This window comes from Rhizobium sp. RAF56 (assembly GCF_052113965.1).
GTDB lineage: Bacteria > Pseudomonadota > Alphaproteobacteria > Rhizobiales > Rhizobiaceae > Rhizobium.
Genome location: NZ_JBFRDU010000011.1, coordinates 112929 through 167999, shown reverse-complemented (window position 1 = coordinate 167999; position 55071 = coordinate 112929). Strand labels below are relative to the sequence as shown.

Below are 55071 nucleotides of genomic sequence, written 5' to 3'. Positions count from 1 at the left end.
TCGACAATATTGTCGACGCCCAACGGGTCTTGGCAGTGCTGGGCAAGCGTCTTGAACGGTTTGGGCTAACGCTTCATCCCGACAAGACGCGGCTCATCGACTTTCGCCCGAGAAAGACGGAGCGAACACGGCATCCAGAAACGGATGCCGTCAACTTCGACTTTCTTGGCCTGACCCACGTATGGGGACGGTCGCGCAAAGGGAAGGACATGGTGATGCAAATCACGGCCAAGGGCCGTTTTGCTCGAGGGCTGGCCGCGGTCAGTGACTGGTGCCGACGAAATCGGCATTGGTCGATCCGCGATCAGCATCGCCACCTCTCCTCGATGCTGCGGGGCCACTTCGCCTACTATGGCGTTGGTGGCAATGGTCGACGTTTGCGATGGTTCGCTCATGAGGTCGTTAGGATATGGCAGAAATGGCTGTCGCGTCGAGATCGCCAAAACGTAGTCCGGTGGACACGCCTCAACGAGATCCTCAAACGACATCCACTGCCGCCAGTCAGGGTCGTCCATAAGTTCGCCACCGTCAGCCAAACTCTACTGTGAGGAACCGGATGCGGGAAATCCGCTCGTCCGGGTCTGTGAGGGGTGGGGATGGTAACGTCCCCACCTACTCGGCGAACGACGCCGTCCGCGTCGCTGAGGAAGTGGCCGACAAGTTGTGTGGGGTGGTTTGCGAAGATCGCATGGTCGGCTTCAATGAGCTCGAAGCCATCCTTTGCGTTGAGTACGGGATTGGCCGCCATTGGATGCAGCGCCTCCGGTAGTTCGCCCGTCGGGTTAATGCGAGCCGCCTCGAATTGCTCGATGCTTACCCGATAGGGCCACACCGGCTCCTCGCGGCTTTCCTCAGACAGCAACTCGGCACGCGGCACGCCGAAAGCCCGGTGCGTGGAGCAATCTTGGTCACAAAGGAGCAGGGCCGGCGACGGCCGGTGCGCGAAATACATGCGGGCGCGCTCGACCGGCGTGTTGATCACGACGACAGTTTCCACCCCCGCCGCGCGCAGTGCAGGTTGTACGCCACCGAGCTGCCCCACCTGACGCCGGCAGAACGGGCAATGCAGTCCACGGAAGAAAGCGATCAGAAACGCCTGACCGCGGAAGTTGCCGAGAGAAACCGGGCCTTCTCGATTTGCCGAGGGAAGCGTGAAGGCGGGCGCGTATTCCCCTGGCTGTAGCGGCTGTATCTGGTCTCCCACGGCATCTGTCCTCGCTGGGCGTTCAAGTAAATGCTGGGCTTGATCCAGGTCCAACCTAACACGCCAAAACACCACTCGCTATGCTCAAGGACCAGGCGGAGTGCGAAGAAGACACGACGGCAACCTCCCCTTCGGCCCCTATGCAGCCATTTCTGATGAGGCATTGGATCGTGACTTGGCGACATTCGTAGCTGTCCTCGCAGACACACCCTAGGACGAGGCGATAGGGCGACCTATCCATCAGGAGCGAAGACCGGCGTTACCAATTTACGCTTCATTTGAGCATCCGCCTAAAGCGATCCTGCGGGCGAATTGGAACGAACAACAGCAAAGGCGAAAGTGCGTTGCAGCAAACGAGGGCATGAATTTTCGTCCACGATGCTGGCTTCGCGCACCCCAAGCGGCTCCACTGATATGTAAATCTCGCCTGCAGTTACTGTAACGTACTTCCCCCCTCACGGAGGTCCCCTACCTTTCGGCAATGGATAAGATCCGATCAGGTGGAGGACTCGCATGGCAGACGAAACGATCAAAGCGTCCCTGAGTGAAGCGCGCCCGGGTCTCAGTCGGCGCGATCTCTTGGTGGCGAGCACCGCGCTGGCGGCGACCGCCGTGTCGCTGTCGGGGACAAATCCGGCAAGGGCGCAGGAGGCGACCGCATCCGGCAAGGCCGGCGGCAAGCCGAACATTCTCATGATCATGGGAGACGATATCGGCTGGTTCAATCCGAGCATCTATCATCGCGGCATGATGGGATATCGCACGCCCAACATCGACCGTATCGGCAACGAAGGCGCGATGTTCACCGACTGGTACGGCGAGCAGAGTTGCACGGCGGGACGCGCGGCCTTCATCACAGGCCAGTCGCCGATCAGGACCGGCCTGACGAAGGTCGGTTTGCCCGGCGCCGACGTCGGCATTCAGCCGGAAGATCCGACCGTTGCGGAGTTTCTGAAGTCACTCGGCTATGCGACCGGCCAGTTCGGAAAAAACCATCTGGGCGACAAGGATGAGTTCCTTCCGATCAATCACGGCTTCGACGAGTTTTTCGGCAATCTCTATCACCTCAATGCCGAGGAAGAGCCGGAGAATCCCGACTATCCCAAGGACCCGACATTTCGCAAACGGTTTGGCCCGCGCGGGGTGATCAAGGCGACTGCCGACGGAAAGATCGAAGACACGGGGCCGCTGACGGTCAAGCGCATGGAGACGGTGGATCAGGAATTTCTTGAAGCGGCCCTCGACTTCATCGACCGCAAGCAAAAAACAGACGCGCCCTGGTTCTGCTATTTCAATTCCACGCGAATGCACGTCAACACCCACCTCAAAGCCGATTCAGTGGGCAAGACAGGCTTGGGCGTTTACTCCGATGGCATGGTCGAACACGATGGCCAAATCGGCCAACTCCTAAAGAAACTCGACGACCTCGGCATCGCCGACAATACCATCGTGGTCTACACAAGCGACAATGGCGCGGAGGTGATGACCTGGCCCGACGGCGGCAACACGCCCTTCCGGGGCGAAAAAGCCACCAACTGGGAAGGCGGTTACCGTGTACCGATGTGCATTCGCTGGCCAGGCGTCATCAAGCCTGGAACCATCCACAACGAAGCGTTTTCGCACTACGACCTGATCCCGACATTCTGCGCCGCGGCAGGCGAACCCGATATCGTGGCCAAGTGCCTGACGGGCTACAAAGCGGGCACCAAGACCTTCAAAGTCCACCTCGACGGCTACAATCTCATGCCGTTCCTGTCGGGAAGCTCTAACGATTCTCCACGGCGCGATTTCCTCTACTGGAACGACGACGGCGAACTGGTCGCCGTTCGCGTGCAGAACTGGAAGGTCGTCTTCAAGTCGCAGGATCACACGGGCATCGGCGTCTGGCGCCAGCCATTCACCGATCTCAGGACCCCCCTTCTCTTCAACCTGCGATCCGATCCATTCGAACGCGGAGATGAGTCCATGGAATATGAGACGTGGTTCTTCGCGAGAGCGTTTGTCGTCGTCCCCTCGCAAGCCATCGTCGCGCAGTGGCTGCAAAGCTTCAAGGAGTTTCCGATCCGTCAGAAGCCCGCCAGCTTCAATCTGGACGCGGTGATGGAGAGCCTTTCAGCTCCGAAGAACTGACGGCACAAGCAGCTGACTTACCTTTGGTCCAGGGAAAGTTCAGTTGGTTTGTAACGTGGTGCTGACCGTTGCTGCGGCCAGCACCAGTTCGTCGAAATAAGACGCGAAGACCCGGTCGGCTGCAAAATCAGTCATTTTTCAAGATCACGTCATTGGAGGACAGTCAGTATGCGAAGGCGAGTTCTAGCGGCGTTGGTTTTCATCACGGGTGCGTCCGCCGCCAATGCTTTTTCGCCGGAAGAACTGGCAAACCGCACCGTAGAGCGCCGAGCCGTCGAGGCGGTCATCTGGGGCATACCGGCGGTCAACTACGACCTGATGCTTCAGGAAATGCTTACAAAGACGAAAGGCAAGGCGAACCAGATCGTTTACTGGTCGAAGCCGCTCGACTGGCACAATCAGACCCTGACGCCGAACCCCGATGCAATCTATCTGATGGCCTTCACCGACACCAAGGACGGACCGGTCGTCATCGAAGTTCCGCCTGCCGAAGGCGGCTCCATCAACGGCAACATCGTCAACGTCTGGCAGATGGCGCTTGAGGATGCCGGGCCGTCCGGAGCCGACCAGGGCAAGGGCGGCAAGTATCTCGTGCTTCCGCCTGATTACACCGGGACGATACCCGACGGGTATATCCCATTGAGGTCCGATACCTTCGGCGGCTATGCGTTGCTGAGGTCAAACCTTGCCAGTCACAGCGACGCCGATGTTGCAAAGTCCGTTGCCTATGCCAAGCGGCTGAAGGTTTATCCGCTGTCGCAGGCCGCGAACCCGCCGGAAACGGTCTTCACCGATGCGGAGGGCGTGGTATTTGATTCCACGATCAAATACGACGCCAGCTTCTTCAAGTCGCTTGACCGGATCGTCCAGACCGAACCTTGGCTGCCACGCGACAAGGTCATGATCGACCAGCTGAAGTCCTTGGGCATCGAGAAAGGCAAGCCCTTCTCGCCGACGGCGGCGATTACGAAGCAGTTGGTGGCAGGCGTGAAGGAAGGACATGAGTGGCTCGAAACCAAATACGAGACGGGCCAGATCCCTTTTTACGAAAACAGCAGATGGAACTTTGCCGCGAACCCGGAGCTGGTGAAAAGCGCACAGGCTGGCTACGGCGAGCCTGAGGCATACCCGGTCGATCTTCGCGCTGTGGCCTACAGCTACGCGTTCGTCGGCTTGAAGCGACTGGGAACCGGCCAGTTCTATCTGATCGCGATCAAGGATAAGGCCGGGCGCAGCCTCGATGGCGGCAAGACCTATAAGCTCACCGTACCCGCCAACGTTCCCGTCCAGCAGTACTGGTCGCTGACCGCCTATGATCGCGAAACCCATGCGCTGATCCGCAATATGTCCCGCGCCAGCCGCTCATCGCAGATCCCCGATCTCCAGAAGAATAACGATGGCTCGGTCGAGCTTTTCCTCGGTCCGAAGGCTCCAAAAGGCAAGGCAGCGAACTGGATTCCAACTGACCCAAAGCGCGAATTCGAAGTGATGTTCCGCCTCTACGGTCCCACGAAAGCGCTGTTCGACAAAAGCTGGGTGCTTCCGGATGTCGAGCAAGTCAGGTGAAGCAGTCTTCCGGGATTGCGCTACCTTCTATCGCTCTAACGTTCGCAGTTGTATAACCAGCGGAAAAAGCGCGCCTTATTGCTCAAGAGGAGATTGCCTTGCCTAGATCATTGCTCCTGTCACTAGCGCTGGCTGTCGGTCTGTCCATCCCATCGATATCCCTGCCGACCGAGGCAAGCGCACAGACCCATATCTCCATTAGTGTTGGAACCAATCTCAATAGAGGCAGGGGAATTAGCTGTAGTCAGGGCGAGAGGCTGCTCCGCAACCGTGGCTTTAGGGACATCCGGCGGATCGATTGTCGTGGTCGTTTCTTCGTTTATCGTGCCTGGAGGGGCGGTAGCCGCTTCGAGATAGCCATCCGGCAGCGCGATGGCCGCGTTGTCGATATGCGCCGCATCAGTGGCAGGCGATAGTGCAGTCTGACGCGAGCTGACCAGGGGTCATAGACGCCGGCAAGACCGAGATGCAGGCGAAGGGCGTTGCGCGAGACCACAAGGGCGGGCTTGCTTCCGATAGGGGATTCCAGAGATCGCGTGCGCCGGCGAGGAACAAGGTCATCCTCCGAGCACCATTCACTAGGGCGCGGCTCTGGCCCGCAGAGCGGAACGCAACCCTTACTCCGTTCCTGTCACCTGCAAGACATCGGCGTATGCTACCGTAAAATACGTTTGTGCGGTGCCTCGCGGCAGTATGCTGCATGTGCTAAGAAAACACGGCCGGAGGGGCACAACGACTTCGCTTAGCTCAAGCTTGGGCACCCCGCCCAAGCCAAATCTTTGATCTCGCAACGATGCGCGCTGAGTAAGGAGATTTCGTATGCGGTATTCTTCCGATAGTCCTGCCGGCAATTTTTCCACTCAGTTCGGTCCGGCCGGTTTCGCGCTGGACTACGCCATGGATGCTGCTCAGCGCGGCATTCTTTTCTGGGATGTCATGCGCAAGCGCGGCAACCAGTATCAAATCCATGCGGCCGCCAAGGCGCCCCACGTTCTGCATTTCGATGCCGAGCTTCTGATCGACGGACGATCGCTGGAAAAACCGGTGAACTACGCGCTGGCGCGGATCGTGCCGCCGGCCGGTGTCGAGATCGACGCGACGCGACGGCCGTTCGTCGTTGTCGATCCGAGAGCCGGGCATGGACCGGGGATCGGCGGCTTCAAGGCGGATAGCGAGATCGGCGTCGCGCTCAAGGCGGGCCACCCATGCTATTTCATCGGCTTTCTGCCTCAGCCGGAGCCGGGCCAGACGATCGAAGACGTGGCGCGGGCGGAAGCGATCTTCCTGGAAAAGGTGATCACACTGCATCCCCAGGCGGAAGCAAAACCTTGCGTCATCGGCAACTGCCAGGCCGGCTGGGCGGTGGCGATACTTGCCGCCATACGTCCAGAACTGTTCGGATCGATTATTCTCGCTGGCGCGCCGCTTTCCTATTGGGCGGGCGTGCGCGGCAAGTATCCCATGCGCTACTCGGGCGGTCTGCTGGGCGGCAGTTGGCTGACAGCCTTGACCGGCGATCTCGGTCACGGCGTGTTCGACGGTGCCTGGCTGGTTCAGAATTTCGAAAACCAGAATCCGGCTAACACCCTTTGGACAAAGCAATACAATCTCTATTCGAAAATCGACACCGAGGCGCCGCGCTATCTCGGCTTCGAAGAGTGGTGGGGCGGTCACGGTTGCCTCAATGCCGAAGAGATCCAGTTCATCGTCGACGAGCTTTTCATCGGCAACAATCTCGCCGCCGGTCGCATCAGCACCTCGAAAGGCGAGGCCGTCGATCTTCGCAACATCCAGGCGCCGATCGTCGTGTTCTGCTCCAAGGGTGACAATATCACTCCGCCACAGCAGGCACTTGGCTGGATCCTCGACCTCTATGAAGACGTCAACGAGATACGCTCGCACGGGCAGACGATCGTCTATACCGTGCACGAAACGATCGGGCACTTGGGGATATTCGTCTCGGCGGGTGTTGCTCGCAAGGAGCATGGGGAGTTCTCAAGCAATATAGACCTCATCGACGCGCTTCCGCCGGGGCTCTATGAAGCGATTTTCGAGCCGAAGACGGAGCAGACCGCCAGCGCGGATCTGGTCGACGGCGATTGGATCATGCGCTGCGAGACGAGGACGCTCGACGATATAAGGGCGCTCGGCGGCAATGGACCCGAGGATGACCGCCGTTTCGCGACCGCGGCGAGGGTATCGGAGATCAATCTCGCGCTTTACCGTTCGTTCCTTCAGCCGTTCGTGCGCATGGCGGCTCCCGATTGGGTGGCCGAACAAATGCGGGCGGCGCATCCGCTGAGATTGCAATACGAGCTGTTTTCCGACCTCAATCCGTGGATGGCGCCGATTGCCGAACTTGCGAAAACTGCGAGCGAGGAACGCTGCCCGGTCAAATCCGACAATCCGTTGCTCGCGGTCGAACAGGCGATGTCCGCGCAGATCGTGGCCGGGCTCGACGCCTGGCAAAACGCCGTGGAAGCGATGTCGGAGGCGGCCTTCCTGTCTGTCTACGGCTCTCCGCTGTTGCAGGCCGCGGTTGGCATCGATCCTTCCGACACCAAGCCGCACCGCCGCGCCAGCAAGACGGGACTGCACCGCCGGGTGCTCGAGGAACGCACCGAGGAGCTTCGGGCCCGCATCGGGCAGGGTGGTCTCCGCGAGTGCCTGGCACGCAGCTTGCTTTACGTGGCCATGGCCGGCGGAGGCGCCGACGAGCGCGGGTTTGCAGCTATCCGCCGGATGCGCCGAACCGAAGAGCGGGCGATGTCGCTCGGGGAATTCAAGGCCCTTATCCGCGAGCAGTACCTGACGCTGCTGATCGATGAAGATGCGGCGCTCGACGCGATACCGCGCCTGCTGCCAAGCGATGAGACAACCCGCCGCGAGGCCTTGGCGTCGCTGCAACAGGTGCTGAGCGCGCGTGGTCCGCTGTCGGATGAGGCGGAGAAACGCTGGCAGAGGATCGTCGGGCTCTTCGGGGTTGCCGAAGAGCCGCTTGCGGAGCCGGTCCCGCGGGCAACGCCCGCGACGGTAACCGCAATCGCAGGGCGGCGCAAAAGCCTGCCACCGAGCCGATAGCGGTCGGTTGAGACCGACATTTCAACGGGAGCTTTGCAGATGCCGGACAGGGAAAGCGTTGGGGAAGCAGGGCGTCATGAAAAGTATGAACGGTTGATAGAAAGGGCAAAGCAAGTCCTGCCGATGGCAACGATCGTCGCGCATCCGTGCGACGAGACCTCTTTGAGGGGTGCGCTCGAGGCGGCCGCGATGGGGCTGATACGCCCCGTGCTGGTGGGGCCGCGACAGAAGATCGAAGCGGTCGCGAAGTCGCACGGCCTCGACATTTCCTCCTTCGAGATGGTCGATACGCCGCATAGCGATGCCGCCGCGGCTCGTTCCGTGGAGCTCATTCGCGAGGGCCGGGGCGAACTTCTGATGAAGGGCAGTCTGCACACGGATGAGCTGATGAAGGCGGTGACTTCCTCGACTACCGGCTTGCGGACGGCGAGGCGGATCAGCCACGTTTTCGTCATGGACGTGCCTGATCATGCCGAGACGCTTTTCATCACCGATGCCGCAATCAACATCGCCCCCGATCTCGACACGAAACGCGACATAATCCAGAACGCCATCGACCTTTTTACGCAGATCGGTCTCGGGACGCCGCGAGTGGCGATCCTCTCTGCCGTGGAGACGGTCACCTCGAAAATTCCCTCGACGATCGACGCCGCCGCGCTGTGCAAGATGGCGGAACGCGGGCAGATCACTGGCGGTATTCTCGACGGACCGCTTGCCTTCGACAATGCGATCGATCCCGAGGCAGCGAGGATAAAAGGCATCCAGTCGCCCGTTGCCGGTCACGGCGAGATCCTGGTGGTCCCAAATCTCGAAGCCGGCAACATGCTCGCCAAGAACCTCTCGTTTCTGGCAAGGGCGGATGCGGCGGGCATCGTGCTCGGCGCCCGCGTACCGATCATACTGACATCACGGGCGGATTCGGTTCGCACGCGCCTGGCCTCGTGCGCGGTCGGCGTGCTGCTCGCCGACGCCCGTCGCCGCGCCGCGGCGATTAAGGACGGTTGATCGTCCGCCGGATTTGAGCGGAATGCGTCGCAATCGAGGTTGGCCAAGAAAAAGGATCGCCCATGATTCCGCAAGTGAAAGCCAAGTTCCTGGAAGGAAAACGCGGCCTGGTGGTCGGTATCGCCAACGATCAGTCGATCGCCTGGGGATGCGCGCGCGCGTTCCGCGCGCTCGGCGCGGAGGTGGCGGTGACCTATCTCAACGACAAGGCGAAACCGCACGTGCAGCCGCTGGCCGAGGCGCTCGAAGCGCCGATTTTCATGCCGCTCGACGTCGCTGTGGCGGGTCAGATGGAAGCCGTTTTCGAGCGCATCGCCGAGCAATGGGGCGAGATCGACTTTGTCGTCCATTCCATCGCGTTTTCTCCGAAGGAGACCCTGCAGGGGCGGGTCGTCGACGTGCCGCGCGACGGTTTCCTGAAGACCATGGACATATCCTGCTGGTCGTTCATGCGCATGGCGCACCTCGCCGAGCCCCTGATGAAACGGGGCGGTGCGCTGTTCACCATGACCTATTACGGCAGCCAGATGGTGGTGAAGAACTACAACGTCATGGGCGTCGCCAAGGCGGCGTTGGAGAGCGCGGTGCGCTACATCGCTGCCGAGCTCGGCCCGAAAGGCATCCGCGTGCACGCAATCTCGCCGGGACCGCTCGCGACGCGCGCGGCCTCCGGCATTCCCGAGTTCGACGAGCTCCTGGACAAAGCGCAGGAGACAGCGCCGACCCGCAGCCTCGTGTCGATCGACGACGTCGGCATGGCGACGGCATTCCTCGCGCACGACGCCGCGCGGCTGATCACAGGCGATACCATCTATATCGACGGCGGCTATCACATCATCGACTGAGACCGCCGGGCCTCATGACGTCATGTCGGCCACGACATGCCGAATGCTGTGGTCCTCGACGTAGTCCGCGGGCTGCTTCTGACGCTTGCCGAGGTCCGGTTTTGCGAACTTCACGCGTTCATAGGGGATCGACTGCAGAATATGCGATATGCAGTTGACCCGGGCGCGCTCCTTGTCGTCGGAGGGCACGATCCACCACGGCGCGTGGTTGCTGTCCGTCCGTCGCAGCATTTCGTCATAGGCACGCGTATAGTCCCACCAGCGCTGATAGGATTCGACATCCATCGGGCTCAGCTTCCATTGGCGCGTGGGGTCGTCAATCCTGCGCCGGAAGCGACGTTCCTGTTCCTCTTCGCTGACGGTCAGGAAGTATTTGAGCAGAATGACCCCGCTTTCGACGATCGCAGCCTCGAAATTGGGGGCCAGTTCGAGGAAGCGCTGGACCTTCTTCTCGGGGCAGAAGCCCATGACGCGATCCACGCCGGCGCGATTGTACCAACTGCGGTCGAAGATCACGATTTCGCCGGCCGCCGGCAGGTGCCCGATATAGCGCTGCATGTAGATCTGCGACTTCTCGCGGTCGTTGGGGGCGGGGAGCGCCACGACGCGAAAGACGCGCGGGCTGACCTTCTCCGTTATACGCTTGATCATGCCGCCTTTTCCGGCGGCATCGCGGCCTTCGAAGATGATGACGATCCTGACGCCGGATTTCTTCACCCATGCCTGTAGATGCGCCAGCTCGATCTGGAGCCGCTTCATTTCCTTTTCGTAGTCCCAGGATTTCTTCTTTTTCTTGTCCTTTTCCTTGCCCTTGTGCACGGCGTCTGTATCTTCAGTTTTTAGATCGTCGATATTGTCCATCTTTCCCTCCATCTATGCTCAACCTGGATGCGCGTCTCTGGCAGACGGCCAGCATTGGCGCGCCGGCTGGGATGTCGCTTCGAAGCCAGTCTCCCTTGAAACCGGCCGGGCCGCAAAACGCTGGAAGACTGCCGATCACCTTGGGCTCCCAGTATTTCCTTGCTTACTTCGCGTTGTGTCCGGCGGCTGCGCCCGACGGATTGACCCGTTTTTAGTGCTCCAGGAAGACGTAGTTCATCCAGCTGCTCATCCGCAGCAGGACCTTTCGAAGGATCGCGACGTGATGCCAGTGATCGGTGTAGACCGCTACCTCCGCCACCACGCCGCCGGGCAGCTGATATCCGTCCATCCTTTCGGTTATCTCGATTTGCGCCAAAGTCTGGCCCGCCTGGAGGCGCTCCGGCGAGAGCGGATCGAGCAGTGCGCCCGTCGGCTGCAGCTGACCCTGCGCCATCACGTCGATGATTTGCTTGACGCGCGCCTTGAAGATCTTGCCCGGTACCGCCCTGAACGCCACCTCGGCCTCGTCGCCTGCGCGCACGCGCTGCAGCGAATTCTGAATGAAGGCGGCGGCCAGCATCCGATCTTCATCGTTGATGAACACCATCACCGGGCGAAGCGGCAGCGGGTTGGCCATCATGCCCGGGCGCAGGAAAACCTGGGTCACGAAACCGTGGCCCGGGGCGCGTACAGTCGTCTGGTCGAGTTCGAATTGGGCGTTCTCCAGTTCCGCCTGCAGCCGCGCGACGGTTGGATTGACGCCGTTTATCTCCGATTCATAGGCGAGCCTTGCCTGTGAGGCCTGGGCTTTTGCGGTATCGAGGGTAGCCTCCGCCGTGAGGTAAATTCCGCGCCGGTTGTCGACTTCCAGTTCGGAGTAGACCCCCGACCGGCCACTGGCGGCCGCATTGTCATTCGATTGCTGCACTCGGGTATAGCTTTGCTGGGCGCGATCGCGCGAGGAAATCGCTCCGGTGACGGCAGCGTCCGCCCCCTCCAACGCGGCTTTGAGCTGCAATACGTTCTGCTTTGCCTCGGCGAGTGCTGCCTTCTTCTGGTCGACCGCGAACTGATAGGGGCGGGGATCGATGCGGAAAAGGACGTCGCCTTTCTCAAGCGGCGTGTTGGCGACGACCGGCACCTCGATCACCTGGCCCCCGACAACGGGGATGACCGGCGTGGACGTAAAGTAAATGCGTCCGTCGCTCGAATAGGGATGATTGTAGCTCATCAGGAGCAGCAACGCCCCGATCAAAAAAACACCGCCGAGTACGGCGGTCGCCAGTGTCCATTGGTTCACAGGGATCCTGAATACCTTGAAGACCGTCCAGCAGATCGCCGCGTATGTGAGTATGAGAAGCAGATCCATCAGGCCTTCTCCCTCTCCGAAGCCGGGGCCTCGAGCTCGGCGATCCGTGCGTGAAGACGGGCGATTTCGGCGGTGGCTTCGGCTTTGTCGGGGAGCGTGCCGTCGGGCCGCATGCCCCAGCCGCGATCCTCGCGGTAAAGGGTCGCCCAGATGAAGAGAAAGGGCCAGATGACGTGCAGCGTAAACAGGCTTACCCAGCCTGCGACATGGATGGCGTCCTGATGAGGGTGATTGCGCGCCTTGGCCATCAGATGCGGGATGTCATGGATCGCGATCACCGCGTAGAAAAGCGTGATCACCATGAAGATCAGCACGCCGAGTGCAAAATAGTCGAGAAACACGGTTCCTCCTTCTCGGCTGCAGACGTCAGCCATCGGTAGCAGTGTGAAGGAAGACTAGACCTACGGCGGCGCAAAAGCCCGTAGCATCACGTAATATCTATCGGCGGCTGGCCCCTAGGGAAACGGACGGCGCGGCGCCTGCATCTGAAGCGTAGCGTTCCCGTATTTGAGGCATAGTTCTGAAACCCGGCGGAACACAGACCGTCGTCCGCGTTTAATCGTTGCGACTAAAGCGATCTTTCCAGTGAGGTTGCGGGCGCAAGCCGACAGTTGCGACGTTTGCGGTAGGCTGAGACGAGCCATTACGCACATGCCCGCCAGTTCGCGCCACTTTTTGCGTAGGCTCGCGTAACTTACGTCGCCAGCTTAAGCCTTTGCCATATAATGACTTAATCTGCTTGACGCGAGTACGGCGGCGGGGGGTGGGATGACGGCGGGAGATAGCAATTCGACACCATTATCCGCTCTCGAAGTTGCCGAAGCGCATTTCCCTGAGCAGGCGGGCAAGGTGCAGCATCTGTTTCTGAAGGACGAGACCTTCCGCAGCATGTGCGAAGATCTGGCCGTCGCTGTCGAGACGTTGACCCACGTCGCGCGTCTGCCCGATCACCTACGCGAAACTCGACGGCAGGAATATGCGAGCCTGGTCGAGGCCTTGGTGCATGAGATCGATGAGGCGCTTTCCCAATCGAAGGTCGTCATCCTCAGGCGGTCGGTCGGGAATAAGCCCAGGCCATAGTCAGATGCGTCGATAAAGCCGCCGAAACGCTCACCTCTGCCGCGCGCTGAGGCCAACGCGCGGGAGCCGCTGGAATCCAGCTCCGAGCCCCCATTATTCCACTGGGGGCTCCCAGGTAAGGAATAGTCCGGCGTCGCCGGGGATGCCTTCGGGGAAGTTGATGATCAACGCTTTCAGGCCGTAGCCCTGCGGCCGCGCCTGTATTTCGAAGAGATCGTAGAGTTCCCTCGCCTTGCCCTGCAACGTGTCCTGCCAGCCGGCCAGATGATTGTTGATGGCACGACCGCTGTCGGTGCAAAAGCTCGATGGAAAACTGTAGACCATCGCTTCATACTTGCCGTCAGCGGCAGCCTTCATAACAAGGCGCTTGATCATCGCGCGCTCGTTGTCGTCGATGTGCTTGCGGAAAAAGTCTTCGATGAATTCCGCATGCTTCTCGGCCTCGCGCGCCTTTTTCTTGTCTTCGCGCTCCATCTCCAGCATCTGCAACTCGAGCGCACGTTTGCGCAATTCGTCGGCGCTGGCCATGGGTTTGGGAGTCGTGGTTTCGGGTCCTGTCATCACCATATCCTCCAACATTCCTGTGCATGATAAGGTGACCGCGCCGGATCGGGCAACAAGATACACCTCGAATAGAGGTAGTATACGGTATGTTACGCATGTGCGAAATGCGGCCGAGTATCGCTGCCTTTTCACTGTCCGACGATAGTCGGTTCCACTGGCGTCACCGTCGTCATCCCGGCCGCTTTAAGGCCTGATAGGAAACGTGCCTGGTCCTCTGGACGATTAAGACGCACGGCAACTTCGCGCTGGACATGATCGACGAGCATCGGTGCATTGGCCTTCAGCCAATTCAATTCCTCGCTCGCCTCGTCCAGCTTGCCCGCCGCGCCCAGAACCGCGAGCAGAACGAGGTGATGCATGGGATTGTATTTGAGGTTCGCCATGCGAGCCCAAAGCTCGGCCGCCTGATTGTCGCCTCTCATATACGCGCATAGCGCCATGCCGACCTCATAGTATCCCTTGGGGCCTGAGCTGCGGCCGATGGCACCCGCCATCAACTCGCAGCCGCTATCCCATCGGCCCGACATGGCGAGGCGGAAGCCGTATTCGCCCGCCACTTCCGTATCGTTGGGGTTGATCGCATAGGCCGAGGCACCTGCCCTGAGGGCAGCAGCGATATCGCCCTTGAAGAAACTGACCAACATGACGGCCTGCAGCGCCCGCGCATTCTGGGGGTCGAGGTCCGCCGCTCGCTGCGCGGCATCCTCCGCCAATTCCAGGGGATGTCTGGAGGGAGGGGACCCGACTTGGTACTGGAACCGCACCTCGTCGAGGTAAGTCAAAGCAAGCAAGGCCCAGTAGGTGGAGTTGGTGGGCAGCCGCTGGGTGGCCTGCTTCAGGCAATCGCTGACAGCCCCATGGTTCTCCGGGTTCAGGTCGACGCGGTAGCTGTAGTAGGATCGCATGCAGGCGTAGCCTTCCCAATCGCTTCCCGCGAGCTTCGCGACCTCAGCAGCATCCGACTGGAACACGAAGCCATAGGGATCAGCGACCGCGGTTGCGATGCGCTGGCCAACGTTGGACTGGACGTCGAGCGTGTTCTGCGCGCGCAGGTCGGCATCATAGTTGTTCGCCCAGATGACGGCGTCATCCGCGGAACGGACAAGCCGGACGATCAAACGAAGCTTATCGTCTTCGACCCGGACGCTGCCTTGCAGGGTGAAAAACCGCGCCTCCGTTCCGGTCTCCGCCTCCGAGGCCGATTTGGCGATGACGACGATCTCCTTGAACTTCGCGAGCTGGCCGACGACTTCGTCGGTCAATCCCTTGGCAATTTCCGACGTACCGTTCTTGTCGGTGATATCGAGGAAGGGCTCGACGATGATCTTTGGCTGGTCGGCCCCGCCGATCATGGATGGCGCCTGATGGGTCGCTGCGAAAAACGACGCGGTCGGGTACAGCATGGCAACCGACGGCACCACAACCAAAGCCGCGGCAAGTGCAAGCCAGGTCCAGACCCGAAAGAAGTTGCGATCCTTCCGTCGGCGCAATGGCGAACTTTCAGGCGCCTCGGTCCGTTCCGAAAGGCTGGCGGAGGGTTGGACTTCATCGGCCGCCTCCGCCGTGCCTGCGGCATAGCTGAAGAAGGGGACGTATCCGCCCTTCGGAATGGTGATGACGATGTGGTCGCTGTTGCCCGCGACGAGATAGTAACGCTCGAGTGCTCGACGGATCCGGCCAGCCTCTATCCTTACCACCGGGTCGTTCTGCGCATCGAAGGACGCTTCCCGCGCAAAGACGTCCTGCGCGATGGTGTAGGCTTTCAGGGATTCGGAGCGCCCGGCAAGCGTCTCTTCCACCACAAATTCCAGGAACCTCCGGCCTCGACCGGGCGCGTGAAATTCGGCGCTGGAAAGTATCCGCTCGAGTTCGTCGCGGATTTCCTGCGGCTTGGGACCAGCAACGCCCTCGGCGTCCGCTCGCATAGTCTGCATCAGAGCCCCCAAGCGCATCCACTCAAAGAAAGGATCATGCGCAAGTTGAAAATGTTACGGCATCCGCGTCACCAAAGACGCGCGGCGCCGTCGAACAGCCAGTCACCTCGTAGCCATCTGCATGCCGCTCTATCTTAGAGCGCTAATATGAAGGGCTGCAACACAATTGTCTGAGCGTTCCAGCTGAAGGCGACATCCGAAAGTGGTGCAACGGAGATCAAAGCGAAGCAACCGGATAAGGGGCTCCTACTGCAGCCACCCACCCTCAAAGCCGGCGCGACGCAGGCCTGTCACCACCGGTTCGCATCTGCGCATGATGTTCCACAACAGACCGGTTCGATAGTTTTCGATCATCAAGCCAACCGGCCCCTGATCGATGCCGAAATGATAAGGGCTCACCCACCATCCGGCCGGACTGTCTTCGACCGCGAAGGTTTGATTGAAAGAAGGCTTGAATCCATAAAGCTTTGTCATGCCGAGATGCATATCGGCAAAGTTGCGGATGGTCGGCACGACGATTTCGGGCGCGAACGGCAAGGAGGCGACGACGACCCATGGCGCGACCGTTCCATCGTCGGGGCCGAACGGGGCACCCCGCGCGGCGTAGTCGTAGAACTCCCGCTCGACGCCGCCGATATCGCGTTTGATCCACCCCGGTCCGTCGCATGCTGTAAAACCCCAGCAATGCTCTCCGTAGCCGGCGAAGTTCAGCGGATTGCGGATCGCATATTCCTGCTGGACGTAGGTGGCGTGGCGGCTGTTCTGGAAATAGTCGCTGTCATGATCGCGCATGAAGTCGTCGCGAATACCTCGAAAATCGATCCACATGTGCGACAGCTGGTGCGTGAAGAGCGGACCGGAATAGAGCAACTCGCGGCCGAACAAATTCCGCCAGTCGTAGGATTCGGTGTAGGCGGTAAAGGACTCCGGCGGAAGCGGATACGTCGGAGAGCCCAGTCCGAGTATATAGAGCAGCAGGCCCTCGTCATAGCCGCGCCAGCGGTAGGGTATGAAACCGTTCTCCGGCCGCCAGCCGTGGGTCAGCGTTGCGCCGTGGTCACGCGCCCAGTTCCAGTCCGCCCGTTCATAGAGGGCCGTGCCCAACTGCCGGATTTCCGCCTCGTCGGCGCTGTCACCATCAAAATAGGTGGCCGCGGTCAGCGCCCCCGCGAACAGGAAGGCGGAATCGATGGTCGACAATTCGCATTGCCATACCCGGCGACCGGTTTCTATGTCGAGAAAATGATAGAAGAAGCCCTTGTAGCCAGATGAATCAGGCTCGGGACCTTGTGGTAGCTCGATTAGATAGCGCAGGCGTCGCCGCGCTAGCTTTGCTGCAAATTGACGGATGATGACGCCCCGCTCGACGAGTACCGGCAGGGTCGCAAGCGCCATGCCGGTCGCCGAGATGCTGGACGGCGCCGACGGCTCGGTCTTGTCCCTGACCAGGCCGTTGTCGGGGTTGCTGCATTGCAGATAGTACAGCAACGTCGTGAACTGCAGCCTTTCGAGATCGCGATCGGCCAGATGATCAAGATCGGAGTGGGTCGAAAGCACGTCCACCATGTCGTTCACCAGCCCTCATGAAGATGCCGCATAGCCACCATTCAAAGGTGAGCTGAACGCCGAGGCGCAGCGCGGGCGCCACGCCTCAGGCGTTGTCTCCTTCCGTCGAGGTACCCTTCGCGTGCGGCGAGCCCGCGCCGGCACCCCATCGCCAACCGCTGATCGCAGGCATGTCGTCGCCGTGCTTTTCGATGTACTGCCTGTGTTCGAGCAGCTTGTCATGGATCGCCTGCTTGAAATAGGCAGCGCGGGCGCCCAGTTGCGGCAGTCTGTCGATGACGTCCTCGGCGAGGTGGAAGCGATCGAGTTCGTTGAGCACCACCATGTCGAAGGGAGTCGTCGTCGTGCCTTCCTCCTTGTAGCCCCGCACATGCAGGTTGCCATGGTTCGAGCGCCTGTATGTCAGCCTGTGGATCAGCCAGGGATAGCCGTGGAAGGCAAAGATGATCGGCTTGTTCGTCGTGAACAGCGCGTCGAAATCCCGGTCGGTCAGGCCGTGCGGATGCTCCTCCGCAGGCTGGAGTTTCATCAGGTTCACGACGTTGATGACGCGTATCTTCAACTCCGGCAAATGCTCGCGCAGCAACTCTACCGCGGCAAGGGTCTCCAGCGTCGGCACGTCGCCGCAGCAGGCCATGACGACATCCGGTTCGCCATCCCTGTCGTTGCTCGCCCATGCCCAGATGCCAAGCCCGGCGCTGCAATGCTTGACCGCCTCGTCCATGGTCAGCCACTGCGGCGCGGGCTGTTTGCCGGCCACGACCACGTTGACGTAGTTGCGGCTGCGTAGGCAATGGTCTGTGACCGACAGCAGCGTGTTTGCATCCGGCGGCAGATAGACCCGGATCACGTCCGCCTTCTTGTTGACGACGTGGTCGATGAAGCCTGGGTCCTGGTGGCTGAAGCCGTTGTGGTCCTGGCGCCAGACATGGGAGCTCAGGAAGTAGTTCAGCGATGCGATGGGCCGCCGCCACGGAATGTCGTTGCAGACCTTCAGCCATTTGGCGTGTTGGTTGAACATCGAGTCGATGATGTGAATGAAGGCTTCATAGCAGGAAAAGAAGCCGTGCCGCCCGGTCATCAGGTAGCCTTCCAGCCAACCCTGGCATTGATGCTCGCTCAACACCTCCATCACCCGGCCGTCCGGCGAAAGATGATCGTCCTCCGGATAGATTTCGGCCATATAGCAGCGGTCGGTGACATCAAGCACATCCTGCCAGCGGTTCGAATTGTTTTCGTCCGGACTGAACAGCCGGAAATTCTTGGCTTCGAGATTGAGCTTCATCACGTCGCGCAGGAATTTACCCATCGCGCGGGCTGACTCCGCCGTGGTCGCGCCGGGGCTCGGAACGGAGACTGCATAGTCCCGGAAATCAGGCATCCTCAATTCGCGCAGCAGCAGTCCGCCGTTCGCATGCGGATTGTCGCTCATGCGGCGGTGCCCCTGAGGCGCGAGCGATGCCAGCTCGCCGTTGAAGCCGCCCGCCTCGTCGAAGAGCTCTTCCGGCCGGTAGCTTTTCATCCACTGCTCAAGAATGCGGATATGCTCTTCCTTGTCCATGTCGCCCATCGGCACCTGGTGCGCGCGCCAATAGTCCTCGCACTTCTTGCCGTCGATCTCGGCGGGGCAAGTCCAGCCCTTCGGTGTCCGGAAGACGATCATCGGCCATGCCGGGCGTTTCAAATTGCCGTTGTTGCGCGCGTCGGCCCAGATGCCGTGGATCTCCGCGACGGCCGCATCGAGCGCGCCCGCCAATTGCTGATGCACATCCGAAGGGTCGTGTCCCTCGACGAAGTGGGGCTTGTAGCCCATGCCCTCGAAAAACTTCTGCAGTTCGTCCCTGGGAATGCGGGCGAGGAAGCAGGGATTGGCAATCTTGTAGCCGTTCAGGTGCAGGATCGGCAGCACGGCCCCGTCGCGCGCCGGATTGAGGAATTTGTTGCCGTGCCAACCGGTCGCAAGCGGACCAGTCTCGGCCTCGCCGTCGCCAACGACGCAGGGAACGATCAGGTTCGGGTTATCGAAGGCGGCACCGTAGGCGTGGCTCAGCGCATATCCAAGCTCGCCGCCCTCGTGGATGCTGCCGGGGGTTTCAGGAGCGACGTGGCTAGGAATGCCGCCGGGGAAGCTGAACTGCTTGAACAGCCGCTGCATGCCCTCCGTATCCTGGGTGATATTCGGATAGACCTCAGTGTAGGTCCCTTCCAGATAGGCGTGGGCAACCAGGGCGGGACCGCCGTGTCCCGGCCCGATGATATAGACCATCTCCAGGTCGTCGCGCTTGATCACGCGGTTGAGATGGACATAGAGCATGTTCAGCCCCGGCGATGTGCCCCAGTGGCCGAGCAGCCGCGGCTTGATGTGCTCTCGCTTCAGCGGTTGTTTCAGCAACGGATTGTCGAGGAGATAGATCTGCCCGACGGACAGATAGTTGGATGCCCGCCAGTAGGCGTCCATCAATCGAAGCTCTTCAGAGGACAAGACACCTGTCGAATTGGCGTCTGCGGCAAGCCTTGCGTTCTTTGTTGTCTCAAGCGAAACCATCGGAGCCTCCCCTTTGAAGTCGAGACGTTCGTCGCTAGATCGAGTATCTGAAAATTGTAGATGCGGCCGCGACAGTTTCAAGGCGCTCCTCCGCCTGAAACACGTCATCGTCAATAGACATTCAATTGGGTCTGGTGAGCCGGCTCAGCAACTCTGGTCTGCAAACGTCGCCGCTGCCGCCTCCCACATCGACCGCTACTTTGTCACAAAATATGCCGCGCGCACAGCTAAATTAGGGCAACGAGCGGCGGCCTGGAGCGGCCGATTGGCGCATCTTCCAACGACGCAGTCCGCCGAGAAGGCCATGTCGCGAATTCTTCGCTTGCCGGGTTTGCTGGCGCGTGACTACATTGAGGCGCGACGTCGCCCTGCCCGTTTTCCGAGCGAGTGAAGCCATGGATACGATCCTTGTCGTCAATGCCGGCTCATCCAGTCTGAAATTCGAGATCTTCGCCACCGATGGCGGTCTCAGGAAACTGGCCAAGGGTCAGATGGAGGGGATCGGCACGGCGCCGCAATTGCGCGTCAAGGGCGCCGGCGGCGAAATTCTGGTCGATCAGAACCACTCGCCCGGGGACGTTCCGGACCTGCCTGCGGCCATGCGTCTGGTCGGTGCCTGGCTTCGCGAGAAGCACGAGGGACGGCTTGTGGCGGTAGGGCACCGGGTCGTGCATGGCGGTGCGGAGTACGAGCGGCCGGTTCTGATTGACGACAAGGTCATTCGCGATCTCGAAAAACTCGTCCCGCTCGCGCCGCTGCATCAGGAGAACAATCTGGCGCCAATCCGCGCGGTGATCGAGCGCCGGCCGGACCTGCCGCAGGTCGCCTGTTTCGATACGAGCTTTCATCGCGGCCACAGCGTCGTGGCGGATCACTATGCGATCCCCGAGCATTTCTTTGCCGAGGGCGTCCGGCGCTACGGTTTTCATGGTTTGTCCTATGAGTATATCGCGGGCCGGCTTCGGGAGGTCGCGCCTGACATTGCCGGCGGTCGCGTGATCGTCGCCCATCTCGGCAGCGGAGCGTCGCTCTGCGCGCTCTCAAACGGACGTAGCGTCGAAACGACGTTCGGCTTCACCGCGCTTGACGGGATTCCCATGGGCACGCGATGCGGCCAGATCGACCCCGGCGTCCTCCTCTACCTGCTCCAACAGCGAGGGATGGCGCCGCGTGAGGTGCAGGACCTGCTCTACAAGGAATCCGGGCTGAAAGGCCTCTCCGGCATGAGCAACGATGTGCGTGCGCTGCTGGCCAGCGACAGTCCGCAGGCCTCACTCGCCCTTGAACATTTCGTCTACCGCATCGGATTGAGCGCGGGCGCGCTGACGGCGGCGCTGGGCGGTCTCGACGCATTTGTCTTCACCGCCGGCATCGGCGAGAACTCGCCTGACATCAGGGCGAGGATTGCTGCGACGCTTTCATGGCTCGGCGCGGAAGTGGACGTGGAGAAGAACGCCGAACAGGCGCTGCTGATCTCGACGCCGGCAAGCAAGGTGAGGCTTTACGTGGTCCCGACCGACGAGGAACTGATGATCGCGCGTCACACGCTCGGCCTGATCGGCGGATAGCAAACCCCCTCAACGGTGCGCATGCGTGAGGTCTAGGCGGCGGGAGCAAAGATCCCGGTCTCCGTCTAGGGTCCGCCGACCGGGATCTTCCACCGTCCAGCCGGGGTGCGAAGCACGGCAAGTGTTATTTGAAGCTCTAGCGAGCGCGGGTCCAACAGGGCTGCCGAAACCGCTTTACCGCGCATTAATATCCACGATCGCTGTCCGGAAACGAAACAGCCCGGCGATCGTCTGATCGCCGGGCTGTTGTTCATTCCGTCGTCTCGTTCAACCGCGCGTGGCGCTCATTCGTCCGCTTGGCTGCTTGGCGGGCCGGGATTGGAGCAGTCGTTCCGCCCATGCGCCGAAGCCGAGGCCAAGGATCGTCCAGAGCGCCAGATGCATCGCAAAGGTCGTCGCGCGGAACTGCCAAAGGACGACCGCCGAAAACTGCTCCGGAACCTCGTTGACCGTGGGCAACAGATACTGGGCGAGCGCCACGACGGCGAGGAAGGCCACGCCACTGAGAATGGCCGCGTTCCATTTTCCGTAACGTGCCGCCAGCCCGCGCATCAGCGCGATCGACATCGACAGAGCCGCGATCGAGATGAGGATCATCACGAAGAACAATTCCGTTCTTGCGCCGATCGTATCCGGGTTACCGACTGCCGGCGGGTTGGCCGGATACTTGATGCCGGGAACGAGGACGATCGCGACGAAGGCGCCGAGGGCGACAAGCGCAGCAGTGGCGCGTGGGCCGAAGGGGCTGACGCGGCCATGGACGTAGGCGAAAACGAGCGAGAAGATGCCGCCAATGGCGGCACCGTAGATGATGACTGCGGTGAACAGGCCAATGCCCGCCTGGGTGGCGCGGCTGACGAGTTCCGGCTCTGGCGCCTCACCGGCGGTCAGGGCTACCTGTTCCTCGAAGGCGATCGCATGATCGACGAGCGGTTCGCCGAAGATCCGCGCCAGAAAAAACACGACAAGACCCGCGAGCACGCCGACCAGCATGCCGCGCAGCAAAAGACGACCAACCATGTGTTTAGCCCCTTAGTGGCACGGAAAACCGAGCAGATGGCGACCGTCATGCACGAATTCGTGCACGTACATGCCGGAGATCAGGGAGGTTGCGCCTTCCTCCGCGCCGATGAAATAGATCGCGAGCAGCATCAGGATGCCGGCAAAAATCGCCCAGGGCAGGATCTCACCAAGCGGAATCGGCGTCGGGACGGCCGTGGGTGCAAATACGGTATCGGACATTCTCTCAGTTCCTTCAAAGAATAACGCGTTCCATTTACGGAAGGGCTCTCGCGGGGTGAGTCTGACTCTCGAAAGGAGAATGCTTTTCCCTGTCGATTACAGTGGCGCGACCGCGCCGGGCTTTCACCGGCTTCCACACCCGCAAGCCTAAGTTTATATCTGTCGGCCGAGTCGGATGTCAATGAACGTTCGCGGCGCGCGATGGCGCGTTCTGCTCAGCGCAGCGAGGAGAGACGAGACGTGAAAGGCCGCTTAAGCCTGATCTGCCACGGGCCGACGATCAGCAATAGGGAGGGCCGCTTTCCCGCGGACGAGCCGCTTGAGGAGCGAGCGGCATCGCAGGTGGACCGGCTCCTGCCACGGCTTGGATCCATCGGCAGCGTCTCGACGAGCCCCGCGTTGCGCGCCCGGCAGACGGCAGCCGCGCTCTCCCGCGAATATACGGTCGAGCCTCGTCTTCGCGAATGTGACTACGGCCGATGGCGGGGTCTGAGCATTGCGGATCTGGCTGAAACGGAACCGGAGGCGCTGGCGCTCTGGATGACGGATTTTTCAGCCGCGCCCCATGGCGGCGAGACCCTACTTTCCGTGCTCGACCGTGTCGACAGCTGGTTGAATGCACGGATCGGCGACAGCGGCCACGCCGTCGTCGTTACCCACGCCACCGTGGTACGCGCCGCCATCCTCCATATTCTCGGGGCTCCGACGCAGGCGTTCTGGAGAATGGATGTAGAGCCTTTCTCCATCACCGAAATGACGACGGACGGAAATCGCTGGCAACTGCGGTTGACGAATGCCGTGCGCTGAGCCGTCTATCGCTCATTCCTGGCGCCGCGCCGTTCCCAATAGAAGAGATAGCCGGTCATGACGAGGCTGAGGGCTGCAAGGCCGAACCAGGTGACGGCGTAGATCAGATGGTTGTTGGGAAAGACAAGCTGCGTCAGGCCGCCAACGGGCATTCCGCCGGGATTGGGCGTAGCATCGGCATCGATGAAATAGGGAATTTCGCCCTGAAGTCCACGGTCGGCGGCAATCGCCGCGACGTCGCGCGAATACCAGCGCTCGTCGCCCGGATCGTTGGAGCGTAGCAGCGTTCCCTTCGGTTCACTGAGCCGCAGGAGCCCGGTCACCGTCGTCGGCCCTACGATCTCTCCGGCCGTTCGTGTCGCGGGATCGCGATGATCGGTCGGCACGAAGCCGCGATTGATGATCGTCACCGCGCCGCTGGCGGCCTTTAGCGGCGTGAGCACCCAGTAGCCGGGTCCGAGATCGGTGACGGCGTAGACCTGGGTTTCCTTGTCGTTGAGGAAGATGCCGGCCACCTGGACGCGGCTATATTCGTAGTCCGCGGGATCGGCTTTCAGCCACTCGTCCATCGCCGGCGCCGGTCGCGGCGGGGCATGCACGCGGGCCTCGATGCGGGCGATGAGTGCCCGTTTTCCGTAGAGCCGCGCCACCTGCCAGGAACCGAGCGCCAGAAAGGCGGCGCTAAGCCCGATGAGGAGGATGGCCCATAGTCCGAAGCGCAGCGCAGAATGCGGCCGAGGGACGGAGACGGCACGAGAGGAACTGTCTTTCACGGCATGAAACTCCGGCAAGATCAGGCGGCTGCCCGCAACGCGTCGTGGCGGCAGGAAAGGTGGGGCGGCCGTCAGCCGCCCACGCCGGTCATCATGGCATGTTGCGCATCATCTCGGGAGACATCGGCATCATATTGATGTTGAGATTGTGCATGACCCAGAGCGAACCGCTGAGCGCGATCACCACGAGCACCATGGTGAAGATGAAGGCCATCATGTTCCAGCCGCCTTCCGACTTCGTGTTCAGGTGCAGGAAGTAGACCATGTGCACGACGATCTGGATGGCGCCCATCAGCATAATCAGCCCGGCGGTGACGATGGGGCTGTCGAACACCTTCGCCATGACCAGCCAGAAGGGAATGGCGGTCAGCACGACGGACAGGATGAAGCCCGTCATGTAGCTCTGGAACGTTCCGTGATCGGCCGCATGACTGCTGTGGCCGTGGTGGCCGTCGTCGGAATGGTCGGTGTGCGCGTTCGAGCTCATCGAAGAACTCCCATCAGATAGACGAAGGAGAAGACGCCGATCCAGACGACGTCGAGGAAATGCCAAAACATGCTGAGGCACATCAGGCGGCGCTGGTTGGCGGCGATGAGGCCGCGCTGACGCACCTGGACCATCAGCGTGACCAGCCAGACGATGCCGATGGTCACGTGCAGGCCGTGGGTGCCGACGAGCGTGAAGAAGGCGGAGAGGAAGGCGCTGCGCTGCGGGCCGGCGCCTTCCTGGATCAGATGCCAGAACTCGTTGAGCTCCAATCCAATGAAAACCGCGCCGAAAATGCCGGTGACGGCGAGCCAGAAGAGCGTGCGCTGCTTGTTGTTCTTCACCATCTCCAGCATGGCGAAGCCATAGGTGATGGAGGATAAAAGCAGCATCGCCGTGTTGACCGCTACCACCGGCAGCTCGAACAGGTCGGCGGCCGAGGGACCGGCGGCGTAGCTGCGGCTCAGCACCGCAAAGGTGGCAAAGAGGACGGCGAAGATCAGGCAGTCGCTCATGATGTAGAGCCAGAAGCCGAGCATGGTGCTCTCTTCGGGATGGTGCTCTTCCGCCAGATAGAAGACGGGGGCCTCGCCCTTGGCGAGGACTGTTTCAGCGTGCATTGTCGTCATTCTCTCATACCTGTCCTGCCAGAAGCCTTGTGCGCTCCGCTTCGGTCCTCACGACCTCGTCGGCGGGAATGTAGAAATCGCGGTTGTAGTTGAAGGTGTGGCCGATCGAGACAATGAGCATCGCGGCGAAGGTCACTGCGGCGAGCCACCAGATGTGCCAGATCATGCCGAAGGCAAACGCGATGCTGAGGCCGCCTAGAATGATGCCGGTGCCGGTATTCCTCGGCATGTGGATCGGCAGGAAGCCGTTCGTCGGGCGGGCATGACCGCGGTTCTTCATATCCCACCAGGCATCGTGATCGTAGACGATCGGGGTCAGCGCGAAGTTGTACTGCGGCGGAGGCGAGGAGGTGGACCATTCCAACGTGCGGCCGCCCCACGGATCGCCCGTCAGGTCGCGCAGTTGTTCGCGCTTCATGAAGCTGACGACCAGCTGGATGAGGAAGGATACGATGCCAAGCGCGATCAGGAAGGCGCCGAAGGCGGCGATGACGAACCAGATCTGCAGCGACGGATCGTCGAAGCGGTTGAGGCGGCGGGTGACGCCCATCAGGCCGAGCACGTAGAGCGGCATGAAGGCGAAGTAGAAGCCGGTGAACCAGAACCAGAAGGACATCTTGCCCCAGAACGGATCGAGCTTGAAGCCGAAGGCCTTGGGGAACCAGTAGGTGATCCCGGCAAACATGCCGAAGACCACTCCGCCTATGATCACGTTGTGGAAGTGCGCGATCAGGAACAGCGAGTTGTGAAGCACGAAATCGGCCGGCGGAACGGCGAGCAACACGCCCGTCATGCCGCCGATGACGAAGGTTATCATGAACCCGAGCGTCCACAGCATCGGCACCTCGAAACGGATGCGGCCGCGATACATGGTGAACAGCCAGTTGAACATCTTGGCGCCCGTGGGGATGGAAATCACCATCGTCGTGATGCCGAAGAAGGAGTTGACGCTGGCGCCCGAACCCATGGTGAAGAAGTGGTGCAGCCAGACGAGGTAGGAGAGGATGGTGATGACGACGGTGGCGTAAACCATCGACGTGTAACCGAACAGCCGCTTGCCGCAGAAGGTGGCGACCACTTCGGAGAAGACGCCGAAGGCCGGCAGGATCAGGATGTAGACTTCCGGATGACCCCAGATCCAGATGAGGTTGATGTACATCATCGGGTTGCCGCCGAGGTCGTTGGTGAAGAAGTTCGTGCCGGCGTAGCGGTCGAGCGACAGAAGTGCCAGCACGGCGGTCAGCACCGGGAAGGCGGCGACGATCAGGATGTTGGTGCAAAGCGCCGTCCAGGTGAAGACGGGCATCTTCATCATGGTCATGCCCGGCGCACGCATCTTGACGATCGTCGCGATCAGATTGATGCCCGATAGAAGCGTCCCGATGCCCGCGACCTGCAGCCCCCAGATGTAATAGTCGACACCGACGTCAGGACTGTAGGCTGCCCCCGATAGCGGCGGATATGCCAGCCAGCCGGTGCGGGCGAATTCGCCGACGAAAAGCGACATCATGACGATGATCGCGCCGGCCGTCGTCATCCAGAAGGAGAAATTGTTGAGGAAGGGGAAGGAGACGTCGCGCGCGCCGATCTGCAGCGGCACGACGAAGTTGATGAGGCCGGTCACCAGCGGCATAGCCACGAAGAAGATCATGATCACACCGTGGGCGGTGAAGATCTGGTCGTAGTGGTGCGGCGGCAGATAGCCTTCCGAGCCGTTGAAGGCGATCGCTTGCTGGATGCGCATCATCACGGCGTCGGCAAAGCCGCGCAGCAACATGATCAGCGCCAGCACGATGTACATGATGCCGATCTTCTTGTGATCGATGCTGGTGAACCATTCCTTCCAGAGATAGCCCCACAGGCGGAAATAGGTAATAGCGCCGAGGACGACGATGCCGACCAGCGCAACGGCGAGGAAGGTCACGACGAGAATAGGCTCGTGATAGGGGATCGCGTCGAGCGTGAGCCGTCCGAAGATCAGTTTCGTGAGGTCCGGATTGGAAAACATGGATGGCCTCTGTCCTTATTGTCTCTTCTGGTTGCCGCGCCCCGCGTGCTGGGAGGACACGTGCGAAGCGCAGCAGCAATCTGATCCGGCGCCTGGGCTTCGCGTTCTGACCGACCGCTGGAGCCTCAAGCGCAGGGGTGTGCAGCCGGACTTACTTGCCCGGTTCGGCAGGCGCCGACGCGCCGTGGTTCATGTGGCCGCCGTTCATGTCCATGCCGGGCATATCGCCCTCATGCGCAGGTCCGGCCGGCACGGCGACGGCGTCGCGGCTGTCGTAAAGAAGGCGCTCGCGGTTCTCGTGGCTTTCCTTGCCGGCGCCGCCTTTCATGTCGATATGCATCATCTCGTTCATGCACATCTTGCCGGGTGCCGCGCACATGTTGAGTACCGCCTGGAACAGGCCGTCCTCCACCGAGGAGAAATGGCGCACCGGCTCGGCGATGCTCGGCTTTGCAAGTGTCACGTATTCGCCGCGGCCAAGCGCGCTGCCATCCGATTTGACCTTGCCGACCCACTGGTCGAAATCCGCCTGACTGACGCCATGAAACTTGAAGCGCATCTCGGAGAAGCCGGCGCCGCTGTAGTTGGCCGAAAAACCCTCGAACTCGCCTGGATGGTTGATGACGGCGTGAAGCTTCGTCTGCATGCCGGGCATGGCGTAGATCTGGCCGGCCAGCGCCGGAATGTAGAAGGAGTTCATCACGTTGGATGCCGTGATCTCGAACTCGATCGGGCGGTCGACCGGCGCGGCGAGCTCGTTGATCGTGGCGATGCCCTGCTCTGGATAGACAAACAGCCATTTCCAGTCGAGCGCGACCACCTGAACGGTGAGCGGCTTGACGTCGGCGGCGATCGGCCGGGTGGCGTCGATGCGATCGAGCGGACGGAAGGGATCCAGCTTGTGGGTGCTGATCCAGGTTACGGCGCCAAGCGCGATGATGATCGTCAGCGGCGCCGACCAGATGACGACTTCGAGCGCGGTTGAATGATGCCAGTCCGGATCGTAGTGAGCCTCGGTGTTGGACTGGCGGTATTTCCAGGCGAAGAGCAGTGTCAGGAAAACGACCGGCACAATGATCAGCAGCATGAGAATGGTGGACACCAGGATCAGGTCGCGCTGCTGCACGGCGATGTCGCCGGAGGGCGCCATGACCACCATGTTGCATCCTGAAACCAGGAGCAGGGGCGTCAGGGCGCACAGGCGGCGCAAAAACTTCACGGGTCTGGACAAGGCTCAAAACTCTTCTTGTTTCGGTCGTCCTGCGGTTAGCGGACGGGGATCGCGAACGGTATGAGGTCTTTCGTCGCAGCGCGGCGACAAGGCTGCGTTGCGGCGGCGGACTTGGTTTCGCGCCTACCGCCGAAATCCTGAGAAATCCAGTCAAGAATGCCCTGCCGAAGATCCTTTCGGCGCCGCCTACTATACCTTGCCGCGATCAAAAAGCCATGGGGCGACGATCTGTCGCGCCCAAGAAGGGGGCTCGCGCCTATGGCGATCGCCCCCCGCTTTGCAACTATTTCCGCCTTCAAGGCTTGATATGCGCGTTGGTTCGGTCATCATCCTTGGCATGGCGGTTCGTCAAGGCGGCCGCTTCAGGAGGAGGCATTCGGCATGGCAGGCGTTGCAAACGCGGGACTGGAACCAAAATCGTCGGGTCTTGAACGGGACGCGCGCCAGATACACGGCGACAAGCCGGTCGCGCCGGGCAATATCGCCCTTGGTGTGATTATCGGCCGCGCCGCGGAATTCTTCGACTTCTTCGTCTATGGTATCGCGTCGGTTCTCGTATTCCCGCGCCTGATCTTCCCCTTCGCCGATCCGCTGCACGGCATGCTTCTTTCGTTCCTGGTGTTTTCGCTCGCCTTCGTGGCACGCCCGATCGGCTCGGTCATCTTCACGACGATCGACCGGACGTATGGGCGCGGCGTGAAGCTGACGATCGCGTTGTTCCTGCTCGGCGGGTCCACCGCCTCCATGAGCTTCCTGCCCGGTTATGCCGAAATCGGCGCACTGGCGATCTGGCTTCTCGCCACCTTCCGTATCGGTCAGGGACTGGCCCTCGGCGGCGCCTGGGACGGGCTTGCCTCGTTGCTGGCGCTCAACGCGCCTCCCAACCGGCGCGGCTGGTACGCGATGATCCCACAGCTTGGGGCACCCATCGGCTTCATCCTGGCGAGCGCCCTCTTTGCCTTCTTCAAGCTCAATCTCAATGAGCAGGATTTCCTGGAATGGGGCTGGCGCTATCCCTTCTTCGTCGCCTTCGCCATCAACGTGGTTGCGCTGTTTACGCGTCTCAGACTGGTGGCGACGCCGGAATTCGGCGCGCTCCTCGAGCGCCATGAGCTGGAGGCAGTGCGTATCAGCGAGTTGCTCAGGCTTCACGGGCGCGACGTGATCATCGGCGCCTTCGCCCCGCTCGCGAGCTTTGCGCTGTTCCATCTGGTCACGGTGTTCCCGCTCGGCTGGCTCACCCTCTACACCGACCAGTCGCCGGTGGCCTTCATGATGGTGGAAATCATTGGCGCACTGTGCTGCATCGCCGCGATCATTTGCTCGGGTCTGCTTGCCGACCGAATCGGCCGGCGCGGGCAGCTTTTCGTAGCCGCGATCCTGATTGCGATCTTCAGCTTCATCGCGCCTCTGCTACTCGGCGCGGGTCCCGCGGGTCGCTATTCCTTCGTGATCATCGGCTTCTCTCTGCTCGGCCTTGCCTTCGGGCAAGCGGCGGGGGTTCTCGCCTCACGCTTCGGTTCTGCCTACCGCTACAGCGGCGCGTCGATGACGTCGGACCTTTCCTGGCTGATCGGCGCGGGTTTCGCCCCCTTCGTGGCGCTCACGCTCTCCAGCCAGTTCGGGCTGCAATATATCGGCTTCTATCTGCTGTCGGGCGCGATCTGCACGATCCTCGCCCTGGTCTTCAGCCGCAAGTTCGAAACGCTCGACACCTGAGAGGGTCCTGCCATCGATAGGAGAGCCCGCGGCATCCGGTGTCGCGGGCTCTATCGTCATTGGACGATAGTGACGCTGGCGGTGCGGCCGGCAACGAGCGCGGTATGGTCCGGCACCGCATCGATGGCGATGCGCACCGGAACGCGTTGGGCAAGTCGCACCCAGTTGAAGGTTGGGGTGACGTTGGCAAGCGATCCGGCGGTGTCGCTGCGCTCCCGGTCCTCGATGCCGCCGGCGATGCTGGCGACGTGGCCCTTCACGCCGTCCTTGCTGCCCATCAGATGCACGATTGCGGGGTCGCCCACCTTGATGCGGTCGAGCTTGTTCTCTTCGAAATAGCCGGCGACGTAGTAGGAGTCCTCGTCGATGAGCGCGGTGACCGGGCTGCCGGCGTTGACATAGTTGCCCGGCTGCAGGGAGAAGTTGGTAAGAATGCCGTTCACAGGCGCGCGGATTGTCGAGCGGTCGAGGTTGAGCTGGGCGGTATCGCGAGCGACGATCGCCTGCTGGTGGGCCGCTTCGGACTGTTGGACGGTGGCTTCCGCCTGCTGGATTTTCTGGCGCGTGATCGAGGCGTCGCCGAGCTTCTGATAGAGTCCGAGGTCGCTCTTTGCCAGATCGAGCGCGGCTTGGCTGCTTGAGACCTGCGCCTGAGCCTGACGCAGCGCCAGTTCGAACCGAGCCTGGTCGATGCGGAAAATGACGTCGCCCGTGTGGACTTCCTGGTTGTCCTTGACCTCGACGGCGCTGACGAAGCCCGACACGTCGGCGGCAAGCCGCACGACATCGGCGCGAACCTTGCCGTCACGGGTCCAGGGCGCGTTCATGTAGTAGTCCCAGAGATGCCATCCGAGCACGCCGGCAAGGACGACGACAACGCCGGTCAAAAGCACGCGGCCGGAATTAGCAAAAAGCGATTTCATAGGAGCGGTATCCGATTGATGGTGAAGGCGAGGGTGCCGAGAAGGCAGACGTAGATCGCCGTGTCGAAAAGCGGTCGGTGCCAGACGAGGCGGTAAAAGCCGATGAAGGCCAGGATCCTTCGAAGGATGGCGCTGAGAAGGAAGCTTGCGAGCGCGAGCGCGCCGAGCGTCGGGACGAAGATGCCGTAGATGTCGAGTTCAGGTCTCATGCTGCCTGTTCCGCTGGTTCTGTCGTGCTTGTGGTATCTGCGTTGGCCGCCCCAAAGGGTCGGGCGGCGGCAAAGAGGCTGTAGCGAAGTCCGGTCAGCGCCCTGAGGCAGCCCTCGGTCGCGGTGGATCGGTCGACGTCGAGCGCTGCCAGCGAGCGGTCGATCGAGGAGAGCAACTCACTGTCCTGATCGCTCCCGGTGTCCCCTCTCGCATTCTCATATCGCTCGGCGATCTCTGCGAGAACGGTATCGACGGTCGCGCGCCTTGCAGCTGGCAGCAGAGATTTGTGGCGCTGCAGCTCGATCGTGTTCAGGCCGTTGCGCAGGTCGCGGATGATATCGGTTTCGAGCGCCGGGGACTGTGCGGGCAGATTGGCCAGACGCGGCGCCACCAGCCCGAAGCGGTCCAGCATCCGGTGGGTCAGGCCGTCGATATCGGCACTCCGCGGCTCGCGGGCGGCACTTTCGATATCGCGCCATCCGGCGCTGAGCAGGCGGTGCACACTCCACTCCGCACCGAAAGAGCGAATGAGCGCCGTCGTGCCGCATGCAATGGCAAGGCCGAGGATCAGAGCCGCATTGGAGTTGATGAAGCTTTCCAGATCGAGGCTCAAACGGCCCTGCAGCGACAGGATGTTCGGCAAGTTGACGCAGAAGGCCATGCCGACCAGCATCGTCGACTGCCGTGCCATCAGAACGCCGAGCGGCACGAGGATCAGGCCGAGTGCGGCGGCAAGCGGGATGTAGCCGTGAATGAGTGGCATGACCCCGAACTGGAAGGCAAACGCGGCGCCGACGGCGACGATCGTCGCGTTGAGGAACTTGCGCATGGTCGGTGCCGGATCGTCCATCGTCGAGAAGATGCAGGTCAGAACGCCCGCCATCATCGCGGCGGCACCTCCCTGCGCCCAGCCCGTCATGATCCAGAAGGCCGAAGCGATCCAAGTCGCGATCATCGCCGCAAGGCCGGAATAGATCGCCATGCCGTAGTCCTTGTGCATGGGCTGAAGGTCGAGCAGGCTCCCGAACCGGCGCCAGCGAAGATCATGGTGTGAGCCTGAGACGATGTCCTGCTTCAGGTCGATGCAGTCGCTCCAGATCTGGATGAGATCCCGCAGCCGGGCGATCACGTTCTGGATGACGAGGCCCTGCCACCGCGGCAGCTTGGCGGCCTCGGCTTCGGCTTTCTCCATGGTACCCAGAAAATCGCGTCGCTGATCCTCGTCGAGCGAGCGGCCGCTCTTCAGCCAGGCGGTCGCGTCGGCCACGAGCGCCCGGATGGCGGGCGTATAGGCGCCGTCCGTCTCCCGCGCCAGCGCCTTCAGCGCATCGCCGAGGCCGGACGCCATCGGCAGCATCGCAACCATGCGCCTTTGCAGCGTGCGCGCCAGCGTGACGATGCTGCCGTGATCGGCGGGATCGTAGGCGACGTGGGTGGTGAAGCCGCGCAGATCGACGGCGTCGGCAGCGAGCCGCTGGCTGAGTTCGGCAAGATCTGGATCGTCGTGCCGACCCTCCAGCATGCCAATGGCGAGATTTGCGCCACCGGCAAGCCAGCGGTCGATCCGTTTGGCAAGAACCGGCCCGGCGTGCTGTGGGAAGAAGACGCGGCTGACGATGGCTGCACAGAGAATGCCGATGACGATCTCGGTGACGCGCGCGACGACATAGACGAAGGCGGTATCGGGGCTTGCGACGATTGGAAAGCCCGTCAGCGCGGTCGTATAGCCGGCGAGCATGAACACGTAGCTGCGCGGCGTACGGTCAAGAAGGCTGACGGCAAGGCAGATGCCCATCCACAGCGAGATGGCGAGCGTCAAAAGCTCCGGTGCATTGACGAGATTGGGCACAAGCACGATGGTCATCGCGCCACCGATCGCAGTGCCGAGTAGCCGGTAGAGCGCCTTCGAGGTGCTTGCGCCGGAAAGCGGATGCGAGACGATGTATACGGTGCCGACGGCCCAGTAAGGGTTCTGCAGATCGAAGCAAAGCGCGATGAAAAGCGCCAGCATGGCAGCCGCGAAGGTCTTCAGCGAGAAGACGACCTCGCTGAGGGCCGGTGTCGAGATGTCGGAGCTATTCATCGTCAGCGGATCCAGAAATGCATGAAGCCTTGCGCGCGATCGCCTGCAGCACGTCGAACGCCGCACGCACCTGCTGGGGATCGAGGTCGCCGAGTATCTTCTGGCGCAGGCTGGCGGCACAGCCCTCGCAGCGCTCGGCGACAGCCATTCCGTCCTTTGTTAGCTGAACGAGCTTGATGCGGCGGTCGGAATCGTCGGGGACGCGGACGATCAGCCCGTCGCTCTCAAGACCATCGAGCACCCTGACGAGCGTCGGCCCCTCAATACCGACCCGTTCGGCCAGCACGCTCTGCTGCACGCGGTCGCCGTTGCGCAGCAATGCGATCAGTGGTGCTGCCGTGGCGTCGGAAAGATTGTGTTCCGCAAGCATGGTGTTCAGCGCGCGCCGCCAGGCCCGACTGGAAATGACCAGTTGGGGTGCGAACTCGGCCCAAAATTTCGGTCTATCTGTTTTCATGCTACTTATTAGCATCCTATTGATTTGAATGCAAATGGAATGAGTACTGAAATTATTGTTGCGGTATCGTGGGCGACATCGCAATGGGTTGTACGCGTTGGCTATTCTGTAAAAAGCCGACGAACGCGGGGCTTACTCCTCGCCTTCAATCATTTGTGATAAAAGCCGCGGCGCATAAACTTGAAATTTGTACTCAAGAAAATTATAGGCTATGCCGCATTTCCAAGATGTGAGGGACATCATGACATTTTCCGTGGTCAAACTTTCAAGCGCGCTGGCGGCGGCAGTAGCCGTTACCCTGGCTTCGTTTCTGACCGGCCCCGCGACGGCGGCCGAATCAGAAGGCATCGTCGTTTACAACGCGCAGCACGAGACGCTGACGCGCGCCTGGGCAGATGGATTCACCAAGGACACTGGCATCAAGGTGACCATCCGCAACGGTAGCGACATGCAGTTCGCCAACCAGATCATCGAAGAGGGCGCCGCCTCTCCCGCGGACGTTTTCCTGACGGAAAATTCGCCGGCGATGACCCTGGTCAATGCGCACGGCCTGTTTGCGCCTGTTGACGCCGAGACGCTGGCGCAGGTCGAGGAAACCTTCAAATCGACGGATGGCAAATGGGTCGGTGTCGCCGCCCGTTCGACGGTCTTTGCCTATGACAAGACGAAGCTGAAGGAAGCCGATCTGCCGAGGTCGCTGCTCGATCTTGCCGATCCGAAGTGGAAGGGCCGTTGGGGTGCTGCTCCGGCCGGGGCCGATTTCCAGGCGATCGTCGGCGCGCTTCTGGAGATCAAGGGCGAGGAAGTCACCGCCTCCTGGCTGAAGGCTCTCAAGGAGAACGCCTCGCCCTATAAGGGCAACAGCGTCGCCATGAAGGCCGTCAACGCCGGTGAAATCGAGGGCGCCGTCATTTACCACTACTACTGGTTCGGCGATCAGGCGAAAACCGCGGAAAACTCCTCGAACGTTGCTCTACACTACTTCAAGAACCAGGATCCGGGCGCCTTCGTCAGCGTCTCCGGCGGCGGCGTGCTTGCTTCCAGCCAGCACCAGAAGGAAGCCCAGGCGTTCCTGAAATGGGTAACTGACAAGGGCGGGCAGGCTGTATTGCGCGACGGTAATTCCTTTGAATATGCCGTGGGCAAGGGGGCTCAGTCCAATCCGAAGCTTGTGCCGCTGGCTGACCTCGACGCGCCGAAGGTGGCTCCTGCCAACCTCGACAGCAAGAAGGTGACCGAACTGATGACCGCTGCCGGCCTTATTTGATGGGACTTGCATCCGAGACTTAAGCCCTGTTAGAGCATTCCGCCTTCCTATGAATTTCCTTAGGCGGATAAGATGCCGGGTCAGGCGCAACGGTCCATGTACGGACATTGGCTGTGCTGCGCCTGCGCCTTACGGCGGAGGCAAACGGATTTCGAACCGGCAATCGCTACTCGTTTAGCGGTTGCCTTCTGTTTCAGGAATGAAAGGCAGCTTGGGACTTGCTGCAGAGGAACGCACACGGCGCACCGGCTGCGCAAGCCGCTGAGATGCGATTGTCGGCTTCGGTCGCCACGTCGGGTGCGAACGCGTCGGTCGTCGCGATCGCGTCCCTCGTTGCTCTGGTCAGCCTCGTGCCGCTCGGCTTTATTCTTTGGGTCACGATCCAGACGGGCTGGGACCAGGTGGTGGCGCTGGTCGTTCGGCCCCGTGTCGGCGAGCTGCTGATCAACACCGTTTTTCTGGAAGTTTTCACGATCCCGATTTGCATTGTCCTGTCGGTGACGATGGCTTGGCTCACCGAACGCTCCGATATTCCCGGCGCGCAGCTATGGTCATGGCTGGCCGTCGCACCGCTCGCCGTGCCGGCCTTCGTGCACAGCTATGCCTGGATCAGTCTCGTTCCCGGGATGCGCGGCCTCTGGAGCGGCGTCTTCGTTTCCGTGCTCGCCTACTATCCTTTCCTCTATCTGCCGGTCGCCGCCGCTCTAAGAAGGCTCGATCCGGCGATCGAGGACGCGGCCGCCTCGCTCGGCCTCGGGCCGTGGCGGGTCTTTTTTCGTGCCGTTCTGCCGCAGCTGCGGCTTGCCATCTGCGGCGGTTCGCTGCTGATCGCGCTGCACCTGCTTGCCGAGTACGGCCTCTTTGTGATGATCCGCTTCGACACGTTCGCGACGGCGATCGTCGACCAGTTCCAGTCGGCGTATAACAGTCCAGCCGCCAACATGCTCGGCGGCGTGCTCGTCATCTGTTGTCTTTTCCTGATGGGGTTCGAAGCGCTGATCCGCGGCAACGAGCGCTATGCGCGCGTCGGCGCCGGTGCGGCGCGGCCGGTTGACCGCCGCCGCCTCGGCCGCAAGACGCTTCCGGCAATCGCGCTGCCCCTAGTCGTCGCGCTCATGACGCTCGGCGTACCTTTCGTTACGCTGGTGCGTTGGCTGTGGCTCGGCGGCATGGATATCTGGCGAATGGACACGGTCGGCTGGGCGCTCATACAGACTTTGGTACTTGCGGTCATCGGCGGGGTTCTCGCAGCGTTCGCCGCCGCGCCGATGGCGTGGCTGTCGGTGCGCGCGCCGGGTCGCCTGCAGCGGCTACTCGAAGCTTGCCACTATTATGTCGGCTCGCTGCCCGGCGTTGTCGTCGCGCTGGCGCTGGTGTCGATCACCGTTCGGCTGGTATTGCCGCTCTACCAGACCTTCGCGACGCTGATCCTCGCCTATGTCCTCCTATTCCTGCCCAGAGCGATGGTGGGGCTCCGCGCCAGCATCGCGCAGGCCCCGGTCGAGCTCGAGCGGGCGGCCATGGCGCTCGGCCGCACGTCGGGCCAGGCCGTGCGGCAGGTCACTATGAGGCTTGCGGCACCCGGCGCTGCCGCCGCCGTCGCCCTTTCCGCGCTCGGCATCACAAACGAGCTGACCGCCACGCTGATGCTCTCGCCGAACGGCACCGAGACGCTGGCAACAAAATTCTGGTCGCTGACCAGCGAGATCGACTACGTTTCCGCAGCACCCTATGCCTTCATGATGGTGGTCCTGTCGCTGCCGCTAACCCTTCTTCTCTACGTCCAATCCAAGCGAACGGCCGGGCAATGACACTGCTTACGATCAAAGACATCAGCAAGCGCTACGGCCCGGTGCAGGCTCTTGACGGCATCGACTTCGAGGTTGCGTCGGGCAGCCGCACCGCCGTCGTCGGTCCATCGGGTTCAGGCAAAACGACCCTGCTGCGTCTTATCGCCGGCTTCGAAGCGCCGGACAGGGGCCGCGTGGTTCTCGACGGCGAGACACTGGCGGATGGGTCGTCGATCGTACCTCCGCATCGCCGCGGCATAGGCATCGTCTCGCAGGACGGCGCGCTTTTTCCGCACCTGAGCGTCGCCGACAATATCGGCTTCGGCATAGAGCGCGGCGCCGCCGACCGTGAACGCCGGATTGCCTCGCTGATCGATATGGTCGAGCTCGACCGCGGCATGCTTGCCCGCCGGCCGCACCAGCTCTCCGGCGGACAGCAGCAGCGTGTGGCGCTTGCCCGCGCGCTTGCCCGCAAGCCGCGTCTCATGCTGCTCGACGAGCCCTTTTCGGCGCTCGACACCGGATTGCGCGAAAATATGCGCAAGGCCGTGGCACGCGTGCTGCAGACCGCCGGAATTACCGCCATCCTCGTCACGCACGATCAGGCCGAAGCGCTTTCTTTTGCCGATCAGGTCGCCGTGCTGCGCGACGGGCGCCTGATCCAGGCGGGCACGCCGCAGAGCCTCTACCGCTGTCCGCGCGACCGGGAGACCGCCACCTTTCTCGGCGACGCGATCCTCCTTGCGGCTGATCTCGGTGACGGTTTTGCCGATTGCGCACTTGGCCGCGTGGCGACGGATGGCGCGGCGCGCGGCGGCCGCGGCGAGCTCATGCTTCGTCCGGAACAGTTGCAGCTGTCGGCCTGCGGCGCCGAAACATCTGCCGCCTGCACGGGCAGGGTCGCGGACGTCGAATTCGGCGGCGCGGTATGCACCGTCACACTGGCGCTCGAAGGCGGAGCGCCGCTGGTGATCAAGAGTTCGAGCCTCGACTTGCCTGAAGTCGGCAGCACGGTCGGCATCACAGTGCTCGGCAAGGCACATGTGTTCGAGGGCGGGCCAAAGTCGTAAGACGCTTTCGGGCAGCGTTCCCGAAAGCGCCTCGTAAGTGCGTCAGCCGCGCGCGACGTGGAGATCGCGGGGCAGCTCGGATAGGATCTCCGGACCAGTTTCACGCAGGATCACGATTTCTTCGAGCCGGATGCCGAAACGGCCGGGCAGATAGATGCCGGGCTCGATCGAGAAGACCATGCCTTCGTCGAGAACGGTTTCGGATGTGGACGTGATGTAGGGCGGCTCGTGGATATCGATCCCGAGGCCGTGCCCGGTGCGGTGGACGAAGTACTCGCCGTAGCCCGCCGCAGTGATCACGTCGCGCGCCGCAGCGTCGATCTCGCGGGCGCGAACGCCGGGCTTCGCCGCCGCAAGCGCCGCCTGCACGGCCCTTTCGACGATCGCGTGGATTTCGACATAGCCCTCCGGCGGTCGACCGACCACTGCCATCCGCGTCATGTCGCTCGGGAAACCATCCTTGCGGCCGCCGATGTCGATCACGACAGCGTCGCCATCCGCGATCACCCGATCGCTGGTGGCATGGTGAGGGAACGCGCCGTTAGGGCCGGCCCCGACGATCCAGAAGGCGGCTTCGGCACCTTCGGACGAAAAATGGGCGCGGATTTCCGCGGCAAGCTCTTCCTCGGTCATACCGACGCGGACCGTCGCGAAGGCCTTCTGCATCGCGCGGTCATTGATGGCGGCGTTCATCTTCAGCGCTTCGTATTCGCCGCCGTCCTTGCGCATCCTGAGCGCGCCGAGGGTGGTTTCGGTGAAGATGCGGCCGGTCTCCTTCGGCAGGGCGTCGAGCAGCAGCAGCGCGAAATCAGCTCGCATGGTCTCGTCGAGTACGACCGAGCCGGGTGCTTCCGCTCCGATCGCGGCAAGCGCTTGCTGCAATGCGGCCCGGGGGCCGTCGGCGTCGGACCAGTTGAAAAAGGTGATGTCGGTATGCTCGCGGCTTCCCTCCGCGTTGAGGGCGGGCATCAGGAAGGCTTGCTGCTGGGGCGCGATCAGTAGCAGGCAGGGCCGCTCGTCGGGATGCGGATGAAAGCCGAGGATCCAGTCCATATGCGATCCCGGGGCGATGGCAACGAGGCCGGTCCCGGTCTCCTTCATCTTCGCCCGCAGCGCTGCGAGGCGAATGTCGGTGCGTTTGCTCATGTCAAAATCGTCCTGTCATTGGATTTGCGGCGCCGGGCGCGCGATGGCGCCAGGCGGTTAGCTCTTGCTGGCAAGGGCAGGATCAGGCGAGCGCCTGAAGTATCCTCACCCAGGAACGAATGCCCTTATGAAAGGAATTCAATTCGTATTTCTCGTTCGGAGAATGGATACGGTCGTCGCTGAGGCCGAATCCGACCAGCAACGATTCCATGCCGAGCAGCTTCTGGAAGTCGCCGACGATCGGGATCGATCCGCCCATTCCGATAATGACGGCGGGTTTCGGCCATTCCGCCGAAAGCGCGTCCTTGGCCTTGTTCAGAAGCACCGAATCGTAGGGCAGCTGGATCGCCGGCGAGCCGCCATGCGGGTGGAATTCCACCGAGCAGTCGGCCGGTATCTTCGAGCGCACATAGGCGCGGAAGCTTTCGCGGATCAGAGCCGGATCCTGCTTGCCGACGAGGCGGAAGGACACCTTGGCCGAAGCCTTGGCCGCGATGACAGTCTTGAAACCTTCGCCGGTATAGCCGCCGACGATGCCGTTCACCTCCGCGGTCGGGCGCGCCCAGGTGAGTTCCAGCACCGAGCGGCCCTTTTCGCCCGACGGGACGGAAAGGCCGATCTCGCCCAAGAATTTCTCGGTGGTGGCACCGAGCTTGTCCCATGTCGCGCGGATATCCGCCGGCACCTCTTCGACGCCGTGGTAGAAGCCGGGCAAGGTCACCGTGCCGGTCGCATCGTGCAGTCCGGCGAGAATATCGGAGAGAATATGGATCGGGTTTGCGGCAGCGCCGCCGAACATGCCCGAATGCAGGTCGCGATCGGCAGCCGTGATGACGATCTCTTCGCCGACGAGGCCGCGCAGCCCAGCGGCGATCGCCGGCGTTTCCGGGTCCCACATGCCGGTATCGCAGACGAGCGCGAAATCGGCCTTGAGCTCGTCGGCATGGGCCTTAAGGAATGGCTTTAACGACGGAGAGCCGGACTCTTCCTCGCCTTCGAACAGGATGGTGATGCGGCATGGGAGCGCCCCTGTCGTCTCCTTGTACGCGCGGCAGGCCTCGACGAAAGTCATCAACTGCCCCTTGTCGTCGGAAGTGCCGCGGCCGGTGATGATCTTGCGGCCGCTGTCGCCCGTCTTGACGGCCGGCGCGAACGGATCGTTTTCCCAGAGCTCGATCGGATCGACTGGCTGCACATCGTAGTGCCCGTAGAAAAGGAGATTGGGCGCGTTGGGGCTCGCGCCGTCGTGATGGGCAACCACCATGGGGTGGCCGGACGTGTCTCGCACCGATGCCGTAAAGCCGATGGAGCTCAGGTAGGCGACCAGCCAATCTGCCGCCTTGCGGACGTCCGCCTTGAATGCCGGATCCGTCGAAATCGACTTGATCCGTAGCAGCTCGAACAATTTGTCGAGGCTTGAGGGGAGGTTTTCGTCCGCGCGGGAAAGCACCCGCGAAATGTCAGTCATATCCTGCTCCTTTCAATTTCGGGGCGGACGATAGACCAAAGTTTTCACGGTTTCGAGGCGGGGCGTGGGGAAATTTTACCCATGCCGGAAACGTGAACGGCGGACCCGTTGGGCCTAGAGCCGTTTGGCGTTTTCGAGGATGCGGCGGATATATTCGAAAAGCAGCTCGCGTTCGAAGGCGCGAAAGCCCTTGAACAGATCCTGGTCGGCAGCAATCGCCGCTTCGACGGCCTCCGCCTGCATCGCCGATGCCTTGGGCGTCAGGAAGATTAGCTGCGCGCGCTTGTCATGCGGGTGCGGCCGACGTTCGATCAGGCCATCGCGCTCCATGCGTGCAAGCGTATTGGCCATGGTCGCCTGTTCGATATCGACGCGCTCGAGGAGCTGCTTCTGGGTGAGCCCGTCCTCGGACCATAGTTCGACGAGGATCGGAAACTGACCGGGCGAAAAACCGAGCCCCGCCGCGCGCTGCTGCAGCGAGCGCGTAAAACCCTTGGCCAGCTGACTGGCAAGGTATGCCGCAGAGTCCATCCGGTTGTAGCCCATGAGTGTCAAATATGCCCAATATCGCGGCAAAACAATGAATAAATCGCAGGCGATTTAAGTCACGGGCAGGATGAGGGCCGTTTGCGGTTCTCGATGTCATGGGAAGAGAAAAGCCGCCATGGTTTGGAGGTGGGACCATGGCGGCTTGAAATGGGGACAAAGGCCCGGAGAGGGGGATAAGGCCTTTGTCCAAGCCTGACGTGGCGGGGACAGGCCGTCGTCAGACCCTCGGCGTGATCATCGCCGGTATTCTAGAAATGTGGTCGCGAATCCGGTTTTTCAAGGGAATGGGCCCACCTGATCAATTACAATTTAGTAACGTTTCAGTGAGTGATCGCATGCTCGCGGAGATAAGGTGACACCGAAGGCGGGTATGGACGTTGACGGGACGGCGCGTTATCCATGCTCCCCATGAAAAAAGGTGATCATCTCTTTCTCGTCGACGGTTCGGGTTTTATCTTCCGTGCCTTTCACGCCCTGCCGCCGCTGACGCGCAAGTCCGATGGGCTGCCGGTCGGCGCCGTGTCCGGCTTCTGCAATATGCTCTGGAAGCTTTTGACGTCGGCGCGCGACACGTCCGTCGGCGTCACTCCGACGCATTTCGCCGTCATCTTCGACTATTCCTCGAAGACTTTCCGGAAAGATATCTACGACGCCTACAAGGCGAACCGGTCGGCGCCACCTGAAGAGCTGATCCCGCAGTTCGGCCTCATTCGTCAGGCGACGCGCGCCTTCAATCTGCCCTGCATCGAGACCGAGGGCTACGAAGCGGACGATATCATAGCCACCTATGCAAGGCAGGCCGAAGCCGTTGGTGCGGACGTCACCATCGTTTCGTCCGACAAGGATCTGATGCAACTCGTGACGGCCTCGGTCGCCATGTACGACAGCATGAAGGACAAGCAGATCGGCATCGCCGATGTCATCGAGAAATGGGGCGTGCCGCCGGAAAAGATGATCGACCTGCAGGCAATGACCGGCGACAGCGTCGACAACGTTCCCGGTATTCCCGGCATCGGCCCGAAAACGGCGGTCCAGCTCATCGAGGAATTCGGCGATCTGGACACGCTGCTTCAGCGCGCCGGCGAGATCAAGCAGCAGAAGCGCCGCGAAACGATCATCGCCAACGCCGACATGGCGCGCCTTTCGCGCGAATTGGTGACGCTCAAGACCGACGTCCCGCTGGATCTGCCACTCGACGCGCTCGTCCTTGAAAAACAGAACGGCCCGCTGCTGATCGGCTTCTTGAAGGCGATGGAATTCACTTCGCTGACGCGCCGCGTTGCCGAGGCCTGCGATTGCGATGCTTCCACCATCGAGGCCGTCAGCGTGAAGGTGGAGTGGGGAAATGCCGCGCATGGTCCCGACCTCGACACCGGCGAGGCGGGGACGCTCGTGGCGGGAGCGGCGGCTGAGCCGGCAGGCCCGACGGTCGCCGTTCCCAACGAAAAGAAGTTCCGTCCTCCGGGTGTGGATACCGCCGAGCCGGGCGAGCTCGTCAAGGCGCGTTCCTCCTATTTCACATCCGCGGCGATCGACCACTCCGGTTATGTGACGATCCGTGATGTCGAAACCCTGGATCGTTGGCTCAACGCAGCGCGCGAAACCGGCCTCGTTGCCTTCGACACCGAGACAACGTCGCTCGATGCCATGCAGGCCGAACTCGTCGGTATCTCGCTCGCGATCGCCGACAATGTGGATAACCCGTCGGGCACGTCCATCCGCGCCGCTTACGTGCCGCTCGGCCACAAGACGGGCGTCGGTGATCTCCTCGGCGGTGGGCTGGCGGAGAACCAGATCCCAATGCGCGAGGCGCTGCCGCGGCTGAAGGCGCTGCTCGAGGATGCCTCTATCCTGAAGGTCGCGCAGAACCTCAAATACGACTACCTCGTCATGAAGCGGCACGGCATCGAGATCCGAAGCTTCGACGATACGATGCTGATGTCCTACGTGCTCGACGGCGGAGCGAACAACGGCCACGGCATGGACGGACTGTCGGAAAAGTGGTTGGGCCACACGCCGATCGCCTACAAGGACGTGGCCGGCAGCGGCAAGGCGAACGTCTCGTTCGATCTCGTCGATATCCAGCGCGCGACCGACTATGCCGCCGAAGACGCCGATGTGACGTTGCGCCTCTGGATGGTTCTGAAGCCGCGCCTTGCAGCCGCGGGCCTGACAAGTGTCTATGAGCGGCTGGAGCGTCCGCTGGTGGCTGTCCTCGCCAGCATGGAGGCGAGAGGCATCACCGTCGATCGTCAGATCCTTTCGCGGCTTTCAGGCGAACTGGCGCAAGGTGCCGCCGGACTGGAGGACGAGATCTATCGGCTTGCCGGCGAGCGCTTCAACATCGGCTCGCCCAAGCAGTTGGGCGATATCCTCTTCGGCAAGATGAGGCTTTCGGGCGGCAGCAAGACGAAGACCGGCCAATGGTCGACTTCGGCGAGCGTGCTTGAAGATCTGGCGGTTGCCGGCTTCGAGCTGCCCCGCAAGATCGTCGACTGGCGCCAGCTGACGAAACTCAAGTCGACCTATACGGACGCGCTGCCCGGCTACGTGCATCCCGAGACGAAGCGGGTTCATACATCCTATGCGATGGCGGCGACCTCGACCGGGCGTCTTTCCTCCTCGGAGCCGAACCTGCAGAACATTCCGGTGCGCACGGCCGAGGGCCGCAAGATCCGCACCGCCTTTATCTCGACGCCCGGCCACAGGCTGGTCTCCGCGGACTATAGCCAGATCGAGCTCAGGGTTCTCGCGCATGTCGCGGAAATTCCGCAACTCAAGCAGGCGTTTTCGGACGGCATCGACATTCACGCCATGACGGCATCCGAAATGTTCGGCGTGCCCGTCGAGGGGATGCCCGGAGAAGTTCGCCGGCGCGCCAAGGCGATCAATTTCGGCATCATCTACGGTATCTCCGCTTTCGGTCTTGCCAACCAGCTGTCGATCGAGCGGTCGGAGGCGGGGGACTACATCAGGAAGTATTTTGAGCGCTTCCCCGGCATCCGCGACTACATGGAAGGCGCCAAGGTGACGGCGCGCGACAAGGGCTATGTCGAGACGATCTTCGGTCGCCGCGTCCATTATCCGGAAATCCGCTCGTCCAACCCATCGGTGCGGGCGTTCAACGAGCGCGCCGCGATCAACGCACCCATACAGGGCTCCGCCGCCGACGTCATTCGCCGCGCCATGGTCAAGATGGAGCCGGCGCTTGCCAAGGCCGGGCTCAGCGAGCGCGTGCGCATGCTCTTGCAGGTGCACGACGAACTGATCTTCGAGGTGGAGGACGCCGACGTCGAAAGCGCCGTACCCATCATCGTCTCTGTCATGGAGAACGCGGCCATGCCGGCGGTTTCGATGCGGGTGCCGTTGAAGGTCGATGCGCGGGCAGCGAACAACTGGGATGAGGCGCACTGAGTACGTGCCGTCGCTGTTGGATTGACAGAGCTTAGCCGACCGGTGGCAACAGTGCCCCCAGAACGGCGATGATCTTTTCTCCGGCGTCTTCGACGGTGCCGCTGTTGTCGATATCGGCGACGTCGAACGCACCTTCGACGGTCAACGAGGCGCGGGAAAGACGCTGCATGATATCTTCGCTGGTCTCACGGCCACGTGCCGCCAGCCGGACGGCGAGTACATCGCGGCGAGCCGTTACGTTGACGACCTTCAGGCGTGGAAATGCATCCCGGAAACGGGAAAGCGCCGAGCGCGAACCGTTGGCGATGACGAGATGGCCGCCGCGTAGCCGCTCGAATACCTCGGTGGGAATGCCGTAGCGAAGTCCGTGGGCATTCCACCAGACGGCAAAGGCGCCGGCCTCTTGCATCGCGTCGAAATCCGCTTCGGAAACGCTGTCGTGATCCTCACTGGCGGCGTCCGGCGCACGCGTGATGATGCGGCGGACGAAATGGACGTCGGGCCTGCCTACGAAATGGCTGGCCGCCAACGCCATCAGCGTGTCCTTGCCGGCGCCGCTCGGGCCGACGACGGCGACCATCGTGCCGCCTTTAGCGAGCGCGTCCGCGTCGGCGGGCTGCGAGGATGCGAAAGGCGCCGTCATGCGACGCGACGGCCTTCGCGCCAGACGGAGCGGGTAACCGGCACGCCTTCGTCGCGACGCACGCGCACGAGATCGGCGCGCAGGCCTGCCGCGATCCGGCCGCGATCGTCAAGGCTGACGGTGCGCGCCGGCGTTGCCGTGACCATGGCGAGCGCCTTCGGCAGCGAAATGCCTTCGACCTCGTCCGCCAGGATGAAGGGCGCATGCAACAGGCTGAGCGGAACGTAATCGGACGACAAGACGTCGAGCACGCCCGCCTCGGCGAGATCGCGGGCCGCGATGTTGCCGGAATGCGACTTGCCGCGCACGATGTTCGGCGCGCCCATCAACACGCTCATACCGGCGCCGTGCGAAGCTCTCGCCGCTTCGAAGCTGGTCGGGAACTCGGCGAGGCGCACACCGTAGGCGATCGCCTCGTCGACATGCGCAAGCGTTGCGTCGTCGTGGCTTGCGATGGTGATGCCGCGCGCGGCGCAAACCTTGGAGATCGCGTCGCGGTGCGGCTTGGCAAAGCGGGCCGACAGCTCCTTGCGTTGAGCGACGAAGCGCGCGAAGGCCTCGTCACTCAAGCCGCGCTTCGTTTGATAGTAGAGGGTATACTGCTCCATCGTCTGGAACTGGCGCTGGCCGGGCGCATGGTCCATCAGCGACACAAGCTTCACATGCGGATCGTTGCGGAAATCCTCGAAGTGCTGCAGCACGTTGTCGGAGGCAACCTCGCAACGCAGGTGAATGAGGTGATCGGCGCGCAACCGGTCTTCGCGCTGCGCCGCCTGAATGGCATCGGCCATGTCGCGCATTTCGCCATGCTCGAAACCGCCATCTTCGTCGGAGCCCATACGAAGGCAGTCGAAGACGGTGGTGATGCCGGAGGTCACGACCTGCGCGTCATGGGCCTGGATTGCCGCGGTTTTGTGCCAGCGGACGCCGGGACGCGGCGAATAGTGCGATTCCAGGTGATCGGTGTGAAGTTCGACCAGCCCCGGGATCAGATAGTCACCCTCCATGTCCTCGCCAACGGTCGAGCGGCCCTCGGAAATATCCGCAATCCGACCGTCGCGAATAAGCACCGAGCCGGAAAGAATATCGTCTTCAAGGACGATGCGGGCGTTCGAGAGGACGGTTTCCTTGGTCATGGCATTGTCTTTCAGCTTTGGGCGCCGGCAAGCGGCAGCCAGGAATGAACGGTAAAGGGGCCGCCGCGCTCGCGCTCGACGAAAACGGCAATGCTTGCAATCGCAAGCGGCCGGCCGATGTGTGCGGAAAAGCGCTCGCGCAGCAGATCGCGAACGGCGGGCTGCCGCTCTCGGCCGACCGGGCCGGTCAGCGTCATGTGAAAACGAAACTCGTCCATCACATAAGGGTAGCCCCAGCGCAGAAGATTGGCACGCTCGGCCGCGCTCAATCCCTCCGGCTTTCTCCGCGCGGCATCCGCTTCGGAGAGGGCGGCGCGGAAGGGTTCGAACGACCTGACCACCTTGGCGGCGAATTCCTGCAGCGGCGGATGGAGCGATCCGGGAACAAGCGCGAAGAAATGACCGAGTTCTCCCAGCACGAGCTCCGGAAGTTCGAAGGCCGGCATACGCCTCGCGAAGTCCGAGACGGTGTCGATGAGGTCGTTCTCGGTCACGGACGCAGCGAGCTCGAATGGCGCCTTCAGCGTCGCATGAAAACCGTAGCGGCGCGGATCGGCGGTCAGGTTCGCGTGGTCCTCGGCGCTGAACGGCCCGGCCTCGGGCGTGGCGTGCGCTTCGCCGGAGAATGCGTCGCGGCCCAGCCACTGGGCGGCGAGATCGGTCAGTGCATCGTGCCTCGGCGGCGTGAAATAGAGAGCGTAACGCAAGGGAATATCCTTGGAGATCGAGGTGAGCGGCCACTGTTCCTTGATTTGCCGGCAAACCGCAAGACAGGCTCGGCGCTATAGCATTTCGATGACAGAATGATGATGGGGGCACGGCTCCCCGGCATCATTCTCAGCGACCGGTTCTCGTCCCCATCAGCCGATGGCGCAGCGCGTTGGAAGCGGCGTCGAAAAGGAAGACGACGAGCAGGATCAGCAGCACCATATAGGCGACGTTCTGCCAGTTCGCGTTGGTGCGCATCGCTTCCCAGAGCTTGAGGCCGATACCGCCCGCGCCAACGGCGCCAATGATCGTCGCGCCGCGCACGTTCGATTCCCACTGGTAGAGCGTCTGGCTGACGAACACCGGTACGATCTGCGGCATAATGCCGTAGCGATGCACGAGCGTGGTCGGGGCACCCGTGGATTTCACGCCTTCGCGCGGCTTGTTGTCGATGTTTTCAAGACCTTCGGCGTAAAGTTTGCCGAGCGTTCCGGTCTCCGTCAGGAAAATGGCACCCGAGCCCGCAAGCGGTCCCGGGCCGAAGGCACGGGTAAGGAAGAGCGCCCAGATCAGCATGTCGACCGAGCGCAGAAAGTCGAAGAAGCGCTTCAGCAGCTGGTTGACCAGCCGGTTCGGCGTGATGTTTCGGGCCGCCACGAAGGCCAGCGGGAACGCCACGAGCGCGCCGAGCAGCGTTCCGAGGAAGGCCATGACGATGGTCTGGAAGAGCTTGGTCCAAACGTCGCCATGCTGCCAGGCATTGTTGTGCCATATGTTGTCCAGCGCCAGCGAAAGATTGGATTGCTCCGGCTTGATGCGCGGCCCGGAGACGATCAGGCTGACGACCTCGGCGGCCGGCTTGCCGAAGAACGGCGACTGCGTATCGAAGATGAAGTTCGGCCATCCGAGGAAGCGCTTGCGCACCTTGACGCGGTCGGCCGAGATGCTGACGTCACCCGAAAATCCCATGTCGGCGACAATATTGTCCTCGTGAACGGTGACCCAGGAGGGCGTGGCGCCCTCAACCCGCGGAACCTCGCCGCCGATGTCGATAGGGACGGTTGCGCCATGCGCCGTCAGAATGACCTGCTTGCCCGATATCTCGACCTGGCGGCTTGGACCGCTGACCGACACTTCGATGCTGCCGTCGGGACGATTGGCGATCCAGTCGGGATGGGGATCGTTGCCGAGCGGCGAAAAGCGCGGATAGTGGACCTGAATGCCACCGTCCTTGATGCGGAATTCTGGCTGGACGTCGTAGCTCACCCATTGCGTGAGGTAGATGCCGAAACGCTCCCAGTGTGCTTCGGCCACCAGCTTCGGCAGGTTGAAGAACCACGTCGCGTAGATGCAATACAAGAGCACGCCGATAACGATCATCAGGCCGCCGAAGCGCTGTTTGAACGAGCGCCGAAACAATTCCGGATAGCGGTCCTCGATCTCTTGCAGTCGGGTGGCGGACAATACCGTCATGAGAGCCTCAGTGCTGAATAAGGAAAGCGTGGTCGCCGACGAGCTTGCGCCGGATCCAGGCGGATAGATGGTCGACAGCGACGATGGTGATGAAGAGCAGCCCGACGAGGGCGACGGTCTTTGCGCCGAAACCACGCGAAATCGAAAGCTTGAGCTCTTCGCCGATACCGCCGCCCCCGACTGCGCCGATAATGGTGGAGGCGCGCACATTGATTTCGACGCGCAGCAACACATAGGACATCATGTTCGGCAAAACCTGCGGCAATGCGGCGAACCGGACGCGCTCGATCCAACTGCCGCCAGCGGCGCGAATTCCCTCGTCGGGTCTCATGTCGATGTTCTCGATCACTTCGTAGAACAGTTTTCCGAGCGCGCCGATCGAATGCAGACCGACCGCCATGATCGCGGCCACTGGGCCGATGGACAGAACGGCCGCGAAGAGGCCGGCGATGACGATTTCCGGGAAGGCGCGCAAAAGCTCCATCACGCGCTTGAGGCAGACGCGCAGCGCATTCGACGGAGCGAGATTGCGCGCGACCAGAAAACTGAGCGGCAAGGCGAAAAGGAAACCGATGATGGTCGAGAGAAGGGCGATATTGATCGTGATGATCATCAGTTCGAAATATTCGGGAATATAGAAGCTGCCCCAGACATAAACACGTCCTTGGGCGAAGTTATATTCCTCGCCGGTCGCCTTGTTGGGGCTCGCAATATCGAACAGCGCGCGCCACACGTCATTCCAGTCTTTCGGGACGAGCCAGCTCAAAAAATCAAAAAGGTGAGGGAGGCGATCGAAAAAGTGGCCGGCATTGCTTTCGTCGGCAAAGCGCACCGAGCTGACAAAGGCCGCGAGCAAAATTACGAGGCCGAGGACCGTGTAGAAACGGCGCCGGGCCGCCAGCTTTTCCCAGGCCGTTACGATCTCGCCCGTGCTCTGCATCTGCACTTGTGTATCGGCAATAGTCATCCGTGCCGCCCTTTATCAAGAAAAAGGCGGCCGTAGCCGGCCGCCCCAGAGGTCGATGAAACGATCAGCCGCCGATCGCTGCCTTGCGGGCGTCGATGATGGCCTGGTAGAACTCCGGCTTGACCGGAACGTAGCCCTTGAAGTCGCCGCCTTCGACGGCGTTGAAGCACTGGGCGTCCTTCTGCGGCAGGGCCGTGAAGAAGCTGGCGAGCTTCGTCTGCCATTCTTCGCCGAGTTCGGTGCGAACGACCAGCGGGCCGTTCGGGATCAGCGGCGAGCGCCAGACTTCGACGAGCTTGTTCGGGTCGACCGAGCCCTTGGCAACGACTTTGTGGAAGGTGCCGGAGGTGAAGCCGTCCTTGAAGTCGCCGAGGCCGGAGGAGTCGTCGACAGCGATGTCGACCTTGCCGTCATAGGCGGCAAGCAGGTTGTTCTCGTGACCGCCGTTGAACTGGGTCTTGGCGAAGAACTGCTCGTTCGGAACGCCGGTGTCCCTCGGGATCTGCGTCAGCGGGATCAGGTAGCCGGAGGTGGAGTCCGGATCGGCATAGCCAAGCGTCTTACCCTTGGCGTCCTTGATGGACTTGATGCCGGAGGACTTCAGCGCCAGGCCGATCGAGTAGTAGCCGGTCGAACCGTCGGTCTGTTGCGTGGTCAGGATCGGGGTGACGGCCTTCGGGTCCTTGATGTAGGTGGCCGCATAGCCGGAAGAGCCGAGTTCCGCGAAGTCGAGCGTGCCGCCCAGCAGGCCCTGGATGACGCCGTCATAGTCGGCGGCCGGGAAGAGCGAAACCTTCTCAAAGCCGAATTCCTGCTTCAGGTGATCGGCAAGGCAAGCGAAGTTGCGCAGGCGATCGGCTTCATTTTCTCCGCCGAGAATGCCGATGCGGAATTCCTTGAGGTCTGCGGCAGCGGCACCGCCGGCAAGCGCCAGAAGCGCTGTTGCGGCAAGTAGGGTCTTCTTCAACATGAATAGTCTCCTGATTGGCCGGGGCTTCCGGCGTTTCTTCGAGTGCAAGAGTGTGCCCTTGACGCGGGCCTTCGATCCCGGCTGACTCCGATCAGAGCCCGGCCAGCGCCAGCGGTTGCAGGCCGGCGGATGCGTTTTCCGCGGCAGGCGCGGGGAGGTTGGCGGGGTTGATGCTGGTGGAGGTCATGCCCTCGTTGATGCCGGCGCCATCCTTGTCGGTTCCGTAGATCGCATTGACCACATCCGCGGTCAGATCCGACGGCGGGCCGTCAAAGACGACGCGGCCGCCCGCCATGCCGATGATCCGTTCGCAATAGCTGCGGGCGGTGTCCAGCGTGTGCAGGTTTGTGACGACGGTGATGCCATTGCGTTCGTTGATGTCGCGCAGCGCGTCCATGACGATCTTGGCGTTCAGAGGATCGAGCGATGCGATCGGCTCGTCGGCGAGCATCATCTTGGGATCCTGCATCAGGGCGCGGGCGATGGCCACGCGTTGCTGCTGCCCGCCAGACAGGGTGCCGGCAGGCTGAAGCGCTGTCTGTTCGATACCCAGCCTCTCCAATGCGGCGATCGCCTCGATGCGCTCCTCGCGGGTAAAGATGTTGAGAAGGCTCAGTCCAGTGGAACGATGATTGAGGCGCCCAAGGAGAACGTTGGTGAGCACGTCGAGGCGTGGCACCAGATTGAATTGCTGGAAGATCATCGCGCAGTCGCGGTGCCAGTTGCGCCGGCCAGCGCCACGCAGCGCGGAAACCGCAACGCCGTTAAAATGGATGGAACCGGAGGTCGGATCGGCAAGGCGGTTGATCATGCGTAGCAGCGTCGACTTGCCCGCACCGGAGCGGCCGATGATGCCGACCATCTGGCCCTGCGGAATGCTTAAGCTGACGGAATCGACCGCGAGTTTGTTTCCAAAGCGGCGTGATACGTTCTTCAGCTCGAACATGATGCTGTCCCCTTCAAGGTTGCATCGCTCCTTTCTCGTCCTGACGGTCGGTCAGGCAAGAGAACAGAGCACGGTAAGACGGACGCGTGCGGGCACGAGAAATCGACGCCCGGCGGCTGTAGGCGCGTGCACTCGATATGAGGCTACGCATTAGCCTCGGTTCATGAATGCCCGATGTCAGATTTGTGTAACTGCTGTTACAAAGGCTCATCCATTGGGATGACCTGCATTGCTCGTGTCAGCCGCCGTGGCGGACGAGGAATTCCTCGGCAGATAAGGCCCGGAAATCGTCGAGGGCGGTGCGCAGGCGCGCATGGTCCCAATCCCACCATGCAAGCCTGTCCATTCGCTCGCCGACGGCCCGGGTGAAGCGCTCGCGGATCAGCTTTGCCGGCACCCCGCCGACGATTGCATAGGGCGCTACATCCTTCGACACGACGGCACCGGCACCGATCACCGCCCCATTGCCGACGGTCACGCCGGGCAGCACCGTGGCGCCGTGCCCGATCCAGACGTCATGGCCGATGACAACGCGATGGTCGCGCCGCCAGGTGAAGAAGTCGGTCTCCATATCGGCATCCGGCCAGTAGTCGGCGGCGCGATAAGTGAAGTGGTGCAGCGTCGCCCGCCAGGTCGGATGGTTGGTGGCGTTGATGCGCACGGCTGCCGCGATGTTCACGAACTTGCCGATGGTGGCACACCAGATCGCTCCGTCCTGCATGACGTATGAATAGTCGCCAAGCTCGACTTCCTCGATGCGGCAGCGCTCGGAAACTTCCGTGTAGCGACCGAGCGTCGAGTTCTTGACGCTGGCCGTCTCATGGAGATAGGGCGTCGTTTCGGAGAGTTTGCGGCTCATGCGGCGGCCTTTCGCGGCGAGAATTTGCTGACGTCGAGGATGCGGTCGCCGACGGCCTCGCGCACTTCCTCGTCATGAAAGATGCCCAGCAACGCAACGCCCTGGCGCTTCTTTTCCTCGATCATGTCGATAACGACCCGGCGGTTGACTGCATCGAGCGAGGCGGTCGGCTCGTCGAGGAGGAGGATCGCGTGGTCGGTGATGAAGCCGCGCGCAATGTTGACGCGCTGCTGCTCGCCGCCGGAGAAGGTCGCGGGCGGCAGCTGCCACAGTTCCCGCGGCAGGTTGAGCTTCTTCAGGAGTTCGGCTGCGCGCTCGCGCGCGGATGCGGCATTCTCGCCGCGGGCAACGAGCGGTTCGGCGACGACGTCAAGTGCCGCCACGCGCGGAACTGTCCGCAAGAATTGGCTGACGTACCCAAGCGTTTCGCGACGTACGTCGATGACTGTTCGCGGATCGGCGGAGGCGAGATCGACGATCCGCTGCTGGTGGGCGATCAGGATCTGGCCGCCATCGACGGCGTAGTTGCCGTAGATCATCTTGAGCAGCGAGCTCTTGCCGATGCCGGACGGGCCGCCGAGCACGACGCATTCGCCGCTGGCGACGGAAAAGGAAACGTCGGCGACGACAGGCAGGCGGATGCCGTCGCGCAGATGCATGGTGAAGCTCTTGGAGACTTCGGAGACGACGAGGGGCGTTGCCATGATTTCCTCCGGGGTCAAACTTGCAGGATCGAGGAGACGAGGAGCTGCGTATAGGGCTCGCGAGGGTCGTCGAGGACACGGTCGGTCAGGCCTTGTTCGATCACCTGGCCGTCCTTCATCACCATCATGCGGTGGGACAGCAGGCGCGCAACCGCGAGATCGTGCGTGACGATAATCGCCGAAAGGCCAAGGTCGTGCACGAGGCCGCGCACGAGGTCGAGCAGGCGCGCCTGCACCGACACATCCAGCCCGCCGGTCGGCTCGTCCATAAAGACGAGGCGCGGGCCGGTAACCAGATTGCGGGCGATCTGCAGGCGTTGGCGCATGCCGCCCGAGAAGGCACGGGGCTGGTCGTCGACGCGGTCGGCGTCGATCTCGACCCGCTCCAGCCAGTCGATCGCGGTGGCGCGGATGTTGCCGTAGTGCCGGTTGCCGACGGCCATCAGCCGTTCGCCGACGTTGGCACCCGCCGATACCGTCATGCGCAAGCCGTCGGCCGGGTTCTGGTGCACGAAGCCCCAGTCCGTGCGCATCAGGAAGCGGCGTTCCGCCTCGCTCATGCGGAAGAGTTCGCGATAGGTGCGGTCGCGCATGTGGTATTCGACGCTGCCTGTGGTGGGCAGCAGCCGCGTCGAGATGCAGTTGAGCAGCGTCGTCTTGCCGGAGCCGCTTTCTCCGACGATTGCCAGAACTTCGCCGGGCCAGAGATCAAAGGAAACGTCACGGCATCCGGTACGTCCGCCGTAATATTTCGAGATGTCCTTGACCTTGAGGAGTGGTGTCGTGCTCATTCGGCAGCCTCCGTCGCCAGCATGGCCCCAACATGCCCCTTTGCGCGGCGGCCTTCGCAGTGGTCGGTATCGGAGCAGACGAACATGCGTCCGCCCCGGTCGTCGAGGATGACCTCGTCGAGATAGACATCTTCAGCGCCGCAGAGCGCACAGGGCTTGTCGAAGCGCTGCACTTCGAAGGGATGGTCCTCGAAGTCGAGGCTGACGACCTCGGTATAGGGCGGGACTGCGTAGATGCGTTTTTCGCGGCCCGCGCCGAAAAGCTGCAGAGCGTCCGAAAGATGCATTTTCGGATTGTCGAACTTCGGCGTCGGCGAGGGGTCCATGACGTAACGGCCAGCCACCTTCACCGGATAGGCATAGGTCGTCGCGATGCGGCCGTTGCGGGCGATGTCCTCGTAGAGCTTCACATGCATCAGTCCGTATTCCTCGAGCGCATGCATCTTGCGGGTCTCGGTCTCGCGCGGTTCGAGGAAGCGCAGCGGTTCCGGTATCGGCACCTGATAGACCAGCACCTGGTTGTCGTTGAGCGTCGCTTCCGGAATGCGGTGACGCGTCTGGATGATGGTGGCGTCGGCGGTGTGGGTGGTGACGGCGACGTTGGCGACCTTCTGGAAGAAGGCCCGGATCGAGACCGCGTTCGTGGTGTCGTCGGCGCCCTGGTCGATAACCTTCAGCACGTCGTGCGGCCCGATGATGGCGGCCGTCACCTGGACGCCGCCGGTTCCCCAGCCGTAGGGCATCGGCATTTCGCGCGATGCGAACGGCACCTGATAGCCGGGAATGGCGATAGCCTTCAGGATGGCGCGGCGGATCATCCGCTTCGTCTGTTCGTCGAGATAGGCGAAGTTGTAAGTTGCAAGCTCGGTCATTCGGCTGCCTCCGTGATTGCGTCGTTGCCGTCGCGAGACGTCTCGTAGTCGCGGCGCATGCGGCGAACCAGATCGAGTTCGGCCTGGAAGTCGACGTAGTGCGGCAACTTCAGATGCTCGACGAAACCGGTCGACTGCACGCTGTCGGAATGGGAAATGACGAATTCCTCATCCTGCGCCGGCGCGGTGATGTCCTCACCGAATTCGCTGGCGCGCAGCGCCCGGTCGACCAGCGACATCGACATCGCCTTGCGTTCGCTCTGGCCGAAGACGAGGCCATAGCCGCGGGTAAACTGCGGCGGTGCCTTGGCCGAGCCCTTGAACTGATTGATCATCTGGCATTCCGTCACCTGGATCGCCCCGAGCGAGACGGCAAAACCGAGTTCCGGCACATCGAGTTCGACTTCGACC

At 61.9% G+C, this 55071-nt stretch carries 46 protein-coding genes and 2 pseudogenes (1 of these 48 cut by a window edge); 14 read left to right on the top strand and 34 right to left on the bottom strand.

Annotated elements, in window-relative coordinates:
* Positions 1–548: pseudogene (locus AB4048_RS11875) on the top strand (group II intron reverse transcriptase/maturase); the annotation flags it as partial.
* Between the two features lie 74 nt (positions 549–622).
* On the opposite strand, the pseudogene AB4048_RS11870 reads toward AB4048_RS11875, so the two are convergent.
* Positions 623–1204 (bottom strand): annotated as a pseudogene (locus AB4048_RS11870) (redoxin domain-containing protein); the annotation flags it as partial.
* Between the two features lie 513 nt (positions 1205–1717).
* On the opposite strand from AB4048_RS11870, the gene AB4048_RS11865 reads away from it, so the two are divergent.
* The 5 genes from AB4048_RS11865 to fabI all read left to right on the top strand — a co-directional run bounded on the left by AB4048_RS11865 (position 1718) and on the right by fabI (position 9831).
* Entirely contained in the window at positions 1718–3334 is a 1617-nt protein-coding gene (locus AB4048_RS11865; protein ID WP_442202155.1) for an arylsulfatase, read from the top strand.
* 168 nt (positions 3335–3502) lie between these two features.
* Entirely contained in the window at positions 3503–4900 is a 1398-nt protein-coding gene (locus tag AB4048_RS11860; protein WP_442202154.1) for a DUF1254 domain-containing protein, read from the top strand.
* 819 nt (positions 4901–5719) lie between these two features.
* Positions 5720–7981: a DUF3141 domain-containing protein gene (locus AB4048_RS11855; protein WP_442202153.1), complete on the top strand. Its 2262-nt coding sequence runs from the start codon at positions 5720–5722 to the stop codon at positions 7979–7981.
* 39 nt (positions 7982–8020) lie between these two features.
* On the top strand, positions 8021–8986 hold the full coding sequence (locus tag AB4048_RS11850; RefSeq protein WP_442202152.1) for a phosphate acetyltransferase: 966 nt from the start codon (positions 8021–8023) through the stop codon (positions 8984–8986).
* Between the two features lie 62 nt (positions 8987–9048).
* Positions 9049–9831, top strand: a complete 783-nt coding sequence (fabI, locus tag AB4048_RS11845; protein WP_442202151.1) for an enoyl-ACP reductase FabI — start codon at positions 9049–9051, stop codon at positions 9829–9831.
* 12 nt (positions 9832–9843) lie between these two features.
* Here the strand turns inward: fabI and ppk2 are convergent, their stop codons facing one another.
* The 3 genes from ppk2 to AB4048_RS11830 form a co-directional block, all read right to left on the bottom strand.
* Positions 9844–10692 carry a polyphosphate kinase 2 gene (gene ppk2 / locus AB4048_RS11840; protein ID WP_442202150.1) on the bottom strand — a complete coding sequence of 283 codons (849 nt, stop codon included), beginning with the start codon at positions 10690–10692 and terminating at the stop codon, positions 9844–9846.
* 211 nt (positions 10693–10903) lie between these two features.
* The gene (locus AB4048_RS11835; RefSeq protein WP_442202149.1) at positions 10904–12061 is read right to left on the bottom strand and encodes an HlyD family secretion protein; all 1158 of its coding nucleotides are present in this window, start codon (positions 12059–12061) and stop codon (positions 10904–10906) included.
* Positions 12061–12402: a DUF3302 domain-containing protein gene (locus tag AB4048_RS11830; RefSeq protein WP_442202148.1), complete on the bottom strand. Its 342-nt coding sequence runs from the start codon at positions 12400–12402 to the stop codon at positions 12061–12063. The genes AB4048_RS11835 and AB4048_RS11830 overlap by 1 nt, the downstream gene beginning before the upstream one ends.
* A 427-nt stretch (positions 12403–12829) precedes the next feature.
* Between AB4048_RS11830 and AB4048_RS11825 the strand changes: the two genes are divergently transcribed.
* Positions 12830–13141, top strand: a complete 312-nt coding sequence (locus AB4048_RS11825) for a hypothetical protein (protein WP_442202147.1) — start codon at positions 12830–12832, stop codon at positions 13139–13141.
* A gap of 93 nt (positions 13142–13234) precedes the next feature.
* Here AB4048_RS11825 and AB4048_RS11820 read toward each other — a convergent pair whose 3' ends face one another.
* The 4 genes from AB4048_RS11820 to AB4048_RS11805 all read right to left on the bottom strand — a co-directional run bounded on the left by AB4048_RS11820 (position 13235) and on the right by AB4048_RS11805 (position 19750).
* A complete protein-coding gene (locus AB4048_RS11820; protein ID WP_442202146.1) occupies positions 13235–13702 on the bottom strand; it encodes a hypothetical protein in 468 nt (155 codons plus the stop codon).
* 131 nt (positions 13703–13833) lie between these two features.
* Positions 13834–15639, bottom strand: a complete 1806-nt coding sequence (locus AB4048_RS11815) for a hypothetical protein (protein WP_442202145.1) — start codon at positions 15637–15639, stop codon at positions 13834–13836.
* A 246-nt stretch (positions 15640–15885) separates the two neighbouring features.
* Positions 15886–17205, bottom strand: coding sequence for a glucoamylase family protein (locus AB4048_RS11810; protein ID WP_442202163.1), 1320 nt, complete (start codon positions 17203–17205; stop codon positions 15886–15888).
* 85 nt (positions 17206–17290) lie between these two features.
* Positions 17291–19750, bottom strand: a complete 2460-nt coding sequence (locus AB4048_RS11805; protein ID WP_442202144.1) for a phosphoketolase family protein — start codon at positions 19748–19750, stop codon at positions 17291–17293.
* A 395-nt stretch (positions 19751–20145) separates the two neighbouring features.
* Here AB4048_RS11805 and AB4048_RS11800 point away from each other — a divergent pair, with 395 nt between their 5' ends.
* Entirely contained in the window at positions 20146–21318 is a 1173-nt protein-coding gene (locus tag AB4048_RS11800; protein WP_442202143.1) for an acetate/propionate family kinase, read from the top strand.
* 267 nt (positions 21319–21585) lie between these two features.
* On the opposite strand, the gene AB4048_RS11795 is transcribed toward AB4048_RS11800, so the two are convergent.
* Positions 21586–22338, bottom strand: coding sequence for a CbtA family protein (locus AB4048_RS11795; protein WP_442202142.1), 753 nt, complete (start codon positions 22336–22338; stop codon positions 21586–21588).
* A 12-nt stretch (positions 22339–22350) separates the two neighbouring features.
* The gene (locus AB4048_RS11790) at positions 22351–22560 is read right to left on the bottom strand and encodes a CbtB domain-containing protein (RefSeq protein ID WP_442202141.1); all 210 of its coding nucleotides are present in this window, start codon (positions 22558–22560) and stop codon (positions 22351–22353) included.
* A 240-nt stretch (positions 22561–22800) separates the two neighbouring features.
* On the opposite strand from AB4048_RS11790, the gene AB4048_RS11785 reads away from it, so the two are divergent.
* Entirely contained in the window at positions 22801–23367 is a 567-nt protein-coding gene (locus AB4048_RS11785; RefSeq protein WP_442202140.1) for a histidine phosphatase family protein, read from the top strand.
* 5 nt (positions 23368–23372) lie between these two features.
* Here the strand turns inward: AB4048_RS11785 and AB4048_RS11780 are convergent, their stop codons facing one another.
* The 5 genes from AB4048_RS11780 to cyoA form a co-directional block, all read right to left on the bottom strand.
* A complete protein-coding gene (locus AB4048_RS11780; RefSeq protein WP_442202139.1) occupies positions 23373–24140 on the bottom strand; it encodes an SURF1 family protein in 768 nt (255 codons plus the stop codon).
* Between the two features lie 91 nt (positions 24141–24231).
* Positions 24232–24627 (bottom strand): cytochrome o ubiquinol oxidase subunit IV, encoded by a 396-nt coding sequence (gene cyoD / locus AB4048_RS11775; protein WP_442202138.1) that lies wholly within the window; start codon positions 24625–24627, stop codon positions 24232–24234.
* On the bottom strand, positions 24624–25256 hold the full coding sequence (gene cyoC / locus AB4048_RS11770; RefSeq protein ID WP_442202137.1) for a cytochrome o ubiquinol oxidase subunit III: 633 nt from the start codon (positions 25254–25256) through the stop codon (positions 24624–24626). Before cyoC ends, cyoD begins: the two co-directional genes overlap by 4 nt.
* 4 nt (positions 25257–25260) lie before the next feature.
* Positions 25261–27264 carry a cytochrome o ubiquinol oxidase subunit I gene (gene cyoB, locus AB4048_RS11765; RefSeq protein WP_442202136.1) on the bottom strand — a complete coding sequence of 668 codons (2004 nt, stop codon included), beginning with the start codon at positions 27262–27264 and terminating at the stop codon, positions 25261–25263.
* Positions 27265–27415: 151 nt separating this feature from the next.
* A complete protein-coding gene (gene cyoA, locus AB4048_RS11760) occupies positions 27416–28495 on the bottom strand; it encodes a ubiquinol oxidase subunit II (RefSeq protein ID WP_442202135.1) in 1080 nt (359 codons plus the stop codon).
* Between the two features lie 381 nt (positions 28496–28876).
* Between cyoA and AB4048_RS11755 the strand changes: the two genes are divergently transcribed.
* Positions 28877–30214 carry an MFS transporter gene (locus AB4048_RS11755; RefSeq protein ID WP_442202134.1) on the top strand — a complete coding sequence of 446 codons (1338 nt, stop codon included), beginning with the start codon at positions 28877–28879 and terminating at the stop codon, positions 30212–30214.
* 56 nt (positions 30215–30270) lie between these two features.
* Here AB4048_RS11755 and AB4048_RS11750 read toward each other — a convergent pair whose 3' ends face one another.
* Genes AB4048_RS11750 through AB4048_RS11735 form a run of 4 tightly spaced genes read right to left on the bottom strand, consistent with a single transcriptional unit; the run spans position 30271 to position 33887 of the window.
* Complete coding sequence (locus AB4048_RS11750; protein ID WP_442202133.1) at positions 30271–31137, bottom strand: efflux RND transporter periplasmic adaptor subunit; 867 nt, start codon at positions 31135–31137, stop codon at positions 30271–30273.
* Entirely contained in the window at positions 31134–31346 is a 213-nt protein-coding gene (locus AB4048_RS11745) for a DUF1656 domain-containing protein (protein ID WP_442202132.1), read from the bottom strand. Before AB4048_RS11745 ends, AB4048_RS11750 begins: the two co-directional genes overlap by 4 nt.
* Positions 31343–33430 carry an FUSC family protein gene (locus AB4048_RS11740; RefSeq protein ID WP_442202131.1) on the bottom strand — a complete coding sequence of 696 codons (2088 nt, stop codon included), beginning with the start codon at positions 33428–33430 and terminating at the stop codon, positions 31343–31345. Before AB4048_RS11740 ends, AB4048_RS11745 begins: the two co-directional genes overlap by 4 nt.
* On the bottom strand, positions 33423–33887 hold the full coding sequence (locus AB4048_RS11735; RefSeq protein WP_442202130.1) for a MarR family winged helix-turn-helix transcriptional regulator: 465 nt from the start codon (positions 33885–33887) through the stop codon (positions 33423–33425). Before AB4048_RS11735 ends, AB4048_RS11740 begins: the two co-directional genes overlap by 8 nt.
* A gap of 241 nt (positions 33888–34128) precedes the next feature.
* Here AB4048_RS11735 and AB4048_RS11730 point away from each other — a divergent pair, with 241 nt between their 5' ends.
* The 3 genes from AB4048_RS11730 (at position 34129) to AB4048_RS11720 (ending at position 38014) form a co-directional block, all read left to right on the top strand.
* Positions 34129–35154 (top strand): iron ABC transporter substrate-binding protein, encoded by a 1026-nt coding sequence (locus tag AB4048_RS11730; protein ID WP_442202129.1) that lies wholly within the window; start codon positions 34129–34131, stop codon positions 35152–35154.
* Between the two features lie 266 nt (positions 35155–35420).
* Positions 35421–36965 (top strand): ABC transporter permease, encoded by a 1545-nt coding sequence (locus tag AB4048_RS11725; protein ID WP_442202128.1) that lies wholly within the window; start codon positions 35421–35423, stop codon positions 36963–36965.
* Complete coding sequence (locus AB4048_RS11720) at positions 36962–38014, top strand: ABC transporter ATP-binding protein (RefSeq protein ID WP_442202127.1); 1053 nt, start codon at positions 36962–36964, stop codon at positions 38012–38014. Before AB4048_RS11725 ends, AB4048_RS11720 begins: the two co-directional genes overlap by 4 nt.
* 42 nt (positions 38015–38056) lie before the next feature.
* Here AB4048_RS11720 and AB4048_RS11715 read toward each other — a convergent pair whose 3' ends face one another.
* The 3 genes from AB4048_RS11715 to AB4048_RS11705 form a co-directional block, all read right to left on the bottom strand.
* Positions 38057–39160: a M24 family metallopeptidase gene (locus AB4048_RS11715; RefSeq protein WP_442202126.1), complete on the bottom strand. Its 1104-nt coding sequence runs from the start codon at positions 39158–39160 to the stop codon at positions 38057–38059.
* Positions 39161–39242: 82 nt separating this feature from the next.
* Positions 39243–40628 carry a M20/M25/M40 family metallo-hydrolase gene (locus tag AB4048_RS11710; RefSeq protein ID WP_442202125.1) on the bottom strand — a complete coding sequence of 462 codons (1386 nt, stop codon included), beginning with the start codon at positions 40626–40628 and terminating at the stop codon, positions 39243–39245.
* A gap of 114 nt (positions 40629–40742) precedes the next feature.
* Positions 40743–41159 carry a MarR family winged helix-turn-helix transcriptional regulator gene (locus AB4048_RS11705; RefSeq protein ID WP_442202124.1) on the bottom strand — a complete coding sequence of 139 codons (417 nt, stop codon included), beginning with the start codon at positions 41157–41159 and terminating at the stop codon, positions 40743–40745.
* 426 nt (positions 41160–41585) lie between these two features.
* On the opposite strand from AB4048_RS11705, the gene polA reads away from it, so the two are divergent.
* The gene (gene polA, locus AB4048_RS11700; RefSeq protein ID WP_442202162.1) at positions 41586–44591 is read left to right on the top strand and encodes a DNA polymerase I; all 3006 of its coding nucleotides are present in this window, start codon (positions 41586–41588) and stop codon (positions 44589–44591) included.
* 31 nt (positions 44592–44622) lie between these two features.
* On the opposite strand, the gene phnN is transcribed toward polA, so the two are convergent.
* From phnN to AB4048_RS11640, 12 genes are all read right to left on the bottom strand, one after another.
* On the bottom strand, positions 44623–45234 hold the full coding sequence (gene phnN, locus AB4048_RS11695) for a phosphonate metabolism protein/1,5-bisphosphokinase (PRPP-forming) PhnN (protein ID WP_442202123.1): 612 nt from the start codon (positions 45232–45234) through the stop codon (positions 44623–44625).
* The gene (locus tag AB4048_RS11690; protein ID WP_442202122.1) at positions 45231–46370 is read right to left on the bottom strand and encodes an alpha-D-ribose 1-methylphosphonate 5-triphosphate diphosphatase; all 1140 of its coding nucleotides are present in this window, start codon (positions 46368–46370) and stop codon (positions 45231–45233) included. Before AB4048_RS11690 ends, phnN begins: the two co-directional genes overlap by 4 nt.
* 11 nt (positions 46371–46381) lie before the next feature.
* Positions 46382–47077: a DUF1045 domain-containing protein gene (locus tag AB4048_RS11685; RefSeq protein ID WP_442202121.1), complete on the bottom strand. Its 696-nt coding sequence runs from the start codon at positions 47075–47077 to the stop codon at positions 46382–46384.
* 130 nt (positions 47078–47207) lie between these two features.
* Complete coding sequence (phnE, locus tag AB4048_RS11680; RefSeq protein WP_442202120.1) at positions 47208–48551, bottom strand: phosphonate ABC transporter, permease protein PhnE; 1344 nt, start codon at positions 48549–48551, stop codon at positions 47208–47210.
* Between the two features lie 7 nt (positions 48552–48558).
* Positions 48559–49518, bottom strand: a complete 960-nt coding sequence (gene phnE / locus AB4048_RS11675) for a phosphonate ABC transporter, permease protein PhnE (RefSeq protein ID WP_442202119.1) — start codon at positions 49516–49518, stop codon at positions 48559–48561.
* 64 nt (positions 49519–49582) lie between these two features.
* Positions 49583–50488 (bottom strand): phosphonate ABC transporter substrate-binding protein, encoded by a 906-nt coding sequence (phnD, locus tag AB4048_RS11670; protein ID WP_442202118.1) that lies wholly within the window; start codon positions 50486–50488, stop codon positions 49583–49585.
* A gap of 91 nt (positions 50489–50579) precedes the next feature.
* Positions 50580–51434: a phosphonate ABC transporter ATP-binding protein gene (gene phnC / locus AB4048_RS11665; protein ID WP_442202117.1), complete on the bottom strand. Its 855-nt coding sequence runs from the start codon at positions 51432–51434 to the stop codon at positions 50580–50582.
* A gap of 238 nt (positions 51435–51672) precedes the next feature.
* On the bottom strand, positions 51673–52293 hold the full coding sequence (locus tag AB4048_RS11660) for a DapH/DapD/GlmU-related protein (protein WP_442202116.1): 621 nt from the start codon (positions 52291–52293) through the stop codon (positions 51673–51675).
* Positions 52290–52997 carry a phosphonate C-P lyase system protein PhnL gene (phnL, locus tag AB4048_RS11655; protein WP_442202115.1) on the bottom strand — a complete coding sequence of 236 codons (708 nt, stop codon included), beginning with the start codon at positions 52995–52997 and terminating at the stop codon, positions 52290–52292. Before phnL ends, AB4048_RS11660 begins: the two co-directional genes overlap by 4 nt.
* A 14-nt stretch (positions 52998–53011) precedes the next feature.
* Positions 53012–53788: a phosphonate C-P lyase system protein PhnK gene (phnK, locus tag AB4048_RS11650; RefSeq protein ID WP_442202114.1), complete on the bottom strand. Its 777-nt coding sequence runs from the start codon at positions 53786–53788 to the stop codon at positions 53012–53014.
* Entirely contained in the window at positions 53785–54660 is an 876-nt protein-coding gene (locus AB4048_RS11645; protein ID WP_442202113.1) for an alpha-D-ribose 1-methylphosphonate 5-phosphate C-P-lyase PhnJ, read from the bottom strand. The genes phnK and AB4048_RS11645 overlap by 4 nt, the downstream gene beginning before the upstream one ends.
* A protein-coding gene (locus tag AB4048_RS11640; protein WP_442202112.1) for a carbon-phosphorus lyase complex subunit PhnI crosses the window boundary here: on the bottom strand, positions 54657–55071 show its end. The gene runs 692 nt beyond the window's last position; only the last 415 of its 1107 coding nucleotides appear in the window; the start codon falls outside the window, past its right edge — the gene reads right to left on this strand; it ends in the stop codon at positions 54657–54659. The genes AB4048_RS11645 and AB4048_RS11640 overlap by 4 nt, the downstream gene beginning before the upstream one ends.

Bases quoted from the DNA above. Each gene is read 5' to 3' on its own strand.
- AB4048_RS11865 (WP_442202155.1), top strand. From the start codon at position 1,718: ATGGCAGACGAAACGATCAAAGCGTCCCTGAGTGAAGCGCGCCCGGGT.
- AB4048_RS11725 (WP_442202128.1), top strand. From the start codon at position 35,421: ATGCGATTGTCGGCTTCGGTCGCCACGTCGGGTGCGAACGCGTCGGTC.
- phnC (WP_442202117.1), bottom strand. From the start codon at position 51,434: ATGTTCGAGCTGAAGAACGTATCACGCCGCTTTGGAAACAAACTCGCG.
- phnK (WP_442202114.1), bottom strand. From the start codon at position 53,788: ATGAGCACGACACCACTCCTCAAGGTCAAGGACATCTCGAAATATTAC.
- AB4048_RS11855 (WP_442202153.1), top strand. From the start codon at position 5,720: ATGCGGTATTCTTCCGATAGTCCTGCCGGCAATTTTTCCACTCAGTTC.
- AB4048_RS11755 (WP_442202134.1), top strand. From the start codon at position 28,877: ATGGCAGGCGTTGCAAACGCGGGACTGGAACCAAAATCGTCGGGTCTT.
- AB4048_RS11690 (WP_442202122.1), bottom strand. From the start codon at position 46,370: ATGACCAAGGAAACCGTCCTCTCGAACGCCCGCATCGTCCTTGAAGAC.
- phnE (WP_442202120.1), bottom strand. From the start codon at position 48,551: ATGACGGTATTGTCCGCCACCCGACTGCAAGAGATCGAGGACCGCTAT.
- cyoC (WP_442202137.1), bottom strand. From the start codon at position 25,256: ATGACGACAATGCACGCTGAAACAGTCCTCGCCAAGGGCGAGGCCCCC.
- AB4048_RS11715 (WP_442202126.1), bottom strand. From the start codon at position 39,160: ATGAGCAAACGCACCGACATTCGCCTCGCAGCGCTGCGGGCGAAGATG.
- AB4048_RS11735 (WP_442202130.1), bottom strand. From the start codon at position 33,887: ATGAAAACAGATAGACCGAAATTTTGGGCCGAGTTCGCACCCCAACTG.
- AB4048_RS11740 (WP_442202131.1), bottom strand. From the start codon at position 33,430: ATGAATAGCTCCGACATCTCGACACCGGCCCTCAGCGAGGTCGTCTTC.
- AB4048_RS11850 (WP_442202152.1), top strand. From the start codon at position 8,021: ATGCCGGACAGGGAAAGCGTTGGGGAAGCAGGGCGTCATGAAAAGTAT.
- AB4048_RS11810 (WP_442202163.1), bottom strand. From the start codon at position 17,205: ATGGTGGACGTGCTTTCGACCCACTCCGATCTTGATCATCTGGCCGAT.
- AB4048_RS11815 (WP_442202145.1), bottom strand. From the start codon at position 15,639: ATGCAGACTATGCGAGCGGACGCCGAGGGCGTTGCTGGTCCCAAGCCG.
- phnN (WP_442202123.1), bottom strand. From the start codon at position 45,234: ATGACGGCGCCTTTCGCATCCTCGCAGCCCGCCGACGCGGACGCGCTC.
- AB4048_RS11820 (WP_442202146.1), bottom strand. From the start codon at position 13,702: ATGACAGGACCCGAAACCACGACTCCCAAACCCATGGCCAGCGCCGAC.
- AB4048_RS11745 (WP_442202132.1), bottom strand. From the start codon at position 31,346: ATGAGACCTGAACTCGACATCTACGGCATCTTCGTCCCGACGCTCGGC.
- AB4048_RS11720 (WP_442202127.1), top strand. From the start codon at position 36,962: ATGACACTGCTTACGATCAAAGACATCAGCAAGCGCTACGGCCCGGTG.
- AB4048_RS11750 (WP_442202133.1), bottom strand. From the start codon at position 31,137: ATGAAATCGCTTTTTGCTAATTCCGGCCGCGTGCTTTTGACCGGCGTT.
- AB4048_RS11800 (WP_442202143.1), top strand. From the start codon at position 20,146: ATGGATACGATCCTTGTCGTCAATGCCGGCTCATCCAGTCTGAAATTC.
- AB4048_RS11825 (WP_442202147.1), top strand. From the start codon at position 12,830: ATGACGGCGGGAGATAGCAATTCGACACCATTATCCGCTCTCGAAGTT.
- AB4048_RS11705 (WP_442202124.1), bottom strand. From the start codon at position 41,159: ATGGACTCTGCGGCATACCTTGCCAGTCAGCTGGCCAAGGGTTTTACG.
- AB4048_RS11710 (WP_442202125.1), bottom strand. From the start codon at position 40,628: ATGACTGACATTTCGCGGGTGCTTTCCCGCGCGGACGAAAACCTCCCC.
- AB4048_RS11835 (WP_442202149.1), bottom strand. From the start codon at position 12,061: ATGGATCTGCTTCTCATACTCACATACGCGGCGATCTGCTGGACGGTC.
- AB4048_RS11795 (WP_442202142.1), bottom strand. From the start codon at position 22,338: ATGGTTGGTCGTCTTTTGCTGCGCGGCATGCTGGTCGGCGTGCTCGCG.
- AB4048_RS11805 (WP_442202144.1), bottom strand. From the start codon at position 19,750: ATGGTTTCGCTTGAGACAACAAAGAACGCAAGGCTTGCCGCAGACGCC.
- phnE (WP_442202119.1), bottom strand. From the start codon at position 49,518: ATGACTATTGCCGATACACAAGTGCAGATGCAGAGCACGGGCGAGATC.
- AB4048_RS11645 (WP_442202113.1), bottom strand. From the start codon at position 54,660: ATGACCGAGCTTGCAACTTACAACTTCGCCTATCTCGACGAACAGACG.
- fabI (WP_442202151.1), top strand. From the start codon at position 9,049: ATGATTCCGCAAGTGAAAGCCAAGTTCCTGGAAGGAAAACGCGGCCTG.
- AB4048_RS11660 (WP_442202116.1), bottom strand. From the start codon at position 52,293: ATGAGCCGCAAACTCTCCGAAACGACGCCCTATCTCCATGAGACGGCC.
- cyoD (WP_442202138.1), bottom strand. From the start codon at position 24,627: ATGAGCTCGAACGCGCACACCGACCATTCCGACGACGGCCACCACGGC.
- phnL (WP_442202115.1), bottom strand. From the start codon at position 52,997: ATGGCAACGCCCCTCGTCGTCTCCGAAGTCTCCAAGAGCTTCACCATG.
- AB4048_RS11860 (WP_442202154.1), top strand. From the start codon at position 3,503: ATGCGAAGGCGAGTTCTAGCGGCGTTGGTTTTCATCACGGGTGCGTCC.
- ppk2 (WP_442202150.1), bottom strand. From the start codon at position 10,692: ATGGACAATATCGACGATCTAAAAACTGAAGATACAGACGCCGTGCAC.
- phnD (WP_442202118.1), bottom strand. From the start codon at position 50,488: ATGTTGAAGAAGACCCTACTTGCCGCAACAGCGCTTCTGGCGCTTGCC.
- cyoB (WP_442202136.1), bottom strand. From the start codon at position 27,264: ATGTTTTCCAATCCGGACCTCACGAAACTGATCTTCGGACGGCTCACG.
- polA (WP_442202162.1), top strand. From the start codon at position 41,586: ATGAAAAAAGGTGATCATCTCTTTCTCGTCGACGGTTCGGGTTTTATC.
- AB4048_RS11790 (WP_442202141.1), bottom strand. From the start codon at position 22,560: ATGTCCGATACCGTATTTGCACCCACGGCCGTCCCGACGCCGATTCCG.
- AB4048_RS11730 (WP_442202129.1), top strand. From the start codon at position 34,129: ATGACATTTTCCGTGGTCAAACTTTCAAGCGCGCTGGCGGCGGCAGTA.